This window comes from Pseudohalocynthiibacter sp. F2068 (genome assembly GCF_023015645.1).
In the GTDB taxonomy this organism is placed as follows: domain Bacteria; phylum Pseudomonadota; class Alphaproteobacteria; order Rhodobacterales; family Rhodobacteraceae; genus Pseudohalocynthiibacter; species Pseudohalocynthiibacter aestuariivivens.
Genome location: NZ_JALKAK010000003.1, coordinates 283,521 through 341,191 on the forward strand (window position 1 = coordinate 283,521; position 57,671 = coordinate 341,191).

Annotated in this window: 49 protein-coding genes, 1 tRNA gene and 1 pseudogene (2 of these 51 cut by a window edge); 27 read left to right on the top strand and 24 right to left on the bottom strand. The window is 52.9% G+C overall.

Features of this window, described 5'->3' with window-relative positions; translation table 11 throughout:
- Positions 1-1,649 carry the 5' portion of an ABC transporter ATP-binding protein gene (locus tag MWU63_RS05800; RefSeq protein ID WP_213888408.1) on the bottom strand. It extends 169 nt beyond the left edge of the window, so only the first 1,649 of its 1,818 coding nucleotides appear in the window; its start codon is at positions 1,647-1,649; its stop codon lies beyond the left edge, outside the window.
- 374 nt (positions 1,650-2,023) lie between these two features.
- On the opposite strand from MWU63_RS05800, the gene MWU63_RS05805 reads away from it, so the two are divergent.
- The 7 genes from MWU63_RS05805 (at position 2,024) to MWU63_RS05835 (ending at position 10,319) form a co-directional block, all read left to right on the top strand.
- Positions 2,024-3,724, top strand: coding sequence for a peptide ABC transporter substrate-binding protein (locus tag MWU63_RS05805; RefSeq protein WP_213888409.1), 1,701 nt, complete (start codon positions 2,024-2,026; stop codon positions 3,722-3,724).
- Between the two features lie 87 nt (positions 3,725-3,811).
- Positions 3,812-4,819: an ABC transporter permease gene (locus MWU63_RS05810; protein WP_213888410.1), complete on the top strand. Its 1,008-nt coding sequence runs from the start codon at positions 3,812-3,814 to the stop codon at positions 4,817-4,819.
- A complete protein-coding gene (locus tag MWU63_RS05815) occupies positions 4,812-5,720 on the top strand; it encodes an ABC transporter permease (RefSeq protein ID WP_213888411.1) in 909 nt (302 codons plus the stop codon). Before MWU63_RS05810 ends, MWU63_RS05815 begins: the two co-directional genes overlap by 8 nt.
- 544 nt (positions 5,721-6,264) lie before the next feature.
- Positions 6,265-7,323 (top strand): Hint domain-containing protein, encoded by a 1,059-nt coding sequence (locus MWU63_RS05820; RefSeq protein WP_247077207.1) that lies wholly within the window; start codon positions 6,265-6,267, stop codon positions 7,321-7,323.
- Positions 7,324-7,540: 217 nt separating this feature from the next.
- Positions 7,541-7,945 carry a TadE/TadG family type IV pilus assembly protein gene (locus MWU63_RS05825; protein ID WP_247077209.1) on the top strand — a complete coding sequence of 135 codons (405 nt, stop codon included), beginning with the start codon at positions 7,541-7,543 and terminating at the stop codon, positions 7,943-7,945.
- Positions 7,946-7,947: 2 nt separating this feature from the next.
- A complete protein-coding gene (locus MWU63_RS05830) occupies positions 7,948-9,273 on the top strand; it encodes a Tad domain-containing protein (protein WP_247077211.1) in 1,326 nt (441 codons plus the stop codon).
- A 491-nt stretch (positions 9,274-9,764) separates the two neighbouring features.
- Positions 9,765-10,319, top strand: a complete 555-nt coding sequence (locus MWU63_RS05835; RefSeq protein WP_247077213.1) for a hypothetical protein — start codon at positions 9,765-9,767, stop codon at positions 10,317-10,319.
- A 179-nt stretch (positions 10,320-10,498) separates the two neighbouring features.
- On the opposite strand, the gene MWU63_RS05840 is transcribed toward MWU63_RS05835, so the two are convergent.
- Positions 10,499-11,416 (bottom strand): LysR substrate-binding domain-containing protein, encoded by a 918-nt coding sequence (locus MWU63_RS05840; RefSeq protein ID WP_247077221.1) that lies wholly within the window; start codon positions 11,414-11,416, stop codon positions 10,499-10,501.
- 103 nt (positions 11,417-11,519) lie between these two features.
- Between MWU63_RS05840 and MWU63_RS05845 the strand changes: the two genes are divergently transcribed.
- The 3 genes and pseudogenes from MWU63_RS05845 to MWU63_RS05855 all read left to right on the top strand — a co-directional run bounded on the left by MWU63_RS05845 (position 11,520) and on the right by MWU63_RS05855 (position 14,741).
- Positions 11,520-12,380, top strand: coding sequence for an NAD(P)-binding domain-containing protein (locus MWU63_RS05845; RefSeq protein WP_247077223.1), 861 nt, complete (start codon positions 11,520-11,522; stop codon positions 12,378-12,380).
- Between the two features lie 150 nt (positions 12,381-12,530).
- A pseudogene (locus MWU63_RS05850) lies at positions 12,531-13,582 on the top strand (IS110 family transposase).
- A 544-nt stretch (positions 13,583-14,126) separates the two neighbouring features.
- A complete protein-coding gene (locus MWU63_RS05855) occupies positions 14,127-14,741 on the top strand; it encodes a hypothetical protein (RefSeq protein WP_247077225.1) in 615 nt (204 codons plus the stop codon).
- 401 nt (positions 14,742-15,142) lie between these two features.
- On the opposite strand, the gene MWU63_RS05860 is transcribed toward MWU63_RS05855, so the two are convergent.
- A complete protein-coding gene (locus MWU63_RS05860; protein ID WP_247077227.1) occupies positions 15,143-16,636 on the bottom strand; it encodes a hypothetical protein in 1,494 nt (497 codons plus the stop codon).
- A gap of 134 nt (positions 16,637-16,770) precedes the next feature.
- Here MWU63_RS05860 and MWU63_RS05865 point away from each other — a divergent pair, with 134 nt between their 5' ends.
- On the top strand, positions 16,771-18,372 hold the full coding sequence (locus MWU63_RS05865) for a winged helix-turn-helix domain-containing protein (protein ID WP_247077229.1): 1,602 nt from the start codon (positions 16,771-16,773) through the stop codon (positions 18,370-18,372).
- A 401-nt stretch (positions 18,373-18,773) separates the two neighbouring features.
- Here the strand turns inward: MWU63_RS05865 and MWU63_RS05870 are convergent, their stop codons facing one another.
- Positions 18,774-18,998 (bottom strand): hypothetical protein, encoded by a 225-nt coding sequence (locus MWU63_RS05870; protein WP_247077232.1) that lies wholly within the window; start codon positions 18,996-18,998, stop codon positions 18,774-18,776.
- A gap of 94 nt (positions 18,999-19,092) precedes the next feature.
- On the opposite strand from MWU63_RS05870, the gene MWU63_RS05875 reads away from it, so the two are divergent.
- A complete protein-coding gene (locus tag MWU63_RS05875) occupies positions 19,093-19,980 on the top strand; it encodes a LysR family transcriptional regulator (protein WP_247077234.1) in 888 nt (295 codons plus the stop codon).
- A 431-nt stretch (positions 19,981-20,411) separates the two neighbouring features.
- Here MWU63_RS05875 and MWU63_RS05880 read toward each other — a convergent pair whose 3' ends face one another.
- The 4 genes from MWU63_RS05880 to MWU63_RS05895 all read right to left on the bottom strand — a co-directional run bounded on the left by MWU63_RS05880 (position 20,412) and on the right by MWU63_RS05895 (position 23,311).
- Complete coding sequence (locus MWU63_RS05880) at positions 20,412-20,975, bottom strand: recombinase family protein (protein ID WP_348646216.1); 564 nt, start codon at positions 20,973-20,975, stop codon at positions 20,412-20,414.
- Between the two features lie 81 nt (positions 20,976-21,056).
- Positions 21,057-21,614 (bottom strand): hypothetical protein, encoded by a 558-nt coding sequence (locus MWU63_RS05885; protein WP_247077236.1) that lies wholly within the window; start codon positions 21,612-21,614, stop codon positions 21,057-21,059.
- Between the two features lie 106 nt (positions 21,615-21,720).
- Positions 21,721-21,807, bottom strand: a tRNA-Leu gene (locus tag MWU63_RS05890).
- 133 nt (positions 21,808-21,940) lie between these two features.
- Positions 21,941-23,311: a peptidoglycan-binding domain-containing protein gene (locus tag MWU63_RS05895; RefSeq protein ID WP_213888433.1), complete on the bottom strand. Its 1,371-nt coding sequence runs from the start codon at positions 23,309-23,311 to the stop codon at positions 21,941-21,943.
- A 116-nt stretch (positions 23,312-23,427) separates the two neighbouring features.
- Here MWU63_RS05895 and lipB point away from each other — a divergent pair, with 116 nt between their 5' ends.
- From lipB to MWU63_RS05920, 5 genes are all read left to right on the top strand, one after another.
- On the top strand, positions 23,428-24,087 hold the full coding sequence (lipB, locus tag MWU63_RS05900; protein ID WP_213888434.1) for a lipoyl(octanoyl) transferase LipB: 660 nt from the start codon (positions 23,428-23,430) through the stop codon (positions 24,085-24,087).
- A gap of 118 nt (positions 24,088-24,205) precedes the next feature.
- A complete protein-coding gene (locus tag MWU63_RS05905; RefSeq protein WP_213888435.1) occupies positions 24,206-24,619 on the top strand; it encodes a cytochrome C in 414 nt (137 codons plus the stop codon).
- Between the two features lie 184 nt (positions 24,620-24,803).
- A complete protein-coding gene (locus MWU63_RS05910) occupies positions 24,804-26,474 on the top strand; it encodes a cytochrome c oxidase subunit 1 (protein WP_213888436.1) in 1,671 nt (556 codons plus the stop codon).
- Entirely contained in the window at positions 26,475-27,014 is a 540-nt protein-coding gene (locus MWU63_RS05915; RefSeq protein ID WP_213888437.1) for a DUF2244 domain-containing protein, read from the top strand.
- 47 nt (positions 27,015-27,061) lie between these two features.
- Positions 27,062-27,988 carry a DMT family transporter gene (locus MWU63_RS05920; protein WP_213888438.1) on the top strand — a complete coding sequence of 309 codons (927 nt, stop codon included), beginning with the start codon at positions 27,062-27,064 and terminating at the stop codon, positions 27,986-27,988.
- Positions 27,989-28,044: 56 nt separating this feature from the next.
- On the opposite strand, the gene MWU63_RS05925 is transcribed toward MWU63_RS05920, so the two are convergent.
- Positions 28,045-28,503, bottom strand: a complete 459-nt coding sequence (locus MWU63_RS05925) for a GatB/YqeY domain-containing protein (protein ID WP_213888472.1) — start codon at positions 28,501-28,503, stop codon at positions 28,045-28,047.
- Positions 28,504-28,704: 201 nt separating this feature from the next.
- On the opposite strand from MWU63_RS05925, the gene carA reads away from it, so the two are divergent.
- Both carA and MWU63_RS05935 read left to right on the top strand, forming a co-directional pair.
- Complete coding sequence (gene carA / locus MWU63_RS05930) at positions 28,705-29,880, top strand: glutamine-hydrolyzing carbamoyl-phosphate synthase small subunit (protein ID WP_213888439.1); 1,176 nt, start codon at positions 28,705-28,707, stop codon at positions 29,878-29,880.
- Between the two features lie 95 nt (positions 29,881-29,975).
- Positions 29,976-31,874, top strand: a complete 1,899-nt coding sequence (locus MWU63_RS05935) for a glycosyltransferase family 2 protein (protein ID WP_247077238.1) — start codon at positions 29,976-29,978, stop codon at positions 31,872-31,874.
- Here MWU63_RS05935 and MWU63_RS05940 read toward each other — a convergent pair.
- A complete protein-coding gene (locus tag MWU63_RS05940; RefSeq protein WP_213888441.1) occupies positions 31,871-32,515 on the bottom strand; it encodes a GntR family transcriptional regulator in 645 nt (214 codons plus the stop codon). The two genes, MWU63_RS05935 and MWU63_RS05940, sit on opposite strands and share 4 nt — an antisense overlap.
- A 104-nt stretch (positions 32,516-32,619) precedes the next feature.
- Here MWU63_RS05940 and MWU63_RS05945 point away from each other — a divergent pair, with 104 nt between their 5' ends.
- Both MWU63_RS05945 and MWU63_RS05950 read left to right on the top strand, forming a co-directional pair.
- The gene (locus MWU63_RS05945; RefSeq protein ID WP_213888442.1) at positions 32,620-33,267 is read left to right on the top strand and encodes a pyrimidine 5'-nucleotidase; all 648 of its coding nucleotides are present in this window, start codon (positions 32,620-32,622) and stop codon (positions 33,265-33,267) included.
- A 39-nt stretch (positions 33,268-33,306) separates the two neighbouring features.
- Complete coding sequence (locus MWU63_RS05950; RefSeq protein WP_213888443.1) at positions 33,307-34,506, top strand: UbiH/UbiF family hydroxylase; 1,200 nt, start codon at positions 33,307-33,309, stop codon at positions 34,504-34,506.
- A gap of 21 nt (positions 34,507-34,527) precedes the next feature.
- Here MWU63_RS05950 and MWU63_RS05955 read toward each other — a convergent pair whose 3' ends face one another.
- The 3 genes from MWU63_RS05955 to MWU63_RS05965 all read right to left on the bottom strand — a co-directional run bounded on the left by MWU63_RS05955 (position 34,528) and on the right by MWU63_RS05965 (position 36,650).
- Entirely contained in the window at positions 34,528-35,661 is a 1,134-nt protein-coding gene (locus tag MWU63_RS05955) for an aminotransferase class V-fold PLP-dependent enzyme (RefSeq protein WP_247077240.1), read from the bottom strand.
- A 75-nt stretch (positions 35,662-35,736) separates the two neighbouring features.
- Positions 35,737-36,195 (bottom strand): Lrp/AsnC family transcriptional regulator, encoded by a 459-nt coding sequence (locus MWU63_RS05960; protein WP_213888445.1) that lies wholly within the window; start codon positions 36,193-36,195, stop codon positions 35,737-35,739.
- On the bottom strand, positions 36,192-36,650 hold the full coding sequence (locus tag MWU63_RS05965) for an Lrp/AsnC family transcriptional regulator (protein WP_213888446.1): 459 nt from the start codon (positions 36,648-36,650) through the stop codon (positions 36,192-36,194). Before MWU63_RS05965 ends, MWU63_RS05960 begins: the two co-directional genes overlap by 4 nt.
- 135 nt (positions 36,651-36,785) lie before the next feature.
- Here MWU63_RS05965 and ilvC point away from each other — a divergent pair, with 135 nt between their 5' ends.
- Positions 36,786-37,808, top strand: coding sequence for a ketol-acid reductoisomerase (gene ilvC, locus MWU63_RS05970; protein WP_213888447.1), 1,023 nt, complete (start codon positions 36,786-36,788; stop codon positions 37,806-37,808).
- A 419-nt stretch (positions 37,809-38,227) separates the two neighbouring features.
- Here the strand turns inward: ilvC and MWU63_RS05975 are convergent, their stop codons facing one another.
- Positions 38,228-39,088 carry a LysR family transcriptional regulator gene (locus MWU63_RS05975; protein ID WP_213888448.1) on the bottom strand — a complete coding sequence of 287 codons (861 nt, stop codon included), beginning with the start codon at positions 39,086-39,088 and terminating at the stop codon, positions 38,228-38,230.
- A 100-nt stretch (positions 39,089-39,188) separates the two neighbouring features.
- Between MWU63_RS05975 and MWU63_RS05980 the strand changes: the two genes are divergently transcribed.
- Positions 39,189-40,052, top strand: coding sequence for an alpha/beta hydrolase (locus tag MWU63_RS05980; protein WP_213888449.1), 864 nt, complete (start codon positions 39,189-39,191; stop codon positions 40,050-40,052).
- A 355-nt stretch (positions 40,053-40,407) separates the two neighbouring features.
- Here the strand turns inward: MWU63_RS05980 and MWU63_RS05985 are convergent, their stop codons facing one another.
- On the bottom strand, positions 40,408-41,421 hold the full coding sequence (locus tag MWU63_RS05985; protein ID WP_247077242.1) for an IS110 family transposase: 1,014 nt from the start codon (positions 41,419-41,421) through the stop codon (positions 40,408-40,410).
- 510 nt (positions 41,422-41,931) lie between these two features.
- On the opposite strand from MWU63_RS05985, the gene MWU63_RS05990 reads away from it, so the two are divergent.
- The 3 genes from MWU63_RS05990 to MWU63_RS06000 all read left to right on the top strand — a co-directional run bounded on the left by MWU63_RS05990 (position 41,932) and on the right by MWU63_RS06000 (position 44,193).
- Complete coding sequence (locus tag MWU63_RS05990) at positions 41,932-42,306, top strand: nuclear transport factor 2 family protein (RefSeq protein WP_213891199.1); 375 nt, start codon at positions 41,932-41,934, stop codon at positions 42,304-42,306.
- Between the two features lie 338 nt (positions 42,307-42,644).
- The gene (locus MWU63_RS05995; protein WP_213891201.1) at positions 42,645-43,166 is read left to right on the top strand and encodes a hemerythrin domain-containing protein; all 522 of its coding nucleotides are present in this window, start codon (positions 42,645-42,647) and stop codon (positions 43,164-43,166) included.
- Between the two features lie 91 nt (positions 43,167-43,257).
- Entirely contained in the window at positions 43,258-44,193 is a 936-nt protein-coding gene (locus MWU63_RS06000) for a DMT family transporter (protein ID WP_247077244.1), read from the top strand.
- 20 nt (positions 44,194-44,213) lie between these two features.
- Here the strand turns inward: MWU63_RS06000 and glmM are convergent, their stop codons facing one another.
- The 8 genes from glmM to MWU63_RS06040 form a co-directional block, all read right to left on the bottom strand.
- Positions 44,214-45,557: a phosphoglucosamine mutase gene (glmM, locus tag MWU63_RS06005; protein WP_247077246.1), complete on the bottom strand. Its 1,344-nt coding sequence runs from the start codon at positions 45,555-45,557 to the stop codon at positions 44,214-44,216.
- Positions 45,554-46,573: a dihydropteroate synthase gene (gene folP / locus MWU63_RS06010; protein ID WP_213891207.1), complete on the bottom strand. Its 1,020-nt coding sequence runs from the start codon at positions 46,571-46,573 to the stop codon at positions 45,554-45,556. Before folP ends, glmM begins: the two co-directional genes overlap by 4 nt.
- Positions 46,574-46,612: 39 nt before the next feature.
- On the bottom strand, positions 46,613-47,551 hold the full coding sequence (locus MWU63_RS06015) for a dihydroneopterin aldolase (protein ID WP_213891209.1): 939 nt from the start codon (positions 47,549-47,551) through the stop codon (positions 46,613-46,615).
- A gap of 96 nt (positions 47,552-47,647) precedes the next feature.
- Positions 47,648-48,409: a cell wall hydrolase gene (locus MWU63_RS06020; protein WP_246531862.1), complete on the bottom strand. Its 762-nt coding sequence runs from the start codon at positions 48,407-48,409 to the stop codon at positions 47,648-47,650.
- A gap of 128 nt (positions 48,410-48,537) precedes the next feature.
- Entirely contained in the window at positions 48,538-51,078 is a 2,541-nt protein-coding gene (ppdK, locus tag MWU63_RS06025; RefSeq protein WP_213891231.1) for a pyruvate, phosphate dikinase, read from the bottom strand.
- Between the two features lie 205 nt (positions 51,079-51,283).
- Complete coding sequence (gene glyS / locus MWU63_RS06030) at positions 51,284-53,518, bottom strand: glycine--tRNA ligase subunit beta (RefSeq protein WP_247077248.1); 2,235 nt, start codon at positions 53,516-53,518, stop codon at positions 51,284-51,286.
- A gap of 2 nt (positions 53,519-53,520) precedes the next feature.
- Entirely contained in the window at positions 53,521-54,045 is a 525-nt protein-coding gene (locus tag MWU63_RS06035; RefSeq protein WP_213891213.1) for a DUF6446 family protein, read from the bottom strand.
- On the bottom strand, positions 54,042-54,971 hold the full coding sequence (locus tag MWU63_RS06040) for a glycine--tRNA ligase subunit alpha (RefSeq protein WP_213891214.1): 930 nt from the start codon (positions 54,969-54,971) through the stop codon (positions 54,042-54,044). Before MWU63_RS06040 ends, MWU63_RS06035 begins: the two co-directional genes overlap by 4 nt.
- A 149-nt stretch (positions 54,972-55,120) precedes the next feature.
- On the opposite strand from MWU63_RS06040, the gene MWU63_RS06045 reads away from it, so the two are divergent.
- The gene (locus MWU63_RS06045) at positions 55,121-56,863 is read left to right on the top strand and encodes a serine protease (protein ID WP_213891216.1); all 1,743 of its coding nucleotides are present in this window, start codon (positions 55,121-55,123) and stop codon (positions 56,861-56,863) included.
- 45 nt (positions 56,864-56,908) lie between these two features.
- Here the strand turns inward: MWU63_RS06045 and MWU63_RS06050 are convergent, their stop codons facing one another.
- A protein-coding gene (locus MWU63_RS06050; protein WP_213891218.1) for a 5-guanidino-2-oxopentanoate decarboxylase crosses the window boundary here: on the bottom strand, positions 56,909-57,671 show its final stretch. 821 nt of this gene lie beyond the right edge of the window; 763 of the gene's 1,584 nt are visible here — the last part of the coding sequence; its start codon lies beyond the right edge, outside the window; its stop codon occupies positions 56,909-56,911.

The window sequence follows — 57,671 nt, forward strand, 5'->3', positions numbered from 1 at the left end:
GTATAGCTGTGCTGCGGGTGTTCAAAAACCCGCGCTCTTGGCCCGATTTCAACAATCCGGCCCAAATACATAACTGCGGTATGATGGCTGACGCGTTCGACAACAGCCATGTCATGACTGATAAACAGCAGCGCGATACCCAAGTCCTGTTGCAGCTCCATCATCAGGTTCAGCACCTGCGCCTGTACGGAAACATCAAGCGCTGACACCGCCTCATCCGCGATGATGAGTTTCGGGTTCAGTGCCAGAGCCCGCGCAATAGCGATACGCTGACGTTGCCCACCGGACAATTCGTGGGGATAACGACGCATGAAGTTGCGTGGTAAATGTACGCGATCAAAAAGCGTCGCAACACGATCTGTCAGTGAGGAACCCGAATCGAGTTTGTAATTTCGCAGAGGCTCTGCAACCTGATCGAACAAACGCACTTGCGGGTTAAGCGATGCGAACGGGTCCTGGAAAACCATCTGCATATTGCGACGCGCCATGCGCATATCGTCAGTCGACAAGCTAAGAATATCTTGCCCGTCCATGTAAACCTCGCCGGATGTCGGCTCAACAAGCCGCAGGATCGACCGTCCACAGGTGGATTTTCCGCAACCCGATTCCCCGACAAGCGACAAGGTTTGCCCAGCCTTCAGCGAAAAAGAGACATCTTCGACCGCATGTACATTCGCGACCGTTCTGCGAAACAAGCCCTTTTTCACCGGAAAGCGTGTGATCAGGTTTTTGACTTCAAGCAGCACTTCGGGGTTTTCCCCGGCGGCCGGTGCCTTCGCCTCTGCAGCCTCCTGCCCCATGATCCGCATTGGTTCCGGCGCAGATTTACCCCGCATCTCACCAAGCTTTGGTACAGCCGCCAACAGCGCCTTGGTGTAATCTTCTTTCGGGTTTTCGAAGATTTCCTCGACAGTGCCTTCTTCGACCATATTGCCCCGGTACATGACGATCACACGATCCGCCATTTGTGCGACCACCGCCATATCGTGCGTAATAAACAACACGGCCATGCCATTTTCACGCTTCAGGCGGTCAATAAGTGAAAGGATCTCTGCCTGAATGGTCACATCAAGCGCAGTTGTCGGCTCGTCCGCGATCAGCAGTTTCGGCTCGCACGCCATCGCCATCGCAATCACAACACGCTGGCGCATTCCACCGGAAAGTTCGTGGGGATATTGGTTTACCCGGCTTTCAGGTTCTGGAATCCGCACTTGACGTAGCAGTTCGATCGCACGTGCCTTTGCTTCTGCGTCGGTCATGCCCATGTGCAATTTCAGGCCTTCGGTCAGTTGGCGCCCGACAGTAAACACCGGATTGAGCGAGGTCATCGGCTCTTGAAAGATCATCCCGATTTCGTTGCCGCGAATATCGCGCATCTTGTCAGAATCAGCCTGCGATAGTTCTACGGTTTCATCTTCGCTGCGTTTGAACAGAAGTGTGCCACCGGAAATTTCGCCGCCGCCAAACTCCACAAGGCGCATCAGCGACAAGGAAGAAACGGATTTCCCTGATCCCGATTCACCCACGATACAAAGGGTTTCACCCGGTTTGATCTGAAACGTGACATCTTCGACGCCAACAACCATACCACTAGACGTCTCAAACTCGACCCGCAAATTTTTCACGTCTACAAGCGGTTGATCCAGCATTTCGGGCGAGCTCCCTGTTCTTCTTCTGAAAGCACGCTACGCGCCAATTTGCAAAGCTGTCAAACACCTTGGCGTCTCAAAGGAGAGATAAGATTCGGGATTATTTTGAGTTTACCACCGGTCACTTGGCCCGATCAGGACCTATTGTCTTTGTCATTTAGCGTTAGCGCTCGCTCAAACGCTCTTGTTTTCTTGCCTTTTTGGTCAATTTCTTTTTAGCCGCTTGCTTTTTCAACTGGATTTGTCTGAACTGTTGCCATGCCTGCCTGGTAAATTTCCCAAAGAGCCAACGCTCACAACGAGGAAAAACCGTGCCTGCAACAACTTCTGATGCTTCCCTTTAAAGGGCCGCATCATCCAACAAGGAGAGAAGAATGAACCTCAAAGCAACCCTACTGGGCGCTGCCGCCGCATTTGCCCTGGCCCCGATGGCCATGGCCGAGCGAGGCTCGGACGGCCAGCTTAACATTATCTATTGGCAAGCGCCTTCGATCATGAACCCTTATCTATCGGGTGGTACGAAAGAACTGGAGGCGGCGAGCCTCGTTATTGAACCACTTGCCCGGTATGACGAAACCGGCGCTATGGTCCCGTGGCTGGCAGAAGCAGTTCCAACCGTAGATAACGGTGGCGTCTCTGAAGATTTGACATCAATAACCTGGACCCTCAAAGAGGGGCTGGTATGGTCCGATGGATCTGCTGTGACCTCTGAAGACGTTCGTTTTTCCTGGCAGTATTGTACCGCTGACGGCGGTGGTTGTGCCCAAAGCGAAAAATTCAACAACGTCGTGGATGTTGAGATCGTCGACGAGCGGACCGTAACTGTTCGTTTTGATGCGCCAAAGCCCTTCCCATATGGCCCCTTCGTTGGCGCGCAGGCACCTATCATTCAGGCCGCGCAGTTTGCTGACTGCCTTGGCCCACGTGCACCTGAATGCACTGACGCAAATTTTAATCCCGTCGGCACAGGCCCTTTCACAGTGACGGAGTTTCGTCCAAATGACGTGATAGCGCTTGCAGCGAACGGAAACTACCGTGACCCTGCAAAACCTGCGTTTGCAACCGTGATCTTCAAAGGTGGTGGCGATGCAACATCGGCTGCCCGGGCAGTTTTTGAAACCGGAGAATTCGACTACGCATGGAACCTTCAACTTGCACCTGACGTGCTTGCAAGGATGGAAGCTGTAGGTAAAGGAACTGTAGTTTCAGCCTATGGTACCAGCGTTGAACGGATCATGGTCAACATGACCGATGTGAACCCTGATTTGGGTGATGAGCGTGGCACAGCAGCGCATCCACATCCGTTTTTAACGGATATCAATGTTCGCAAAGCAATGTCGATGTCAGTTGACCGGGAGCTTCTGAACGAAGTTGGTTATGGCCCAGCAGGCCGACCAACCTGTAATGTTTTGCCTGGTCCCGAGATTTACGCATCAGCCGCAAATGACAACTGTCTCGTACAGGATATTGAAGGCGCGAAAGCGCTTCTTGATGCCGCTGGCTGGGAAGTGGGCTCTGATGGTGTAAGGGTGAAAGACGGCGTGCGTTTGTCGGTCCTTTACCAAACCTCTACCAACGCCGTGCGGCAGGACTTTCAGGCGCTAATCAAAGGCTGGTGGGATGAAATCGGTATCGAAACCGAGCTACGCAACATTGACGCATCTGTGTTCTTTGGCTCGGATCCGGGTTCTCCTGATACGTTCCAAAAGTTCTTTGCCGATGTCGAAATGTACACAAACAACTTCGATGGCACAGATCCGGAAAGCTACATGGCGAACTGGGAATGCAAGCAGGCTCCGCGCCCTGAAACACAATGGCAAGGCAACAACATGCCACGTTATTGTTCGGAGGAGTATGATGCTTTGGTTGCTGAGTTTGCCGGAACGGCAGGCATTGAAAACCGCGCAGCTATAGCCAAAAGGCAAAACGATATGCTGATGCAGGATTATGTTATAATTCCGCTTGTTCACCGCGGTCGTGTGGCTGGTCACTCAAATGCATTGGGTGGAGTCGTTATGAACCCTTGGGACAGCGAGCTGTGGAATGCTGCTGACTGGCATCGCGTAAGCAACTAAACAGAATGACGATGCGATGAGCCCCCGCCTACGCGCGGGGCTCATTGCCTTTACGCTTATGATGTTCCTAGCGCGCCCGAGGCTTTCATGCTGAACTATACGATCCGTCGGCTGCTTGTTGCGATTCCGACGCTTCTTCTTATCTCGCTTGTGATCTTCCTGTTGCTGGAACTGGCACCGGGGGACCCAATGGCCAATGTGCCCCTAACCGTCCCACCGGAAGTGAAACAACAAATGCGCGAGGCTCTGGGCCTTGGGGAACCTTTGCCAATCCGTTTTTTCAAATGGATGACCCAGTTTTTCTGGATCGAACCCTTAAACTTGATTGATAATATTTTTGGAACCGGATTTGCCGAAGGCGAGCTGCGTGTGATCAGCTGGCAATGGCGCAGTTCCGTCATGGATGTTGTTGTTCAGCGCTTGCCGCAAACCCTATGGGTGGTTGGCCTGTCTTATGTGCTGGGCACACTGATAGCGCTTCCGATTGGTATCATCTCTGCCTACAAGCAATACTCCCTGTTCGACCAGTTGGGCACGTTTGTGTCGATGATCGGTTTCTCGGTTCCGACCTTCTTTACCGGCGTTCTGCTGATTGTAATCTTCTCGGTAAATCTGGGTTGGTTCCCGTCAATCTATGACACAACACATGTCGTAAGCGACTGGTCCAGCTTCGTATTTCAGCTTAAGCAGATGATCATGCCTGTCTCGGTGCTTGCACTTTACAACGCAGCCCAAATCAGCCGTTTCATGCGGGCCTCAATGCTCGACAATCTCAATCAGGACTATGTACGCACGGCACGCGCAAAGGGCCTCTCCGAACGGGTGGTTGTACTGGTGCATGTGCTGCGAAATTCGATGATCCCCGTTGTGACAGTCATCGCGCTTGGTGTGCCACAGGTCTTTGGCGGCGCCATCATTACGGAACAGGTATTCAAGGTGAATGGTCTGGGTCAGATGCTGATATCTGCCATTCAGGCAAACGATTTGCCCACCGTTCAGACCCTTACAGTGATCTTTGCGGTGCTGATCATCGTTTTCAACCTGATTGCCGACATACTTTACGGCATTCTGGACCCGAGGATCCGCTATGACTGATATTGCACAAATCGAAGAAGGCGCCTCTCGTAGTCAATGGTGGGATGTCTGGGATCAGTTCAAAACCCACAGAGGCGCGCTGATTGGCGCAGTTTTCTTTCTCCTTCTCGTTCTTGTCGTTTTCCTTGGGCCCTATGTTTGGACGCTGGACTACGAAGCAACGAATGCACGCGCACGTAACCTCCCCCCAAGTCTGGAGCACCCTTTCGGTACAGACCGCATTGGCCGGGATTTTTTCGCGCAGATGCTGAAAGGAGGCCAGACATCGCTTGCGGTTGGAATAGCCGCAATGCTGCTGTCGTTGTTCTTCGGAACACTCGTCGGGGTCGTAGCCGGGTACTATAAGCGTCTTGATGGTATTCTGATGCGGTTTACAGACCTGTTTCTCGCGCTGCCATTACTGCCTCTCTTGCTTGTTATCATCATGCTGTTTCGTGACCCGTTGCGGTCTGCCTTTGGTCCGGAAACCGGGATATTCATTCTGATTGTTGTCGTTATCGGCATTACAAGCTGGATGCAGACCGCCCGGATTGTACGTGGTGATGTCCTTGCCCTCAAAGAACGGGAATTTGTGCTGGCAGCGCGCTCAATCGGAACACCCAATGTGAAGATGATCATGCGGCATATCCTGCCGAATGTTTTGTCCCCGATCATGGTGTCTGCAACGTTGGGAATCGCAAATGCAATTATTACGGAAAGTGCTTTGTCATTCCTTGGTCTGGGGTTCCCCTCAGACTTCCCGACTTGGGGACGGCTGTTGTTTGACAGCACAGATTACCTGCAACAGTACCCCGAACGCGTTATATTGCCGGGCCTCGCGATTTCGCTTTCCGTGCTGTCGGTCAATTACATTGGCGACGGGCTACGTGATGCGCTCGACCCGCGCATTCGCGGGCGCTAAGCAATAACGAAAAGACGCTACCTTTACGAAAAGAGCCGTTTGCTCATCAAGGGGTCTCTGGGCGATGGGTTGCTTACGGTTCTGACTCGCCTCTTTTGCTTGAAAGGTATTCGTCTATGGTGTCAACACTGCCATGGCTGGCTTTAATGTAACTGTCACATTCTTGGCCATGCAGCCTCTAAATTTTGAAAGATTCGCTCCAACCAAATCCGATTGAAACCGGGAACGAAACCCGCAAAGTCACTCGAATTTATCCGTCATCTGATGGTGCGGTCGAGAAGACTCGATACTCAACTATTTCTCGTAACTCATTAAAAATAAGGATTATTTGAGATGCGTCACACATAATTGTGTGACGCTATGTGTGACACAAAAAATGAGAACTTTGCGGTTTTTTAGATTTCTTTTCCCCAAATCACTTTTCAATCTCCAATGTTCCGCATTATTGCCTTTCAAATACCACGATGCTCCAAGATTGTTGGCGGTAACTAAGTTTGTAAACAAGGTGCCAGTACAAGTTCTTTGGGTATCGCGGAGCGCGTTAATGACATCAATGACTTTTTATGCTCGCGGAGATAGTGCGTCAGCAAACAATGGTTCCCTGAATGCTCAAGGTACCAATACAACTCCTACAACCGAGCTTGTTTTCACAAGCGGACCAACTGGTGACATTGTTCTTGACTACAACAATGGTGCGCAGGACCCCGATACCACTGTCTTAGTTGATGGTGTCGAGATGAATTTCACAGTCGAGTTTTCCGGTTTGCTCCCTTCCACAAACAAATTGTCGAATGTGAACGGGGAAGACCTTAGAGGTGAAGAAATTGTTGTTGTCACCACTGAAGATGGTCAAAGGTATTTTTTTCTGACGAACGGAACAACTTCTCTTGCGACCATGGATGACTTCCCGAACGGTGCACATGCTATTGAAGGTGTAGTATCCGGAACGGATGTGCTGATCTGTTTCTTACGAGGCACTTACATCCGTACGCCCAAGGGTGAAGTTCCCGTTGAAACTCTGCGTGCGGGTGACCTTGTAACGAATTCCAAGGGAAAGCAGATTGCTCTCAGGTGGGTTTCTTCACGCAAGCTTAGCCCCACGAACCTGATGTTGGAACCGAAGTATCGACCAATACGAGTTCCGGAAGGGAGCTTTGGGAATAACAAACCTTTTGCAGATTTGTGGCTCTCTCCCTTGCACAGAATTGTCGTGCGCGGATGGGAAGTGGAATTGTATTTTGGTGAAGTTGAAGTATTCGCAGCTACGAAGCATGTAGTGCAAAATCAAACAACTTCTCGATCAGCTCGGTTTCGCAACATAGAGTATTTTCACCTCCTTTTTGATCAGCACGACGTCGTGTTGGCAAACGGCTTGGAAACGGAAAGCCTATTCCCCGGAGACACAGCCATTGCTAGTCTGACTGAGGATGAACGGAACAAACTAGATCAAATACTAGAGGAACAGGGACATAGTATTGATAACTACGGATCGACCGCATTGCCGACGGTTACGAAGCATGAAGCGCATCTGTTAAAGCGCTCCGTCATCCAATCGGATGATTTAAGCCAAAGCGTAGGTGATCAGAAGCTGATAGCAGCCTGATGGTGTTCTTAACGTATTCAACTAATAATTGATCATATTGCAATGTGTATCTCCCGGAAGTTTCGCATTTAGCATCAACAAGCTCGAACCTTTCTTACTACTTCCAATATTGAAACAAATCACAATTCTGACACAGTTCGGTCACAAAAAAACCCTGATAAGTTCGAAATAATGGCAACTTGGGGGCATTCTGAGCACACTGAGGGGTGGTGAGCAGATGCAAACGGTACTAATCAGGGTTCTAGCTGCTTTTAGAAAAAGTGAGAGCGGTACAGCGACAATAGAAGCCGTCCTTTGGCTGCCAGTCTTCATTGCGTTTATTGCATTGGCGACGGACGCATCCTTTATTTTCTTTGGTCAAAATAAGGCTTACCGCATCGTTCAGGACGCAAACCGCAGCCTGTCTGTGGGCCGTCTGGAAACCGAAGCGGAAGTAGAGGCTTTTCTCACCAGCGCACTTTCAGGCATGTCGCCGAACGCAACAGTTTCTTCGACAATCGCAAGTGGCGCGGTAACAAGCCAAATCACGATCCCCACTTCTGATTTAACATCGATCAACATGATCTCTGCGCTTACAGGGCAAAATGTCTATGTCAGAGCGCGCCACCTAGTGGAGTATTGAAAATGTACATTTCATCTGAGAGCGATCAAGAATTCCAGTTCAATTTTCTTACAGATGAAAACGGCGCCATGACTATCTTTGGTCTCTTTGTTTTTGTTGTCATGATTTTTGTAAGCGCTGTTGCGGTTGATGTTGCGAACCTTATGGCCGCGCGCAACCAATTGCAGGTTGCTGCAGATACTGCAGCGCATGCTGCTCTATATTTCCGGGACACAAATGACGAAGACGCGGCGAAAGCAAAGGCCGTAGAGCTTGCTTCAGCGGGAATGCCCGTTTTGGTCTATGGAGAGGTTCTTTCAACCGATGATGTGCAATTTGGCACATGGGATTTTGACGCACAGGCCTTTAGTGCTGACAGCACTTCCAGAACCGCCGTCATGGTGACAACCAGACGCTTGTCAGAACGCTCAAACAGCATTGCCAGCTACCTGTTTCAATTTGCGGGTAAAAGTGATTGGGACGTGATTACCTCGGCTGTATTTACGACTTATAAGCCGACATGTTTCCGCGAAGGTTTTGTCGCTGATGACGTTGTCGATATCCAGAGTAATAATGGCTACTCAAACGGGTTCTGCATCCATTCAAACGAATATGTGTCCGTTAACTTAAACAACACTTTCGAACCCGGTACGGTCGTATCCATGCCCAACATGGATGAAATCGACCTGCCCCAATCAGGTTTTGAAAACAACGACGGCTTGCAGGCAGCGCTGCGCTCGGGCGTTTATCGGCTGCGGATTATCAACAAGCTGCAAGGCATCATTGCTGGTCTGGAAGTCGGGAATGACAAATATATTCCGGACTACATCACATCTGACGAACCCGTGGTTATATCAGGTGGTCACACGTTGGACGAAGACGATTTCATTCCTGGTCGCATTCACACCATGCACTGTACCGGTGCAGGTAAGGTAACAATCAGCCCAACTGTACCGCTGACCGAGATTGTTTTTGTCTCAGATTGCGAGATTAAATTTGGGGCTGGTACGATCCTACAAGATGTCGTTATCGCAACAACACATACAGGTGCGACGTCGATGAACAGTCCGGCTTCATTTCAGATTGGCCGTGACGACAATTGTGCCGAAGGTGGTGGCGCGCAGCTTCTCAGCTTAGGTGGTATGGATTTTGCCGCTGGGCTCAAGATGTTTGGTGGTCAGATTATTGCAAAAGGTGACGTTGAATTTTCTGCCGAAGCAAATGGCATCGAAGGCGCGTCTATAATCTCTGCAAGCACGATTTCGGGCACGTCCAATATGGAAATGGCTTTTTGCGGGACTGGCATGGAAAACAATTTTGAGGCTGAATACTTCCGGCTCGCCGGGTAGCAAGGCTGCAAGCAGTGGCAGCCCACGGCGCGATATAGGTGCATCTGGAAAAAATCTAAATCTTTTTTTCCAACCAGCACTTCAGTCCAATATCGCGCCGTTGGCCTCAATCAATACCGTCACTTCAGGAGTCTCCCAATCGACGCGAACGTCGTTGACCGCAGAAAACAGTTTCTTACGAAACTCTAAACTGCACACAACATATAAGACCCCCTCTATTGAAGTTCTTAGGGGCCGCGAGAAATTCAGTTACCTTCAAATCAGCATATACATTTTTCACAATTTTTGTTCAGTTTGAAAATGATGGAAAGCGGATTTTTCGCCTGTAATCTCTCCAATTGGCGCCAATGAAATAGTCGCGCTTGAAGAATAGATATGCGCCTGCCATCGTTTCAATCCCCTTCTATCGGCTGGATTGTAAACGATTTGGCCGAAAATTAGCCGCAATTGCTATTATTGGCCGCGAATAAGAAACAATAGAGGTAAAACACATGGCGCGTATCAATAGAGCACTACCAATCAATGCGGCACCTCGTGCAGGTGAAGCATTTGAAGCCGTCGACAATTTCGAGCTTCCGGCATCAGCCGCAGATATTATCCCCCGCGAAACGGTTCCAGTCGTGGCGAACGAGAATGCAGAGATTCCAGTAGATGGTGACAAGCCCGGGGAATTGCCTGAGGGTGCGATGGCGGGCATGGAACGCACAGCGCCTTTCGAAATAGCATCTCCGGCAGAAACAGTTGCAGCGGAAAAGGCAGGCTTGGAACTTCCGGACACTGCCGCAGGTATCATTCCCGGTGAAACAATCCCTGCTGTAGCGGATGGACATGCGACGGTTCCGAGTGTCGAAGAAATCCTTGCGGCGCTACCGACACCTCCCGCTCATGACTTTGAAGATGACCTCCTTGAATTGCCGCAAGAATCTATGGCCGAAGAACGTGGAAATTTTGGCACCCACGGTGCAAGTTTTGAGGACCACGGTGGAAGTTTTGAAGACCACGCAGGTAACTTCGATGATTTTAGTGAGGCCAACGATTTTTTCTAACTAAGAAATCGATTTTCTCAAATGACAGGGCTCGGAAGTGTTTTCCGAGCCCTACTTTATGGCTGCATGAAACGTCTGTGAGCTCGTGCATGGGGCGACTGAAAAGCTCTCAACATCATCAGCGGAAACGCTCTTATGCAGGACGAAGTTGCCTTTACGAAAGTCAGCTCTAGCGAAGCTTACAGCAAATGGGCTGGCTTCCAACGAAACAGGCTTTGCTCGTATTCGGTCATTGAATGCTGCAGCCATCGCATGAACAGGATCAGGATCGGGCGAATGGCCCCGGGCAGCGTTACCAGATAATATCCAATCTCAGGGATGGGGTCGTCGAACAACGCTACGAGCTTCCCTGCGTTCAATTCATCCGCAATAAAAGCAGGTACCGTTGCGCCAATTCCATCACCACGGCGAATGCCATCCAGCAACATATTCCCCGGCATGCGGACGACTTTTCGTTTTGTATTCGTTGAAATGCCTACCTTCTCTAGCCATAAGTCGAACTCTACGGAGGCGTGCTCCTGAAGTAACGGATAGTCGAGAAGCTCCGATGGATCGGTAAACACCCGATCGCCGATCAAATCCCGCGAAGCCACAACTGTCAAACAACCCGGTAACAAAAGTTGCGCGTTTAGCCCGGGCCACTGCCCGGTTCCATATCGGATTGCCAGATCAACGCCTCCGGGCTTCAGGGCAACGGCTTCAATAGTCGAATCGAGATTCAACTCGATATCTGGATATGCCTCGATGAAAGCTGAAAGACGCGGCATTAGGAAAGCACTGGAAAACATAGGCGTCGCGGACACTAACAATGGCCTTGCGGCTTCAGCATCCGACAAGTTCTCGGTGAGAGTTGCCACCGCCGCAAAGGCTTCAAGCAGGCCGACGGAGAGGTATTCCCCCTGTGAAGTCAGAGAGATGCCGTGTTGGGTGCGGGTTATGAGCCGCGTTCCAAGATGACGCTCAAGCACGCGGATTTGCTGGCTAACAGCAGAATGCGTGACGTTCAGGGCTGCCGCAGCTTTGGTCAGATTTTGATACTCGGCAGCAGCCGCAAAGGCTCTGAGGGATGTCAGCGAGGGGAGCGTGCGCCAATTCATACGTAAGATGATCTAACAACAAAGAAAGATTTACAACTGCGAAAACTTGCAGTTCTCGTCCATGCTGAAAAGCGAAACATGATTCCTGTGAATGGAGGATATAATGACTAATCTTGCTGTACTGGGCTTGGGCTCGATGGGGTCCGCTTTGGCACATTGTCTGCTCGAGGCAGGTCACAACATTAGCGTTTGGAACCGAACGCCTGACAAAGCGGAGGGGTTAGCTAAGGCGGGCGCAAAGGTCTTCGACTCGGCGGACGAAGCCGTAGCTGCCAGCGATTTCACAATAGTCTGCATAAAGAGCCACAGGGAAACGGTGGAATTGGTGGGTGGATTGAGCGTCCCGCTTACAGGCAAGACTATTTGCGATATGAGCACGGGCGACACGTCCGATGCAGATGCTTTGGTCGCGATGCTTGCAGAGCGCGGAGCAGATTACATGCTGGGCATGATCAACGCTTATCCGTCTGGTGTTGGCGAAAATGATGTGACGATCCTGACGGTCGGTAGTGCTGACGCGTGGGATCAATACGGTGACATCATCCGGACGTTAGGAGGGAAATCAGCCTATGTCGGTAAACAGCCCGCAGCGCTTGCGGCTTTGTTTGCCGGTCTGTTCACTGTTCGGCAGGGGTTCATGTTTGGTATGATTTACGGAGCACTTGTCTGTCAAAAAACCGGTATTCCCATGAAGGTTTTTTCTGACCAAATCCCAGCGACCCTCAAACTGGTCAACGACTACTACGATCTTTTTGCCAAGACTGTTCCGGCAGAAAATTATGATAATGCTGAAGCTTCATTGAAAATCTATGCATTGGCGCAAGAAGATGCTTTGAAAACGTTTCAGTCGCTCGACGCACCGGCTGAATTTATTCAGCTCATTTACGAGCGAACCAAGACCGCTTGGGACGAAGGTTTAGGCGAAAAGCAACTGACCGCCTTGGTCAAACATATGGCAGGCTGACAATCACAGTACCCTATACGCAAAACTGACCACTAATTGCAGGTTGTGAGATCGTTTGTCATGGTAAAGCATGCGTAATTGGGCTGCCTCTGTTCTGAGGTCGAGCTCCCGATAGGATCACAGGGTATCTGTGAACAAGGGAGATTGAAGATGGAATATTATGCTGGATTGGATGTGTCGCTGCGCTCGTGCGCGGTTTGCATCGCCGATACCTAGGGAAAAGTTGTGTTTGAACGCGAGCTTGCTTGTGAAGTTGGTGATATTTCAAACTGCCTGAGGGAATTTACACATCCGATTGAACGGATCGGTTTTGAGGCAGGTACGATGAGCCAACATTTATTCTTTGGTCTGCAAGCCGAGGTTGGTCTGCAAGCCGAGGTTTTTTTGTCGTTTACATGGAAGCGCGGCAAGTGAATGCGGCCCTTTCAGCGATGCACAACAAGACCGACAAGAACGACGCGCGAGGGATCGCTCAGATTCTGCGCACGGGATGGTTCAACCCGGTTCATATGAAGAGCCGCGAGGCGCATGGCCAAAGGGCTCTCTTGAGCAGCCGAAAGGCACTGCTCAACAAGACGATTGATCTTGCGAATGAAGTGCGCGGATTGTTGAAAATCTTTGGTTTGCGCCTACCCAAAACCGCCAGCCATGGCAGCTTTGACGGTGTTGTGTGGCCTTTGGTCCAAATGGATGATGTCCTCACACATGCTTTGTTACCTCAACTGGACGCGCGGGTCGCTCTCTATCAGCACTATCTTGAGCTGGATCGCCGCGTGAAGCGCGCCGCCAGCCACGATGAAGTCTGTATGCGGTTTATGACCGTTCCGGGCGTTGGGCCTATAGCTGCGCTCACGTTCAAAGCTGCTGTAGATGATCCTTCGCGGTTCAAAAGTTCCCGCACGGTTGCCGCGCATTTTGGTCTCACGCCGCGACGATACCAATCCGGCGAAAGCGACAATCCTGGCAGAATATCGCGAGCGGGCGACCGCGAGGTTCGATCAACACTTTATTCCGCCGCAAACGCGATGTTGATGCGAACGATGGCGGCCTCACAATTGAAGTCATGGGGCATGCGTTTGATGCGCACAAAGGGACGACGGCGCGCTGTTGTTGCTGTCGCGCGCAAGCTGGCGGTTCTGCTGCATCGTATGTGGATTGAAAATACGGAATTCCGTTTGGAAGGCGTGGAGGGTATCAAATGATTTAAGCTGACCCAACACATCACCAAACGGGATCGTCCTTTCTGGACGGGGTCTGTGGATGAAGCCGGATATGGCTGCTGCGCACCGAGAAGCGCGAGACGAAGCAAGGCTCTCCACAACCAATCCGACACATGCATGCAGCGGTACCGCATAGGCACCAAACAGACTGCGAAGGGAAGCGTGACCCGGATAAGTACGATGCCAAATCAATCAAAGGAAAAGAGCTTGACCGATAGACCCAATTAGAGAAGCCGCCATTCAGTCGAGGGCCTTGAGTGTCTGAAAAGGGCTCTCAGTTGGCATTCCTACGGACTGTACCGGCCGCCGCTCACCGGAAAAACGTGACTTCAGAATTGCCTCGGGAAAGTCGGCGTCCTACCGCTTGCCAGCTTTCGGTGCCTCACCACCTACGGATATGTTACCTTGTTGATAATCGGCCGACCACGCAGCCGGACTGCAAAAACGACCTTGAGGCGCGTTACTGTAAGCTACCTCGGACAGTTTTAAGCCAGCTTTCTGGCACCAAGAACTTTGGGAGGAAATTATGTCGCCACCGAAATACATGATGGTTACGGTTGCATCTTGTACGCCGTCTTATCTGGGCGAAGCGTTTAAGCATCTCGCAACGCTTACCGCGGAATTGAAACAGAAGGCGGGAGCAGCAACAACGCGTTTCGGAGTCTTAACGACTGGTGAGCAGACCGGACATCTGGTTCTTTTCCAGACTTATGAAGAAATGAATGGTATTGACGCGGCCTTCGGGGTCTATCAGTCATCTGCGGCTTACAAGTCGATCACTGGGAGTGGAGAGATAGCCGTCACTTTCAGAAACATTCTGAAGATTGAAGATCTGGGCCTAAAGAAGCCATCGACGGATGTCCCGGCCTACGGAGTCGTCACCCGCTGGGGATGCGCTGATCTGAAACTTGATGCGATGCGCAAGGAGGTCCACCATTTCGAAGACAACGGCGCGATGATCCTGCGTTACTGCACTATCATGACGGGCCCGGCGGCCGGTCGTCGAACACTTACGGTCGGCTATCCGTCCATGGATTCTATTGAGAAGACCTATGAAGCACTAAGGGGTAGCGCGGGTTACAATGCTCTTATCCAGAGCTTTGACATGGACTGGCGCAATATAATCCGTATCGCGGGGTAAGCCCCGTCACTCTTAACGTCGATTAATGTTGGGCACTCATTCGGGGCGCTCCTAAATGAGGTGGCGCCCTGAAACACTATTTGAGATGGACCAATAGAGAGTACAAATTGGCGGCATCGCAGAAAACGGGCAATGTGGACTCACTCCGGACCATAGCTGCACGGTGCGCCAATGACTGCTGAACGGACAAACTGAGCTTTCGCTGCATTTGCTCCAATATCTGGTCTGCGCTTGTGGCGGCCCCAATGGTCAGTCTCGAAGCGTGAAATGAAAGAGGATTGTTCAATCGGTTCGGATAGCCTGTCGGCCGCCGACGAATATCCTCCAAAAACGCGAGCCGCCCGGCGAAGATTGACGGCCGGCTTGCTGTCAACCGTAATCAATGTCGAAAGATTGCCTTCCTATTGTTCTGACGCCTTCGCCAACCCAAGAAGACTGCGGTGGCGGTTGGGTGATAATGCCAAAGCGGCCTGGTAAGCCTCTGCAGCTCCGTTCATGTCGCCGGTTGCCATCAACAAGTCACCCAGCAGTTCACGCGCAGGCAAGACGTGGCCGGGTGTGACGGGGGCCTTGCCAACCCTGTCCTCGATCTCTGCTGCTTTGCGCATTGATGTGACCGCAGACTCATTATCCCATTCCGTATATGCCACCCAGGCTTTGATGCCTTCGCTCTGAGCTTCAAGAAGCGCGAGCCAATAGTCCATCCCCCGCTTTTCTTCCATCGCCGAGCCAAGTTTTGCAAGTTCTGCCAGCGCATCCCGTGCGATAACACCATCTCCGGACCGCGCCGCACCAATTCCGATAGCGAACCAACGGATCGCAACAGCTTGTGGATAACGTTCCCAACTGACGGCTGGATGCAACATGCTGGGCAGGTGCGCAGCTGCAGCCCAGTCGCTTTGCTCCAAAGCGATGCGGGCTGGCGCTGCCGCTGCGGCGTAAGCAGTGCCGAAATTGTTTTCCAGATTGGGCGATTGTTCCAGACCGACAAGCATTTCCTGGGCTTGGTCGACCTGCTCCAACTGCAAATGAGCATAGACACCGTAGTCAACTGCATGCGGGTAATGGTTGGAAATGGCATCGCCGACGGATTGGTCGATGGCGGCTTTTGCGCTGCGAGTATTCAGTGCTATGGAGTCCTCCCAAAACCCCAAGCGGGTAAAGATATGTGTTGGCATGTGAAGAGCGTGCGGTACGTCGGGCGCAATCGACACGTAACCGCGCGCCACGTCCAGACCGCGGTTGGCCAAGGCCGGATGGTCATATGCATGGATGGAGTAGTGATACGCCCCCGGATGGCGCGGGGCATCGGCTCGCAACGAATCTGTTCGTGCACCCGATTCGATAAGGTCCGGCACGGCATCAGGTCCCTTCGGCGCCACCGTCATTTGCGCCAGCGATGCAAAGGCTCGTGCTTCGTGATCTTTTGGAAATGCATCAAGAACGGCGCGCTGTTCGGCGGCCCAGGCTGCAAGACGCGTGCGGTAGGGCACATCCTCGCCCTGGTAGAAGGCCAGAACGGCTTGGATGAATGCAGCTTCGTGCGCAGAGCCATGATCCATTTCAGAAAGCCGGGCGGCAGCTGTGTGGCCCGCCGCGGTTTCCTCGGGCGTCGGGCCGCCGGGCCAGAGTGGGTGGAACTTGGACATGGCGATGCCCCATTGTGCCATCGCGCAGTTTGGGTCTGCGGCTTCAGCGTCCATAAAAGCCTTGGCCGACTGGCGGTACATCATGTGGTGCAGCAATAAAAGACCAGTTTCGAACGCGGCCTCTCCTGCCTCGGTGCAACTGGTTTCAAAATGCACCTCTCCCAGATTTGCATGCCGATCCTGAGCGATTGCCCCGCTGGTTGCTCCGATCAGAATAAGTGGTAATACCATTGTCGAAACTTTCATGGATCCTCCTCCTTTGAGCGATAGGGCGGCCTGCCCCTTATCGGCCTCGCAACGGAAATTGATTTTCACGCGGCTTGCCGTCTTATATGCTTGAATTGGAGGTTAAAATTGTGCGTTTGGGCAAACGAAGAGTTTTGAAATCTTCTGAAATCGACCTCGGGGCGGCTATTTTCGATAGGACGACCGGGCGAGTTACCAATGTGAATCGAAAGGAATTGGAGCTACGGCACCAATCCCGAGAAGTGCTCGCCGCGCTGGTCAATCATCCCGGCGAGACGGTAACTCGCGAAGCAATGATTGACGACGTTTGGTCAGGTCGCGAGGTTGCAGCCGACAGCGTTGCGCAATGCATCGCCGAGATTAGGCGTGTTCTGGGAGATACCGACAAGCGCATCATTGAGACCGTTCCACGCGAGGGATACCGGCTGGTCCTTCCCGAACCCGACGTTCTGCCGTCGGGTCGGTTGCAGTTTGGTTCGCTTCCGGTTGTCGCTCTTCTAGTGCTGGCCTGTGTATTCGCTTTTGCGTTGCAGCGCACTGCCGCACCCTCCGAGCCGCCGGTGATCGCAGTGCTGCCTTTCGAGGATTTCAGCACAGCTCAACATCAGGGCTATCTGAGCGATGCGGTAGCCGAGAGCGTCATCACGGCTTTGGCACGATATTCACCACAGCTAGCGGTGATTTCGCGCCGCTCCAGCTTTCAGTTTCGCGACACAAATCAAGGCGTCTTGCAAATCGCAGAGCAACTGGGCGCCGATTTCATACTTGAAGGCAGCCAGCAATATGACGGATCACGATTGCGGATAACCGCGCAATTGATCGATGGCACCTCCGAAGCCCATATTTGGGCGGAGGAGATCGATGTGCCTCTGGGTGCATTGCTTGAAACGAACAGCCGGATAAGCCGGAAGATCGCCAATGCCGTCGGGATCAAGGTGGTCGATACCGCCGAAGCAAGCATGACCGCCGGTGACGTCAGCGCACTGATGATCGCCAATGCAGCGCAAAGCCGGATCATGCGAAGCTTTACGCGTGAAAACCTTCTGAAGAATATTGAAGAGCAGGAAAAGTCTATCAAAACGTACCCCAATTCGGCCTGGGGGTATCTCGGTCAGGCAATTTCGCTGCGTGTCGGGATGCGTTTCGGATGGATTGAAGGCGACGAAACGGCAACGCGCAAACGCATGTTGGAGCTCGCCCGTCGGGGGGTCGAACTCGATCCCAACAATTTCTTCGCCTATCACGCCCTGGGGCGTGCTCTGATGTTCAACCGCGATGTCGAGGCAGCAATCGGCGCCTTCCGGCGCGGGGTCGAATTGAATCCGTCGTCGTCGATAGTGGCCGGAGGACTGGCTGATGCGCTGGTCTATGTCGGCAAGACCGATGAGGCTTTGGAAGTGATCGAAACGATGGAGAATATCGACCCACTCTATGGGTTCAACGTCCAATGGGCGAAAGCCACGGCGCTATGGCAGATCGAAGAATGCGATCAAGCACTGGAGGCTTTTCAATCGGCGCCTTCCATGCCGGTTGCCGCCTACAAGATACTTGCGGCAATTCACCATTGCTTGGGCAATCTTGAAAAGGCAACTGACGTTATGGGGGATTACCTTACGGAAAACCCGACCTGGACGGTATCGAAGGAACGGGACATCAATACCGGTATGTGGACAGCCCCAGGATCGCTGGAGCGTTGGCTGGTCGCAATGGAAGCCGCCGGAATGCCAGAATACTGACGGCGCCCTCTGATCACGACTAAGCCGACATTCGTGCCAGGTGCAGCATCCGGAAAAGTGGGCTCACACCGGGATTTCGCCGCGAACGACCCGAACGGTCGGTCTAGGATGGGCTGCCATTCGCTGCGCCACCGGCGAGCTCACACAACGCGGAGAGGGTGTGTGAAAACTCCGCCAAGGCAAGATCGACGAGGACACCATTTCCATTCTCTGAGTTTTGCAGGACTTTGTTCCTAAGAACGCGGATGAGCAGGCTTCTGCCGGAACGAAATTCTTTGAAGTTTGGCGTTTAGGGAGTTTTAACACAGCCTCCGGAGAAAACTGCCGCTCAACCAGAGCTCCGTTTACCCCTCTTCGTGTAGGTTTGGTTTTGTCACCTGACGCGATTCGCCGACAGTCACTCAGAATTGACCGGGATAGATCTGCATCATGCTTTGAACATCCAACTCACCCTTAGAGGCGTCCGGATTCCGGTTCAGCATTTCGTGGATGAACTCTCGTCTGTTGCGCGTATCTTCCAGCGCTTCGCCTGAAATCGGAGAACTGCTGAAAGATGCAGAAAAGCGTTCCCAAATTGAGCCAAAGTAGGTCTGGAGCGCAGGAAAAGGGATAACTTTAGATGTCACGGCTTTGTTCCTTCAGTTGGTAAATGTCACCTTTGAAGTTACCCGCCGAGCCATATCTCTAGAATTACGTTTGATATTGTGCTGTTCTACAAAAATGAAGAACGGTTTTCGCAGTTGGTCAGATGTCCGAATGTTTCTGGCGGTTTTCCGGGAAGGATCAACGCTGGCGGCATCGCGCATATTGAACGTGGCCCAGCCAACGGTAGCCCGGCGTATTGACGTGCTGGAAAACGAACTTGGACTAACCTTGTTTGAGCGCGACACGCGCGGCTTCAAACCGACAGAGATTGCACGCAGCCTTGTGCCATTCGCTGAGGCCATCGAAAAAGCAGCGTCGGAATTTTCAGAGAAAGCGAATGAACTTACAGAAATGCGGCCCATTCGCGTCACGGCATATTCCGGAAATTTCTCACCTCGCGTAACTGAAATCTTCAGTGAGTATTCTGCGTTGAACCCCAACATAGCCTTTGAATTTGTACCCAGCGTGAAGGTTCTGGGCCTTGAAGGTGGCGAAGCCGATATCGCATTACGCATCACTAGCAACGAGCCGCAACAGAATCTCATCTGTCGGAAAATCAGCACCGCGCGGTGGTCGCTCTATTGTGCTCGGAGCTACGCCGACAAACACGGGTTACCAGCCGATTGCGACAGACTGAGTGGTCACCAATTTGTGACGTTCAAGCGTGACGATGTGCCCGCTGCATTGCACGATTGGCTCAGTCGTCATGTTTCGCAGAACGATATAGTCATGTCGTTCGGCGAAATCGACCTGATGCATGCCGCAATCAAAGCGGGGCACGGATTGGGCCTCATGAACGACAAGCTAGCGGAAATGGATGATACATTGATTCGCTGTTTCGGCCCGATCGAAGAACTGTCCAGGCAACACCTGATGCTTATTGCTCCGGAGGCATATCGCCGCCCCGAAGTGAAGGCATTTGTGACATTCTTTGCACCGCGATATGCAGCGGTTTTCAAATAGGCCATCTTCCAGTTCCAGCCCTGTCTTCAATGTCCTGAGTGGGCTCACAACCGCCAATCGCTGCAATTTGAATGAACGAATGCTTTCGAACATACTCCCCCCCAAATTCGGCACGAAAAGATTCAATGTAAGAAGGACTGCCCTAATAGGGCCATTTTTTAATAAAAATGGAAAAATTTACTAGCCCCAATCACATTAGAGAGCATGGAAGTAGTTTAGGGTTAGAAAACGTACAATATCAGGCGCTGGTAGCCACTGACCCGTTCCGAGTAGATTGAGATAGGCCCCCAAAAGGAGCCCCCGGACTCCCTTGTTAGACTGCTGACGCAGTCCACCGCAACACACCGACCCGGATTGTTCCATGATCAGTGAGCTTCTGTGTGGTGTGGTGGTGGCGTCGGGTATTGGTGGTTGAACGCGTCAGCGTCGGATTACATCCCCCAGCGCTGTAACGTAGCTTCGCAGGCATCAGATTTATCCCTGATGCGTAAGACGGTCTGACGGGCTACTCTAGCTTCTCTGGCAATACCGCTGACTGTGCGACCACCTTGCGCCAGCATGGTTTGAACTAGGTCGAACGTCTCGCGTGTGTAGCTTGGCTTCTTGCCTCTGTATTTCCAGTCAGCATCAGGTGACGCCAGCGCATGGGCGATGCCAGCCTGACGCGCTTCCTTCTTAGATGTAGCTTCAGCCAATGCCGCCATAAATGCGAGGATTGCAGCACGTGCTGCTTTCATGGTTGGGTCTGAAAGGTTATGATCTGCCTCAAAGGTCATGCCGTTAATAACCGTGCGAACCGTTATGCCTTTCGTATTGAAGTCCTCAATTACTTTCTTCACATCTTCATAGTCACGGCCTAGGCGGCCCACCCAACGCACCAGAAGCGTGTCGCCAGCCTGTAGCAGGTCGAACAGGCGTTTGCCCTGATCACGCTCTTTCAGCTTCATGGAGATACCTGACACGCCGTGATCCACAATCACGTTCTCATCCTTGATGTCGTACCCGGCATCACGCGCCTGCGTTAGCTGGTGCTATGATGTCTGCCCAGTCGTACTCACACGCTTGTCCGAGACGTTTCAGAATTTTCCATCAGCGTTAGCGGATACCCTCATAGCTTCCAACACAGCAGCGTGCCCTATACGGTCCAGATGAATTGACTCTGCTGTTTCTTCATCCAGCGGCACCTTGCGCACCGGATTTGATCGCTGAAATACACACCCTTCACCTCGCAGGTAATCGACGTCCCCACCTTCGACATCGAAACTTTCTTCTTGTGGCGTGGCGGCCTTCATAAACTGTAGGGCAACTTTCCCTGCTTCGAACTTCTTGGCGAGTTCGTCGACGCCACCTGCATCCTCCAGCAACTTTCGTTGATCCGAAGGTAGAACTTCTGCCAATCGCTTCCACTCGGCCTCGCTTCGCGCCTTGGCCATTTGTGCATCCATGATGGTGCGAAGCGCGCGAATTTTCCTTTCGGCGTCTTTTGGGTCTTTGGTTTTCAGGCTGACACGATGCATCTCCTTGCCGCCATAGAGGTGAAGCACCTCTTTGTAGACACGGATATTGGAAAAATACCCGGCGAAACCGCCCTTTCGGTTCTTTTTCTGAATCGTGTCTTTGACTTTCTCCGGCATCTTTCGCACCCCTGCGTCACACATGATTGTGTGACACAATGTGTGACGCAAGAAAAGCCTTAGGGCCTTGTTTTATTGAATCTTTTTGTTTTCAAGGAGATGGTGATGGTGCGGTCGAGAAGACTCGAACTTCCACGGGTGTTACCCCACAGCGACCTCAACGCTGCGCGTCTACCAATTCCGCCACGACCGCACGTGATCAGGTAGTTGGCGCTTATTAGCGAGTCGGATGCGGGATGTGAAGAGGTTATTTTGACAAAGCCGAGGGGCGCCTACCGGTCGCCCCTCAGATATTTCTACTCGGTGCAAACTGCCGCGCGAAGTCCCTAAGGATTCAAGGAAAACGTTGGCAGCGTTGTGACTGGCTGAACCGTTTCGGTTTCGCCTAATGCAGCTTGATCATCCTGACCATTGGCTTGGTAGGCCGCGCGGCGGATCAATGCGTTTCGGTCTGGATTCCCAGGTGCAAAGACGGCCGTCGCCCCATTGTCGGACGCATCAAAGCCAATCTGATACCATGCAAGCGCCAAATCAGGCCGCGTGCTGGTGCCAAACCCTTGCGATAGATGGTGTCCCATCAATTCGCCATACACCTGCTCTCCCAGAACCGTCAGCAACAACGCTGAACTCAACGCGACATCTAGGTTGTCGGTGCGATAGCCAACTGAGAGACAAATTTTCGCCGTGCCGGACAATTGGGCAGGCGACATTCCTGTCGACAGAATAAAACCGCTAACGTCCTGCATCACCTGATCATGCGGCTTCAGCGACAACGCAGCTACATAGTCTTTCATCGCAGGCCCGAACGCTTCGCACTGCGCCTCTATTTGCGCATTGGTTGCACCTTGCACCCGGCTTGCAAGGTCTTCGCCCTGCGCAATCGCGTAAGTCCGTGCCAGACAGAATTGTTCATTCAAGGCAAAGTTCGGATCCGACATAGACGCTTCGGTTACAAAACCACCGTTGCTGTTTGTCAAAAGACTGACTTGGTTACAATGCGATGCAAGCGAACGCTGATTACCACTATCCGCCATAAAGTTTGGCAGGCTCACCATTGCGGTTTGTTCGGTATCGGTCGAGCCTTCAATTATTGCGATTATTTCCGGCACATCTTTTGATGTTGAGGCCAGTGTGTTTTCGTCCGCACCTTCAGGATCATAGCCGTTTACCGTCTTGCCAGCGGATTGAGGCAAAGGCTGGTTATAGGTGCCGTTCGCCTGGTCCCTGTAGGTTTGAAGAAGGCCTTTGGAGCCATAGGGACTTGAGGCGACAATCTGAGTTGTTTCATAACCGCCGGAAATGGCCCGGTGATATGATGAAACCAGGAAATCCCGTTCGTAATGCGTAAGCTGGCCCGTTGCCGGATACCCCATGAAAACCTGATACTGCGAAATCGCGCCGCGTGAGCGCCGACCCAACTGGCCATCTGGTGTTCCGGCAGGGAAACCAAAATAGTTCAGCGATGTTTGAGTCTCGCGGTTGGCGGCGCGTGTTGCGCTGCTTACTGATGTATTGCGGGTCGTCTGTGTGGTCGTTGTGCGCCGTTGATTGTTTGTCGCACTATTTACGATAACACCCCCGATGACGCCGCCAATTATACCCCCTACAATATCCCCCCCGTCAGCAAGCACTTTTGAAGCTGGTGAAAAAGCGAGTGCACCCGCAAGACAGGTCATTACTATGCGCTTTGAAAACATGTGCGCCTCCTATAAACAACTGTTGCTTTATAAGCGTTATTTTAACACAGAGCCGCTAGCCGATCTGCGTAAAAGATTTATAAAGTTGAGCTAACTGGTCAGATTTGAGGCTGAAAATGGTAGAATGGCTGACCTCTCGAGGCTTGGTTCCGTACGAAACGGCCGTGGCCGAAATGGAAGCGCGCGTTGCGCGAATCGTCTCGGGCGAAGCAACCGAAGCTATCTGGCTCCTCGAACACCCCCCTCTCTATACAGCAGGAACCTCGGCCAATTCTGATGATCTGACAGACCCTGGCCGGTTTCCAGTCTATGACAGCAAACGCGGTGGCCAATATACCTACCATGGCCCTGGACAGCGCGTTGCATATGCAATGCTGAATGTGGGAGAGCGTGGGCGAGATGTGCGCAAATTCGTCAACCAACTTGAAGAGTGGGTGATCGCAACCCTTGCAGAATTTAATGTCAAAGGGGAACGCCGGGAGGGGCGTGTTGGTGTTTGGGTCGTGCGTCACGATAAACCACTTAACGCGGATGGCACCGCGCAAGAAGACAAGATTGCTGCAATAGGTGTTCGTTTGCGAAAATGGATCAGTTTTCACGGAATATCCATAAATGTGGAACCAGATTTATCCCATTTCGATGGAATCGTACCCTGTGGCATTCGGGAACATGGTGTCACAAGTCTGGTTGATCTGGGGTTGCCCGTTACCATGATGGATTTGGATGTCGCGTTGAAACGCTGCTTCCATAGAATTTTCGAAAGCGAACCTGTTTGACCGCAACAGTGGTACTAAACCAGCACACCAGAAAAACTGCGACAACATCCCCCCTTTAACTTACAGGATAAATCCTATGTTTTAGGCGCGACTCCCTTCCTGTTCAAACGAGGTCAAAATGAAACCCATTACACTGATAGCAGCTCTTGCGATTTCCACAGCTGCGCTGCCAGCATTTGCTGAAGGCGATGCCGCTGCCGGAGAAGACGCTTTCAAAAAGTGCAAATCCTGTCATGCAATCGCAAATGGCGACGAAGTTATCTTTCGCGGTGGACGCACCGGGCCAAATCTTTTCGGAATGATCGGTCGTCAGGCCGGAACTGTTGACGGCTTTCGTTATCGCGATGATCTGGTCGCAGCTGGAGAAGCCGGTCTTGTTTGGGACCAAGAATCGCTTGCTGAGTATGTAGCCGACCCAACAACCTTTCTTCGCACCTATCTCAGCGATGATTCTGCGCGCTCGGGGATGACCTTCAAACTGCGCGAAGGTGGCGAGGATGTAGCCGCATATCTTGCAACGTTCAGCGAGTAATTAGCCGGAAAAGCTATCTAAATGGCATTGGGAGCGACAGAAAAACCCAGTTGAGCCAGAAAAAATTGCCCTGCGGCGCAGTGGATCATTGCCCGCAGGCCGATACCATTCTAATAACGTACCGGAACGTGCCGCAAAGTTAGTGACTTTTGCGCCTTAATATTTTGGGAACTGGGAGGCAGACATGGCCGACGCAGCCATTCATGGCCACGAACATCATGATGAACGCGGGTTCTTTACCCGCTGGTTTATGTCAACAAATCACAAAGATATCGGGATCCTTTATCTTTTCTCGGCCGCAGTTGTTGGCCTGATTTCAGTCCTCTTCACCGTTTACATGCGGATGGAGCTGATGGAACCCGGCGTACAATACATGTGTCTTGAAGGTGCGCGCTTTGCCGCTTCTGATGCGACCTGTACGCCAAACGGGCATCTTTGGAACGTGATGATCACTTATCACGGCGTCCTTATGATGTTCTTTGTTGTTATTCCTGCGCTTTTTGGCGGTTTCGGTAACTACCTGATGCCGCTGCAAATCGGCGCGCCGGACATGGCGTTCCCGCGTATGAACAACCTGTCTTTCTGGATGTTCATCACCGGCACGATGCTGGGTGTTGCGTCTTTGCTGTCTCCGGGTGGTAATGGGCAGTTGGGGTCTGGCGTTGGCTGGGTTCTGTACCCACCTTTGTCTACCACCGAAGGCGGCTATTCGATGGACCTGGCGATTTTTGCCGTTCACGTTTCGGGTGCGTCGTCCATCCTTGGTGCGATCAACATGATCACCACCTTCCTGAACATGCGCGCACCGGGCATGACCCTGTTCAAAGTGCCGCTGTTTTCATGGTCAATCTTTGTGACAGCCTGGCTGATTCTTCTCAGCCTGCCGGTTCTTGCTGGCGCGATCACCATGCTTCTGACAGACCGGAACTTCGGAACAACCTTCTTTGACCCTGCTGGTGGCGGTGATCCCATTCTGTACCAGCACATTCTGTGGTTCTTTGGTCACCCTGAAGTTTACATCATCATCCTGCCCGGCTTTGGCATTATCAGCCACGTCATCGGAACATTCGCTAAGAAACCAATCTTTGGGTATCTGCCGATGGTCTGGGCCTTGATCGCGATTGGCGTCCTCGGTTTTGTCGTGTGGGCACACCACATGTACACCGTTGGTATGTCGCTGACGCAGCAATCTTATTTCATGCTGGCGACAATGGTTATCGCGATTCCAACTGGGGTGAAAATCTTTAGCTGGATCGCAACTCTCTGGGGTGGTTCGATCGAATTCAAAACCCCGATGCTCTGGGCGTTTGGCTTCCTTTTCCTGTTCACCGTTGGTGGTGTAACCGGGATCGTGCTTTCGCAAGCGGGTATCGACCGGGCCTACCATGACACCTACTATGTGGTTGCACACTTCCACTATGTGATGAGCCTTGGTGCGGTGTTCTGTATCTTTGCAGGTGTCTATTTCTACATTGGTAAAATGTCGGGCCGTCAGTACCCTGAATGGGCAGGTAAGCTGCACTTCTGGATGATGTTCATTGGGGCAAACCTGACCTTCTTCCCACAGCACTTCCTGGGACGTCAGGGTATGCCACGCCGCTACATCGACTATCCTGAAGCCTTTGCTTACTGGAACGTCTGGTCGTCTTACGGCGCATTCCTGTCATTCGCTTCGTTCGTGTTCTTCATCGGTATCGTGTTCTACACGCTGAAATACGGTAAACGCGTAACCGAAAACAACTACTGGAACGAATACGCTGACACGCTTGAGTGGACACTTCCGACACCTCCACCAGAGCATACATTCGAAATTCTTCCAAAGCAGGAAGAATGGGACAAAGGCCACAGTCACTAAGTGCCCTACGAATGGACTGGAACTACGAAAGAGGCCTCGGGTAAATCCGGGGCCTCTTACGCGTTTTCTGACGGACACCCGCCCGTTTGCACGCTATCGCTATGGCCCTTTAGGTCGCTTCCCAAGCGCGGATTCGTAATTTTTATTGCTGCCACATGCATATTGCTTCTGCTGCCGCTTCTGCCACTTCTGGGCACACCTTTCGTCTGGACCCTACTTCCGTTCCTGCTTGGTGCCGTTGCACTGATCTGGTACTTCCTCAATCGCAGTTACTGCGATGGTGAATTGCTTGAACTTCTTTCTATATGGCCCGACCGAATTGAATTGATCCGCCACAACCCACGAGGCCCGCAGCAGGAATGGTCAGCAAACCCTCATTGGGTACGCGTACAAATCCACCCGGCCAGCGGCCCTGTTCCAAGCTATGTCACATTGACCGGTGAAGGGCGCGAAGTCGAAATCGGCGCTTTCCTGAGCGAAGACGAACGCAAGGCGCTTTTCACCGAGATTAACGAGCAACTTTCATATTTACGACCTTAAGCACGTTTCGGGTCGTATCCTGCATATAACGTGAATATTTTGCCCCCATGGTACAACAGCAAGACATACCAACCCGCGCATGGATGGAACTCTGCCTTCTCGGTTTGATCTGGGGCGGAAGCTTTCTCGCCATTGCGATCACACTGCGCGAAGTGGGTTTTGTCACCAGCGTTGCACACAGGGTCTTCTGGGCCGCGATTCTGCTTTGGGGGTGGGTGGCGTACCGCGGTCTGCCAATTCCGCACTCACCGCGTCTCTGGCTGTCCTTTCTTGTGATGGGAATTCTGAACAATGTGCTTCCCTTTTCGCTGATGGCCTGGGGGCAACTTCACATAGAGTCTGGCCTGACTGCAGTGTTCAATGCGGCAACCGCTATTTTTGGCGCATTGGTCGCTACCGTAATTTTTCCGGACGAAAAGCTAACGGTCCGCAAAACTATGGGTATAGTTGTTGGCTTTGCAGGGGTTGCGACAGCGATTGGGCTTGAGTCTTTTCGCAACTTCGACATTCGATCTTTGGCACAGTTGGCGGTAATAGGCGGTACAATCTCTTATGCCTTCGCCAGCGTCTGGGCCCGCATTCGTCTTAGTGGTCTCGCACCAGAAGTTGCGGCTGCCGGTATGCTGACCGGTTCATCTGTCGTGATGGTGCCAGCAGCCTTTATTATCGACGGTGTGCCGAGCTTCGCAGTTTCAAGTTCAACGCTCCTTGCAATTGGATACTACGTTTTTTTCGCAACGGCCGGGGCCTATTTGCTGTATTATCGCATACTCGCCCTCGCAGGCGCGTCGAATACGATGCTTGTAACGCTTTTGGTCCCGCCAGTTTCCATCGTTTTAGGCGCAATTGTTCTGAGTGAATCTCTTTCGACCAACGTCTACCTGGGACTGTTCATGCTGCTTTCCGGGCTTCTCATTCTTGACGGTCGTTTGTTTCGGAGGTTCAGACGCGCAAAAACAGAGGGTACCAAATAACCCCCAGACACCAGATCGCGTCTGAGCGTTATCAGTCTGCAAACTAACAGAATTGATCAACCGAGCCGATCTTTGACCATTGGTCCAACACGGCCAAAATCCATTTGCCCCGTGTATTTCGATTTTAGCGCGCTCATGACTTTTCCCATGTCGCGAATTGATTCTGCGCCAACAGAAGCAATCGCTTTGTCGATCGCTTTCTGCGCGTCTTCTTCGGACAATTGCTTTGGCAGAAACGCCTCGATAACGGTGATCTCGCTCAACTCTTTCTCGGCAAGTTCAAGCCGCCCACCTTCTTCGTACGCCCGTGCACTTTCGTGCCGCTGCTTAACCATTTTCCCAAGGATTCCAAGGATATCCCCGTCTGTCAAACGGGTTTCTTCACCCGTACCACGCATGGCGATTTCACGGTCTTTGATGGCTGCGCTGATCAGGCGGAGCGTTGAGAGACGCTCTGCATCTTTACTTTTCATCGCTTCTTTCAAAGCCGAACTCAGTTTGGTCTGCAAGTCCATCGGCATCCTTATCCTCAAGGCTTCCATTTACGTCATAAGGATGTGACCTTACCCGCAGATCGGAATTGTTACAACCTTGCAACATATCTATAAGTTATTGTTTTTTATAGATAACACAAATTTCCTATTTCCGGCTTATCTCCTTGACCCCGGCGCGCAACGCACTTAGTTTCTCGAAAATTTGAGCCGGGGAGTCGCATAATGTCTACCGCCAGCACCGCGAAAACTGCTGAAATAACTTCACAAACAAAACGTACCGCGTGCCTTGTGTTGGCGGATGGGAGCATTTTTTACGGCGTCGGATTTGGCGCAACCGGTGAAGCACAGGCAGAGCTTTGTTTCAACACGGCGATGACAGGCTATCAGGAGATCATGACCGACCCATCCTATGCTGGTCAGATCGTCACTTTCACTTTCCCACACATCGGAAACACCGGTGTTACCCCAGAAGACGACGAAACGACCGACCCGGTTGCAGCTGGCATGGTTGTAAAATGGAACCCGACAGAATCGTCAAACTGGCGCGCAACAGAAGAGCTTACGGAGTGGCTAAAGCGGCGCGGCAGGGTAGGTATTGGCGGTATCGATACGCGGCGCCTGACGCGCGCAATTCGGCAGCAAGGTGCGCCACATGTCGCCATGGTCCATGATCCGGACGGCAACTTTGACATACAGAAACTTGTTGAAAAAGCGCGCGCTTTTCAGGGCCTTGAAGGATTGGATCTCGCCAAGGACGTGACATGTGCCCAGTCTTACAACTGGAATGAAATGCGTTGGGCTTGGCCAGAAGGCTATACCCCACAAACTGCACCAAAGCATAAGGTCGTCGCCGTCGACTACGGTGCGAAACGCAATATTCTGAGGTGCCTGGCCTCGGCTGGCTGCGATGTCACTGTTTTACCCGCGAGCGCGACTGCCGAGGATATTCTGGCGCAAAATCCAGACGGACTTTTCTTGTCGAACGGGCCTGGCGATCCGGCTGCGACCGGTGAATATGCAGTCCCTATGATCAAACAGATCCTCGACACATCAGATATTCCTGTTTTTGGCATCTGTCTTGGCCATCAAATGCTGGCCCTGGCACTTGGTGCAAAAACAATAAAAATGAACCACGGACATCACGGCGCGAACCATCCGGTGAAGGACCTTGACACCGGCAAGGTCGAGATCACGTCAATGAACCACGGCTTTGCGGTCGATAGTCAAACATTACCCGACAATGTTGTTGAGACGCATGTATCATTGTTTGATGGCTCAAATTGCGGTCTGCGCATGAAAGATCGGCCCGTGTTCTCTGTGCAATACCACCCGGAAGCCAGCCCCGGCCCTATGGACAGTTACTACCTCTTCGAGCGTTTTGTCGAAGCGATGAAGTAAGACAGAAGCATAAATAACCTTTTGTTAACATTAGCTTAACTCAACATTAACTCAGATTGCGGAACTCTGATCTCAGCCAATTGGACTGATTTCGCATGATGCACGTTAAACCACTTGAAAGAACTGCGGTCACGACCCGCGTCGTTCCGGCGAAAAACACACGCCTTTTACTTGGCCCGCTTCTTGTGGAACGCGGAGATCTCAAGCCCGAAGATTTGGAAAGAGCGCTGGCTCTCAAAAAACGTCGCGGTGCGTGTCTTCGCAACGTTCTGCTGACACATAATATGGTTAACGAAAACAACCTGTTTCTTGCTTTAAAGGAACAATGGCGTTGCGAAATAGCCGATCTCGAAAACACACCACCTGACCCGGAACTCATAAACCAGGTAGGGCTTATAACCTGTATTCGAAACTGTATTGTTCCATGGAAGCGCATTCCAGGTGGAGTTGTCTATGTAACCGCTAACCCGGAACGCTTTGACAAATTCGCGCGCTCGCTGCCCCAACAGCTCGGAACACCTCGTATGATGATTGCGCCGGAACACGCCATTCACACGTCATTGATCCATCAGCGAAGCGACAACCTTGTAGAACGTTCAGAAAAGCGTGTGCCAGTGACCGAAAGTTGCCGATCATGGAACAGTAAAGCGCTGCGTATCAGCCTTTTTTTCTTAACGATGGCTTTGATCTTTGGGGTGCTGCTCGCTCCATCTGTTGTGTTTGGGTTGTTTTCCGGATGGGCCATAATCACGCTGGGTCTATTTGCTATTCTGAAAATCGCCGCAGTTGTTACCCAATTGCGAAAATCGAGACCCGCAGAGATTGCAAATACAGCCTTGTATCGGGAGAACACAACAGCCATTCTGCCGACCGTCTCTGTGCTTGTTCCATTGTACAAAGAACAAGAAATCGCACAGCAATTAATACATCGCCTGAAACGCCTGACATATCCGAAAGAGTTTCTTGATATCTGCCTTGCGGTTGAGGCGGACGATGACACAACCCAAAACACGCTTGCCGAAACGAGTTTACCACGATGGGTGCGCACAATTATTGTTCCCAAGGGACAGGTGCGCACCAAACCGCGCGCGTTAAACTTTGCGCTCGATTTCTGCAGGGGCTCGATTATCGGTATCTACGACGCCGAAGATTCCCCTGACCAGGACCAGATCCAAAAAATCGTTCGCCGATTTAGCGAATGTGGTCCCGAGGTGGCATGTTTGCAAGGTATTCTTGATTACTACAACGCGCGGACAAATTGGCTATCTCGTTGTTTTACAATTGAATATGCGTCTTGGTTTCGGCTTGTCCTGCCCGGTCTTGCAAAGCTAGGTTTCGCCATTCCGCTTGGCGGAACCACGCTTTTCGTTCGGCGCGATGCCCTTGAAGAACTTGGGTGCTGGAATGCACACAATGTGACCGAAGACGCTGATTTGGGTATCCGACTTGCCCGCCACGGTTACAAAACCGAATTGGTTGATACCGTGACACAAGAAGAAGCAAATTGCAGGTTTGTGCCCTGGATTAAGCAGCGTTCCCGGTGGCTTAAAGGATACGCCATGACTTGGGCAGTCCACATGCGTTCGCCACGATTATTGCCACAGCAACTTGGTTGGCGGCAATTTTTTGGCTTTCAGCTGGTTTTCCTCGGCACACTTTCACAATTCGTACTGGCGCCTTTTCTTTGGTCTTTCTGGCTGATTATGTTTGGCCTTTCGCACCCTCTTTCAGAGGTCATGTCAGGAAACCTTGCCATCTTTTTGGCCGCTTTGTTTTTATTTGTGGAGCTTACGTCCGTTTGTGTCGGCATCATTGCGTTTTCGCGCAAAAAACACAGCTTCCTCAAATGGTGGGTGCCAACGCTCTTTTTTTACTTCCCGCTCGGTGCAATCGCATCCTACAAAGCACTTTACGAGATACTAACGCGGCCATTTTACTGGGATAAAACAAAACACGGTGTATTTGAGCCAACACCGACTAAAACCAAAACTTAGGACCCTGCGTCGGCATCCAGTTTCAGCCGCGTTTCAAAGGCCTTTGAAATGTGAGCTTTTAGCGCTTGATAGGCGGCTTCACCGTCCCCATTCTCAATAGCGGAAACGATATCGCTATGTTCCTGAAGCGCACCTTCCCCCCGCCCTTCGGCCGCAAGTGATGTTGACGCCAAAAGCGCCATTGACCGGTGAACAAGGTCAAGTTGCTGGACAAGATACCGGTTGTGCGATGCCAAATGAATCTGTTTGTGGAACCTCCGGTTGGCGCGCGACAGCGCGTTGGGATCGCTCAGAAGTTTCTGATCATCCTCAACCATCTCACGTAGAACGCGCACCTCTTCGGGTGCGGCGTGGCGCGCTGCAAGACGTGCGGCCAGCCCTTCAAGCTCTGCACGCACAACATAAAGCTCTGCCAATTGATTATGGTCCAGCGAAGCAACAATCAGGCTCCTGCCATCGCGCGTTAGCATTGACTGCGTTTCCAAACGCTGCAGGGCTTCGCGAATTGGCGTACGCGACATTCCAAAACGCTCTGCCAGATCGCTTTCAACTAGTCGCGAACCGGGTTTGTAATCCCCGATATCAATCGCTTCCAGTATCAATGTATAGGCGTCTTTTTGCGTTTGCTTTACTTCTGCCATCGAAATCTCCGCGTCTGACCGTGCAGGACACTACCCACGCCTTGCCCCTGCAATCAACCCATTGTCGCGTTGCAACTGCGATCACTTCACCCTAGTTTGCGCCTATGGTTGCGAAACACTTCTCTCACGTTCAAACATGGGTCTTTGACCTCGATAACACGCTTTACCCACCAGCAGCGCGGTTGTTCGATCAGATCGAAGTTCGCATGACAGCCTGGGTGATGGAATCGCTGAACGTGACGAGGGACAGGGCTGACCATCTGCGCCGCCACTACTGGAAAACCTATGGCACGACGCTTGCCGGGTTAATGCGCGAACATGATGTCGATCCCGGGCCGTACCTTACGGATGTACATGATATCTCTATGGATCATCTGGAGCTTGATCCAAAGCTGGCAATGGCCATTCGCAACCTTCGCGGACGCAAGATCGTCTATACCAACGGCACAGCCCCCTACGCGCAGCGTGTGATAGAAGCCCGCGGATTGGCGAATGTTTTTGATGCCGTCTATGGGGTTGAACACGCCGGCTTCAAACCGAAACCAGAGCGTGAAGCCTTTGAGCATGTGTTTGACCTTGATGGCACGCGGCCAGCAGAGGCAGCCATGTTTGAAGACGACCCCCGCAATCTTGCGGCCCCACATGCAATGGGAATGCGTACCGTCCATGTGGCCCCTGACCCGCATGATGCCGATTTCATCCATCACCATACCGATGATCTTGCGGGCTTTGTGTCGCAGTTGTCTGGCTAAGTCTTTTCGCGCCCCCTAGCGCCCCCTAAGGTCCTTTCCATGGAACGAGAAAACACAGACATCCTGATTTCCGGCGGAGGCGTCGCTGGGCTGACTGCAGCATCGGCTTTTGGTGCCGCCGGGTTTTCGGTTATTTGCGTAGACCCGACGCCCCCGGTGACAGAGGCAAGTGCTGAAGGGTCTGATCTCAGAACTACGGCTTTTTTGCAACCCGCACGCACGCTACTGGATGAGTGCGGATTATGGGGTAGATTAGCACCCTTCGCCGCTCCGCTACAGATCATGCGGATTGTGGATGCCGGTGGTGTGGAGCCAGAACCCCGCGTGGTCAAAGATTTTGACGCAAGCGACATTTCCGATCAGCCCTTTGGCTGGAACCTGCCAAACTGGTTGCTACGGCGTGAAATGGTTGCGCATTTAGACGAACTTCCGAATGTGTCGTTCCGGCCCGGTGTTGGCACAGATCGTGTAATGACACGTGAGCGCGAGGCGTTGGTCACGCTGTCAGACAGTTCACGCATTTCAGCCAAGCTGTTAGTCGCGGCTGATGGACGTAGTTCACCTGTGCGCGAAGCCTTGGGTATTGGCGTTAAAACAACGCGTTACGGGCAAAAGGCCCTCGCCTTTGCTGTGACACATCCAATCCCACACGAAAACGTCTCGACGGAAATTCACCGTTCGGGTGGCCCATTCACACTTGTCCCGCTTCCTGACCGGGACGGCCTGCCCTGCTCTGCCATCGTCTGGATGGAAACGGGACCCGAAGCCAAGCGGCTCTACGATCTGCCCGGGGTCGAATTCGAGGCCGCAATGAACGAAAGGTCCTGTTTATTGTTCGGCCCCCTGACGCTCGCCAGCCGCCGCACGATCTGGCCGATCATCAGCCAAATTGCCGAACGAATGGAAGGTGAACGCACCGCCCTAATTGCGGAATCTGCCCACGTGGTGCCGCCAATCGGGGCACAGGGTTTGAATATGAGCTTAGGGGATTTGCGTATTTTGCTTGAGTTGGCACAAAGCAGCCCTGATCAGCTTGGCACACGCGAAATGCTGACAGCCTACAACCGCCGCCGCCATCCCGAAGTCCGTCTTCGTGTAACCGGGATTGACGCGCTCAATCGTGCGTCAATGATGGGCGCACAGGGGCTTCGCGACATGCGCGCGAAAGCGCTCAACGCGTTCTATTCAGTTGCACCGGTGCGAAAAACGCTGATGCGCGCCGGGCTAGGAACGCGATAAAACCGCTTTCCTAGCCAATTTTTATGACGGGAAGACCTGATCTAGCGCTGCTTCAAGTCGCGCAAGGCTCGCGTCTACGTCATAAAGCTTGTCGAGCCCGAACAGCCCCAAACGGAAGCTTTTGTATTCTGGCCCTTCATCACATTGCAGCGGTACGCCAGCCGCGATCTGCATTCCAAGGGCGCCAAATGCTTTTCCGGTCTGCACATCCCCATTGTTCGTATAGCAAACCACAACGCCCGGCGCGCCGAACCCATCAGCCGCAACAGATTTGATGCCGCGGGCAGCCAAGGCCGCCCGGACACGATTGCCTTGCTCCCATTGCGCATCACACAGCTTGTCGAACCCAAAATCGCGGGTTTCGATCACCGTATCGCGAAAGTCACGCAACGCATCTGTTGGCATTGTCGCATGGTAAGCATGGCCACCGTTCTCATAGGCCTCCATGATCGAAAGCCACTTACCCAAGTCTATTGCAAAACTCGTGGATTGCGTTGCTTTGACTTTTGCAAACGCGGCTTCGTTCATCATGACAATCCCGGCAGACGGGGACGCAGACCAGCCTTTTTGCGGGGCAGAGATAAGTACGTCAACGCCGGTTGCTTTCATATCGACCCACGCGCACCCTGATGCGATGCAATCAAGTACAAACAAACCACCCACGTCGTGAATAGCATCAGCCACGGCACGCAGATAATCATCTGGCAAAATCATCCCTGAGGATGTTTCAACATGCGGTGCAAACACAACATCGGGTTGTTCAGATTTTATTTTAGCAACAACCTCGTCAATCGGTGCCGGGGCAAAGGGTGCGTCGACCGCATTTCCGCTGCGATGCGCCTTCATCACGATTTCTTCTGACGAAACGTTGCCAGCTTCGAAAATCTGCGTCCAGCGGTAGGAAAACCAACCGTTGCGGATGACCAGTGCTTTCTTGTCTGTTGCAAGCTGGCGGGCAACCGCCTCCATCGCGTAAGTGCCACCACCGGGGATAAGGGCAATAGCGTCAGCGTTGTAAACAATTTTCAGATTCTCCGAGATATCCCGCATCACCTGCTGAAAGGCCGCACTCATGTGGTTCAGCGAACGGTCGGTGAAAACCACCGAGTATTCAAGCAGGCCGTCCGGGTCGATATTTTCAAGCAAAGCAGTCATCGCAGATCTCCGAGAAACGTTTTGAAATGCCTAGCGCGTGTTGAAAAGGAACGCAAAGTCTATATCAGTATACCATCAACCAATTGGCCCGGGCCTGCGTTCTTCGGACAGTAAAACATTCGCCTCGACATCGCCCACACCGGGCAAGGTCATAATGCGGCGACGCAACACACGCTCGAAATCGGAAATATCACGTGCAACAACCCTAACCCTGTAATCGTAAAGACCAAGAATATGCTGCACGGTTTGCACCTCGGGAATGGCCGTTATGGCGCGTTCAAAATCTTCAAGACTAACGCGCCCTTTGGTGGCCAGTTTTACCCCAAGAAAAACTGTTACGCCAAACCCCAGCGCCTCGGCGTTCAGAACAACCCTTCGCTCCTTAAGCACGCCCGCATCTTCCAGCCGTTTGATGCGACGCCATATCGCGGGCTGGCTGAAGCCGTGCTGCCGCGCCAATGCACCTGCGCTTTGTGTGGCATCTTCTGAAAGGGCACGCAGAAGCGTGCGGTCCATATCATCAAGGTCAATCACAACGGTAATCCTTGCGACGATTTGATTTCCGCAACATGCATCAGCGCCTCGATATCGGCGATATGCGGCAAGGTCAAAATTTTGGTGCGGTAGATATGCTGGTAATGCGCCATGTCTCGGGCCAGAACGGACAGACGCACATCAACACGGCCAAGAAAGGTCTGAAGTTCAATCACTTCCGGTACGGCCCGCGCAGCCTCCATAAACTCGTCAAACGCCCGGGTTTGGGTTTTGTCGAGCGTTATGCGAAGGCTGACTTCGACAGTATACCCAAGTGCTGCCCAGTCAATTACAGCTTGCTGGCCAAGCAGGATGCCATTTGTCTGTAGCTTCTCAAGCCGTCGCCAGCAGGTTGCCGGGGTAACACCGGCGCGTTCTGCAAGCTCGTTGTTTGAAAGCTCTGGTGCGGCCTGAAGCTGACGTAGAATGCGGCGGTCTGTATCATCTGGTTGCATGATTATTTCGGTAATTGTTGATTTAATGAATGAGTTTTTTCACATATTGATAAACACGTCAAATTTTGCAGAGCGTATTCTTGATATCGCAGTATTCTGCGCCAGACGAAAACAAACCCAAAAAGGAGCGCCCAAATGCGCGTTTACTATGATCGCGACTGCGATGTTAATCTGATCAAAGACAAAAAAGTCGCCATTCTTGGCTACGGCTCACAAGGCCATGCCCACGCGCTGAACCTGCGCGACTCTGGCGCTAAAAATGTTGTGGTCGCGTTGCGCGAAGGCTCTCCTTCTGCACGCAAGGCAGAGGCCGAAGGCCTTGCCGTTATGGGTATTGCCGAAGCTGCGGCTTGGTGTGACCTCATCATGTTCACAATGCCCGATGAGCTTCAGGCAGAGACATACAAGAAATACGTTCACGACAACATTCGCGAAGGCGCTGCAATTGCTTTTGCGCATGGCCTGAACGTGCACTTTGGTCTGATTGAACCAAAGGCCGGTGTTGACGTCATCATGATGGCACCCAAGGGCCCGGGCCACACCGTGCGCGGAGAATATGTCAAAGGCGGCGGCGTGCCTTGCCTTGTTGCGGTTGATACGGATGCAACCGGTAAGGCTATGGAAATAGGTCTTTCTTACTGTTCTGCCATTGGCGGTGGACGCTCCGGCATTATCGAAACCAACTTCCGTCAGGAATGTGAAACAGACCTCTTCGGTGAACAGGCCGTGCTTTGCGGTGGCCTTGTAGAGCTGATCCGCATGGGTTTTGAAACCCTTGTCGAAGCTGGCTACGAACCTGAAATGGCATACTTTGAATGTCTGCACGAAGTGAAACTGATTGTGGATCTGATCTATGAAGGCGGCATCGCCAACATGAACTATTCGATCAGCAACACTGCGGAATACGGCGAGTATGTTTCCGGCCCGCGCATCCTGCCATATGACGAAACAAAGGCACGGATGAAGGCGGTTCTTGCTGATATTCAAAACGGTAAGTTTGTGCGTGATTTCATGCAGGAAAACACCGTTGGGCAGCCTTTCTTTAAAGCGACCCGCCGCCTGAACGACGAACATCAGATCGAGCAGGTTGGCGAAAAACTTCGCGCAATGATGCCGTGGATTTCGGCAGGCAAACTCGTCGACCAGGCCAAAAACTAAAACGTCAGCCGCCCCGCATTACACCGATGCGGGGCGGCGATTCTTTAAACTCTTTAAAGCTCTCAGTGGGTCGATTTTAAAAACTTGCAAGTTTTTAAACACCAGAATTTCCCCGCCGACCCACCTACTATTCCCAAAATGTGCCTGGACCGACAATAGAGGACGTTCGCGGCTGATTAGTCAGCGTCCGCTATGCGGACTTTCCAGGCCTTCGTCGTACGTACATCAATGTCCGGTTTTGCTCAAAGACGGTCCACTGTGTCCAAAATAGGAGCTCATTGTACGTCGATAGCTTCGATCACATCACTGAACTTACCGGAAACATACAGCAAGCTAGAATAGTTTATTACTTGGCTGCCACGCTTGTTGGCTGCGATTTAATTCAGCGTGTTCGTTTGATTTCCTATTTTTGAGAAGTATCAGAGACAGTCGGTAAATTCGGTTTCCAGTTCCTTAACCAGCATTCGTGCTGGCTTGCCAAGGAACTGCACTTGCGACCTCACGACATGAGCGACCTGTGTAGGCGGCTCAATACCTGTCGTGACTTCCACCACGCCGTAAGGAACGCGGGATTTCGACACCAATGCATACCCCAGTCCTGCCCGGACGGCCTCGATGATCCCAGCAACACTCGCACACTCCATAACCACGCGCAGCGGGCGCCCCAGATCGGGTGTGCAGGTTTCCAGCCAGTGGCGGTAGAAACAATTCCGGTCAAAAGCGATAAACGGCAGATGGCGGTGTTTTGAAAGATCATGATCCTGTGGACCGATCCAAACCAGTGAATCCTTTTTTACGATCACGTCGGTCTTCTGCACGTCACTCGCAAACACCTGCACCACACCGATATCCAAATCGCCGCTCACCAGCATCGCGTCGATGGTGCGGCTCTGTTCGACAATCGTTTTCAGTTGCACATCGGGATATTTGCGCGCGAACCGACCCATCAGATTTCCCAAACCTGATGTGATCATATCCTCGGTGATCCCGAGACTGATCTCGCCGACCAGATCTTCGTTGACGAGACTGCTGACTGCTTCGTCGTGCAAGCTGAGGATACGGCAGGCGTAGTCATAAAGGCGACGACCATCATCGGTTAGAGCGCCGCCACCCGTCGCGCGGTTCAGCAGCACCTTGCCCAAGCTCACTTCAAGCCGCTTGATCTTGTGACTGACGGCGGACTGCGAAAGCTTCAGCGCCTGCGCGGCGTTTGTGACGCCTTCTTTTTCCACCACAGCGCGCAAAGCCCGCATATCGGCGACCTCAACTTGCGCCCCCATAACACCTCACATGACAAATCTTGATTGCATTATGATATTCATTCATTTGTGTCATGTTGTCAGATGGGCCATCATCGGTCAAACAGTTTGGAGAACTATCATGCGTTCAATCGTCCCCGACGACACACTCATTAATGGCTACCGCGTGGCCCACGGCACCCATGGGACAGGCGAACCCGTTGTGCTCGTTCACGGCACGCCGTCATCGTCCTATATCTGGAGGAACGTGTATCCAAAGCTGGTCGATGCGGGATACAAGGTTCACCTTCTCGACCTCCTTGGCTTTGGCCTGTCCGAGCGTCCCTGGGACCAGTCCGTCGACACATCCGTGTCGGGACAGGTGCCGATCCTGCACGGGCTTTTTGACGAATGGGGATTGGACAAGGCTCACGTTGTCGCCCACGACATTGGCGGTTCTGTCGGGTTGAGGTTCGGTGTGTTTCATCCCGATCAAGCGGAAACCCTGACCGTTCTGGACAGCTGCACGTTTGACAGCTGGCCATCGGCGCGCACCAAACAGCAGATGGCCGACGGCCTCGATGTGCTTATCAGGAAGCCGGATCAAGAACACCGTGATCATTTTCGCGAGTGGCTTCTCACAACGGTTGAGGACAAAGAAACGTTCGACGCCGATGCCCTGAAGGTCTTTCTGGAATATATTTCTGGCCCTGTGGGACAGGCGAGCCTGTTTCAGCATCAGATCAGCCATTACGATTCCAAGCACACGATGGAAATCAACGACGACCTAACGGGACTCGGCGAGCGTCCGATGCAGATCATCTGGGGCGAGAAAGACGCATGGCAGGTCACCGACTGGGCGCACAAGCTTCATGCGGCGATCCCCGGTTCGGACCTACATATCGTGCCTGATGCTGGTCACTTCTTGATGGAAGACGACGCGACAACCGTGGCTGATCTGCTCACAACGTTTTTCCGCGCAAACCCCCTGAAGCAGACTGGATGACCGATGGCATATGATCCACTCTGGGTTCCTATCCTGACCCACTACAGGGGCGAAAACACAACAGACCTTGCTGCAAGGAGCAGCATGGTCAAATTGAGCTTATTTTGTTCTCTAATCTGTCAATGTGCACTTTTCATATTTGCAGGGTAATTGACGTCTGAGGTTGCCTTGGTTCTCTTCGAGCTGACGGGCTCATGATGGGGTTGGCTGGGTGTGGACCGGCAAGGTTGAAACCGCGATCAGACCGGTAATCTGCTCTGTCGCTACAGAATCGGCGCCATATTCCACGCCCTCCCTCGGGCGTCGTCCCGCATGGGAACTCTTATAGAGGAATCCTCGGTTGTTCAGGTTATCGTTACGCAACTTGGAATTCGGTTTGATCGCGCATCATGGCATGCAGGATGATCGCAAGACGTCTGGCCAATGCCACCCGCGCTTTTCTCATTGTCGAGCGCTGCCCGATTGCGCGCGCCCATGACTTGAGTTTCAGCGGTGCCACATATCGCGTGAGCATCACATTTGCGGCTTCATAAAGCAGTGTTCGGACGCGCACGTCCCCGCGTTTGGAGATGCTCCCGGTGTAGTCTACTTCACCTGACTGGTGGCGTTTGGGAACAAGCCCGAGATAGGGCCCAACATCTCGCGAACGCTTGAAGCGTGTCGGATCATCAATCGCTGCGACAAACGCCAGTGCGGTTATGGGGCCGACGCCTGGCACTGTCATGAGGCGCGCACAAACTTCGGACCTGCGGGTCACTACCCTGATGTCGCCGTCAATGGCAGCCACGGCCGTCAATATCGCTTCGCGCGCTGCAAACAGACCCCGCAGCGCGGCATGCAGGCCAGGAACGCCATCGCTGATCTTTAATGCCGCGTCTTTGAAGGAGGGCGACAGCGCGCGTGGAAGGCGGACGCCAAACACGACAACCAGCCCTCGGATCTGATTATCGATGGTCACGCGTTGCCCGACCAGTTTCTTGCGGGCCGCGATCAGCGCACGGATTGCATGAGCTGACAGTGACTTAACGTGGGTAGGTTTGTAAAATCCCGTCCGCGCCAAGTGTGCCAAACCCCGAGCATCATTGCGATCGGTTTTGTGCCCCGCCAGAGATTTCAGAGCCTGATAAGCCTGACGGCTTTCAATGCAAACAATCGGAACGCCAAGCTCCGTCAGGCCGTGGAATAGCATCGGGGCCATCCGCCCGGTCTCAAAAACAACTTTGGAACATGTAGGTCCGGCGGCGAGAAACGCGGTGATCGCCTTTGGGGTCGATGAGGCTTTTCCCTCTCGGATAAGCACCCCCTCGCGATCAAGAATGCAGATATGCGTCTCCTCCATGGACACATCCAAACCAGCAAAATACTCCATTGGTCAATATCCTTTTCAATGACATGAACATCAAGAACAACAGCTGAAACTAAACGCTGGTCCTGATTGCGCCATGTTGAAAAACTCCAGTTTCGGGCCTAATCGATGAACTTTTTTGCCATGCAGGCCGATTAGTTAGATTTGGCGAAGGGGTCGGCCAAACGCCATCTTCGACGCTGCTGGGCGACCGCATCACGTCTGGTTCACAATCCTATCTAACTTTCGCTGGCCGCGCGTTTCCACCGGAAAATCGTGATTTTCAGAAATCGGTGTTTTTCAACAGAATAAGCTCTAAACCGGCTTTCGCTGCAGGTTTGTTCAACGACGGTTGTGCGGGGCATTCCAAACCTAAATTTGGCAAAATCAAATAGCCTCTGCTGACCCAACAAAGACGTAAGCACGAAGGCTAGGCCACAAACACAATTCGGACTTTCCACCGAGAATTGGCGCACCAATATATGTGATACACACAACTTGAAGCACGTAAAACTGAAAAAGGAGTTCTACAAAATGGCAAATGCGAAACATTTGGAAGACCTAAAGGCCGGATGGGAAGCGCTGGCAGTTGGCGACATGGACAAACTTGCCAGCTTTTATGCTGATGATATGATTTTTGTCCTACCCGGCCAAAACGATGTTTTGGAAGGGCGCGAAGCATTCCGAGCGGCTCTCGACGGGATCGGTCAGGCGTTGCCGCCGGGATTCGATATTAAAGACCTGCGCTACTGCCAGGGCGCAAACGAAATCGTCAACGTTGTAGAGTTTACCGCTGAAAAAATACCGAACGGCTCGCAGTGTGCCGTCCTTTTCAAGTTTGGGAATGATGGCCTGATTACCGAGGAACGTTGGTTCGTCGACACAGAACAATGGAAGGCGGCGTTTTAAAGGCAACGCTCCATGATCTGCCAGTTCCAGTATCCACACGAATGTCGTGGAAGGGCTCAAAGCAGGAGTTTGCTGCTTAAAGTTCGAGTGACTGTCTCGGAACGCAGGCCATGGAAAAAGTTTCGCTACTCAGCAGGATAAAAGTCTTTAGGTCAATTCGTTAACCCTTATCTTCAAGGTGCTTTGAGGGGCGGGCGGGGTTGTTTCTGCTTGTTTCACACTGTGCACACAGCGCCATTCCATGTGCGCTTATGTGATGTTGTAACACTACACCAAACACCCAACTTCCGGGCATGACCCAAACAAGCATACATACAAGAGAGGGACTGCCTGAAGAAATGCAGCTCCTCCTTCGGGATTATCCGCGCGACGCTTGGCCGGATCACCCGAATTTCGCCGCTTCGATTCAGAACTGGATGGGGGCTCATAAAATGTTTCGCCAGCTCAGCGAAATCACAAGAGAGGAAACAGAACGTTATCTGGATAAAGACAGAAGCCCGGAAGAATTTGCCGGTCGCCTGTCATATTACGGCGATCTTCTGGTTCGTAACCTGCACGGCCATCATCACTGGGAAGACCTGCAATTTTTCCCGGAGCTGAGAGACGCTGACAACCGCTTTGACCACGGGCTGGAGACGCTTGAATCGGATCATCTGGTACTTGATGAAACCCTGAATGCGTTAACAGAAGCCGGGAACCGGGTGATCAAACTGATCCACCTGGACGAGCAGCAGGCCCGCAAAGAAGCGGGCGCTTTACACGGGTCGGTCAGCCGGATCGAACAATTCCTGAAGCGTCACCTGACGGATGAGGAAGATCTGGTTGTTCCAATTCTTCTGCATCACAAATTACGTGGTTAACAAACGGGTCGGGGCAGCGTGAAATGCGGCCCCGGCAAAACGCTAAAAAATGAGGATTTACTCTTTGGTCAGAAACAACCATGAAAGCGGCATGAATGTTCCGGCCCAAACATCCCCCAGCCTGAAGAACTGGATTCTGCTGATCACAATCGGTCTGATCTGGGGTACGTCATTCATGATGATGTCGGTTGCGTTGCGGGGTTTTGGCCCGGTCAGCATTGCGGCATCGCGTGTTACGCCGGCAGCGATCCTGCTTGTCTCCTTTGCCCTGCTAAGCGGTAAGGGCCTACCCCCGCTGCGCGGGCCAAATGCGGGTTGGGTCTGGGCGGCAGCGCTGTGTATGGGTTTCTTTTCAAACGCTTTTCCTTTCTTTCTGCTATCCTGGGGGCAGCAATATGTTGCCTCGGGCTTTGCCGGTGTAACGATGGCGGCAGTGCCATTGCTGATCTTGCCACTTGCGCATTTCCTTGTGCCCGGTGAACGGCTTAGCTGGTTGAAGGGGGCCGGATTTACCCTTGGTTTTATTGGCGTGCTGATGCTGATCGGGCTGAATGCCTTCAAGAGCCTTGGCGTGGACAACGAGGCAACCGCGCGCCTCGCCTGTTTCGGCGCCGCAGGGTGTTACGCGATAGGCTCGATCATCACACGTCTTTGCCCCCCGGTTTCAAAGATTGCCCTTGCGGCCGCGACAATGCTGATGGCCAGCCTTATCAGCCTGCCAATGGCCCTGTGGCTTGAGGGTTTGCCAGAGGCCATGCCTTTGATCCCCACCCTTTCCATTCTCGTTCTCGGAATTTTTCCAACAGCTGTTGCGCAGTTGATCCTTGTTGTGATCGTGCGGGAATCCGGACCAAGTTTCATGTCACTCGTTAACTATCAGGTGCCGATCTGGTCACTGATATTTGGCGCGTTGATTCTTGGGGAACATCTGCCAACGCAATTCTTTGCAGCGCTGGCACTGATCTTGTTCGGAATGGCGCTCAGCCAGTGGAAGGTACTACGCGTTTTGTTCAGGCCAGCGACTTAGCCCGCCTGAACAGATACGCGTCATCCGGCCGCAGAAATCGCATCGACAATTGAATCGACCACTTCATGCAGCAAATTTTCGTCTTCGCTTTCGCCCATGACCCGGATCAAGGGTTCAGTGCCTGACGCCCGGATCAAGAGGCGGCCATTCGCTTTGATCCGCGATTCGCCTTCGACGATTGCCGCTTTGACGGCTTTGGTGTCACGCGGGTCATTCCCGGCTTCGAACCGCACGTTTTTCAGCAATTGTGGACAGCGTTCGAAACTCTGCACCAGTTTGCTTGCGGGCAATTCGCGATGCGCCATTTCAGACAAAAACTGCAACCCGGCCACCAGGCCGTCGCCTGTTGTGCCATAATCGGTCATGACGATATGACCCGATTGTTCACCACCAAGGTTGAAGCCGCCAGCGCGCATTGCCTCGACAACATAGCGGTCACCGACAGCGGTGCGGTGCAGGTTTATGCCCTTGCCCGCAAGATAGCGTTCCAACCCGAGGTTCGACATGAACGTTGCGACCAGCGTGTTGCCTGCAAGTTTACCGCTTTCAGCCCAGCTTGTCGCAAGAAGCGCCATGATCTGGTCCCCATCGGCGACCCGCCCGTTTTCATCCAGTATCATCACGCGGTCTGCATCACCATCAAGGCAGATGCCCACATCGGCCCCATGCTGAACAATCGTTTCAGCTGCGGTCTGGGTATGGGTCGATCCGCAGCCTTCGTTGATGTTGAATCCATTCGGGCTTACCCCGACAGGGATCACTTCTGCCCCAAGTTCCCATAGAACTTCGGGGGCGGCTTTGTAGGCCGCGCCATTGGCGCAATCGACAACGATCTTCATTCCACTTAATCGGCGTTTGCCCGGAAAGGTGGTCTTGGCATATTCAATATAGCGACCGCGGCCATCGTCGATCCGCCTTGCACGGCCAATGTTGTTGGGTTGCGCGGGGCGAACCTCGCCTTCCAGCATTGCTTCAATCTCGATCTCGGCCTCGTCAGACAATTTAAACCCGTCAGGGCCGAAAAACTTGATGCCATTGTCATAATGCGGATTGTGGCTGGCTGAAATCATAATTCCAAGATCCGCGCGCATCGAATGGGTCAGCAGCCCAACCGCAGGTGTTGGTACAGGGCCAAGCAGCAAAACATTCATACCTGTCGACGTCAAACCCGCAGTTAGAGCGTTTTCAAGCATATAACCAGACAGGCGGGTGTCTTTACCAATCACAACGCGGTGGCGGTTCAGGCCATCTTTGCGAAAATACCGGCCAGCGGCCGCCCCAAGTTTCAAAGCAATTTCCGCAGTCATCGGATAGCTGTTGGCCTTACCTCTTACACCGTCTGTACCAAATAATTTTCGGCTCATTTTTGCCCCTGCTCAATGTTCTGAACTGCATTCAACAGGCTCAACGCCTGCCGCGTCTCTTTAATATCATGCACCCGTATTACCTGAACACCCTGCAATACAGCAGCTAAAGCGACGGCGATAGAGCCCGGCGCGCGGTCCTCCGCCGATGGCGCGTTTCCGACTGTACCTATAAAGCGCTTGCGGGACGCCCCAAGCAGGATCACACAGCCAAGCGAATGAAACAGGCTGATGCCGCGTAGAAGCGTGAGATTGTGATCAACCGTCTTGCCGAAACCGATGCCGGGATCAATCATGATCTGGTTGCGTGGAATGCCCGCCGCTACCGCTGCATCGACACGTTCTGAAAGGAAATCAAAGACATCCAGCAGAACATTGTCGTATTTCGGTGCCGCCTGCATGGTTTTCGGATCTCCCTGTGCATGCATCAGACAAACAGGAACAGTGTCCCTTGCAGCAAGGTTGGCCAGGGTTCTGTCGAAGGTGAGCGCGGAGACGTCGTTCACAAGATTCGCCCCTTCAGCCAGCGCTGCCTCGGCCACCTCTGTCTTTCTGGTGTCGATCGAAATTGGCAACTCAGAGCCGCTACGGATTGCCGCAATGACTGGCTTGGTGCGTGAAATCTCTAGATCTATTGGCACAGCTTCGGCGCCGGGGCGCGTTGATTCACCCCCAATATCGATCATATCGGCGCCACTGGTTTCCATTTGCCTTGCGTGACTGAGCGCCGCCTCGGGGGAATGGAAATGCCCACCATCGGAAAAACTGTCCGGGGTGACGTTCAGGATGCCCATCAAGCGCGGGGCATTAAAATGCAGCCCTGCCATTGGCGCGCGCGGGGCGCTGATTGCTTCAATCGTTGCTTGAGGAATATCCGCAATATCAACGAGTTCAGAAGCGGAATTGCGGTTAATTCGCTCAGCCTGAATGAACCATCCCCACCCCCCAGCCACTGTAATCGCGTTGGATGGGCGCACGGCATCTGTTTGCACGATTGGTCGGTAATACACATTCATAACCATCCCTTTCGACGATCAGGGAAAAATATGCAAGCTTCAGAACAGCGTTCTGTCTGTCAGCGCCACTTGGCGTGCTGGCACAGGTGCGTTCAGCGGTTTGCTTTCATCCACAACAATCAATTCAGACGCATGAAGAAGCCCCGCAAGCCAGACCGCCAATGCCTTGGCATCACGAGGCGATACAGACGGCCCGTCGACGGCATCCAGAATCATCTTTGACGGGGCCCATACGCTGATCTGCTGATGTTTCATGGCCCAGTCCAATTCTGTCCGGGTGTTCACCACGACACAACGCCCGTCCCTTCCCGCAAGAACCCATGCGTTTTGTTCGATCGCAAGCATATCAATTCTGCGCTGAGAGGCCGAGGACGATGACTGAGGAGCCAGGCTATCAGAGGCCCCAACACAAAGAACACCAGGTGCATCAGACGCAACAAGTGCGTCGATCCAGCCCGATAGGTTATCTGATCCTAAGGCTTCGTTTGACAAATAGACGACAACGGGTTGCTGCAAGCTTTCGGCTTCTGGCGGTTCAAGCGTGCCGTCAGATATATCTTTACGTGTTCTTACAATTTCAACACCAAGCGCGCCGGGCCCACGGTCCAGTTTTTCGATACGCACAAAAACCCGCATCGCCCGAGGTTCATGTAAAATGCGTTCGGCGACCCGCTCGGCAAGCGTCTCGAGCAAATTCAACCGCTCGTCTGACAACTCTGTCGCAATAGCCTCGGCAATCGTGTCGTAAGAAAGGATACGATCCACATCATCGTCAAGCGGGTCTGAATATGGCCGCACTTCGACGACGATATTAAACTTTAACCTTTGGGTCGTGCCGCGCTCTGCCTGAAACGCGCCAATTTCGACGTCAACAATATGATCACGCAAAGAAATTCTGTCACGCAGAGCGTTTTCTGCCGTGGCTTCAGCCCGTTCAGACGGGTGCGAAAAGGCGTGTTTAATGTCTTTGTTTGTCATTTCGTTCTCAGACTGCGTCGCCTGATAACCGTATCCTGATGAGCGGCTGACAAGAAGCCCTTAGGCGTCAGATTATACGCCATGTCCGACGTATAATCAGTTGCTGGAAAGCCGTGTTGGTGCGCGGTAAAAATGATGTACACCAATAGTTGTCGTACGTGGGAAACTACGTGCCCAACGCGGGTTGACTGACTTGGTGTGATAATGCGTTGCGCCGCTTGTCAGGGTGCGCGGTGTGCCATCAATCATCGCGCGCGCGATTTTTCCGCCACGTTCATAGGCTGCAGTTTCGTTGATTACTTCTTTTTGACCGTCACAGGTGTAGGAGAACTGGCACTGATAACGACGCCCGGTTCCCTGATTGACCACTCCACAAATCGTGTCGGGATAGCTGGCACTATCAACACGGTTCAAAATGACCTCTGCAACGGCGAACTGGCCGCGCACACTTTCTCCGCGTGCTTCAAAATACAACGCTTCGGCAAGGCAGCTCCATTCGTTACCACCGCTCGCACGGGGCAGCGATTTAAGCCATTCACGTGAATAGGTAATTTCGCTCCCGCCACCGTTTCGACGCGCGGATAAACGCGGTCGTGGAGGTGCCGTCAACTGGCGTAAACGGTCAGGGCGAACCGCGCTCAGGGCCTGTCGTTCGCTGCCCAAAAGCTGCGTCAGACGGCCATCCAAAGCCGCGGTTGGGTCGGTTGCTGTTGATACTCGTACTTCGGCATTGACCCCACCGGTCACACCCAGAAGTACCGAAAGGCAAAATGCCCACGTCAGCCGCACACGCATGTTCTCTAACCTTTTCAGATCCAAAAGCAGCGTCGCCCCCACAGCGACAACAGCGGCTGACATAATCCATTAAAAGCCATACGTCTACCCATGTGGCATTAATGCAACATAGTTTTGGCCCTATCTGGCTGACAAAAAGCTCAAAAAAACGCATTTCCAGCAGATGTTATCAAGTTAACCATCTAATATCATTAGTCTTTATCGGAAACAGTTTGTTCCTGTATCACGAGCTGCGCGGCAGCCAATCGAGCCACTGGAACCCGAAAAGGAGAGCAAGAAACGTAGTCAAACCCTGCACTGCGACAAAATGCTATAGATTCCGGGTTTCCGCCATGCTCGCCGCAAATCGACAATACCACGTCGGGGTTTGCTTCGCGTCCGCGCTCTGCCCCGATCATAAGTAACTCTCCCACACCTTCGGTGTCCAGCATATGGAACGGATCTTCGGGAAAGACGCCCTGTTGAACGTAATCACCCATAAAGCGGCCGGCATCGTCGCGCGACAACCCGTAAGTCATCTGGGTCAGATCGTTCGTTCCAAAACTCAGGAACGAGGAACAGGATGCAATATCGCTCGCCCGCAGGGCTGCACGCGGAGTCTCGACCATAACGCCTAGCCGATAGTCAAATTCAACGCCTTCAATTGTACGAACTGCAGCGGCAACCGCCTCGATCCTTGTCTTGACCAGTTCGACTTCACGCTTGGCACTTACAAGTGGGATCATGATTTCCGGCACAATGGGTGCGCCATTTCGGCTCGCTTCGATGGTCGCCTCGAAAATAGCGCGCACCTGCATATCGTAGATTTCGGGCACTGTAATTCCCAAACGCACACCGCGCATCCCCAGCATCGGGTTAAATTCAGCCAGCGCCTCGACCCGGCGCGTCACGTCAGACAATGGCAGATCCAGTGCACCGGCGAGTTCGCGCATACCTTCACGGCTATGCGGCAGGAATTCATGCAACGGCGGGTCAAACAAACGAATACAAACCGGCTGCCCCTGCATGATCTCAAACAGGCGCGTAAAATCTGCACGCTGCATCGGCAACAAACGCTCAAGCGCTGCGGCACGGTCTTCCGGTGAATCGGCAAAGATCATTTCGCGCATCACGGTCAGTCGATCATCTTCAAAGAACATGTGCTCTGTCCGGCACAGCCCAATGCCTTGCGCCGCAAAATTGCGGGCGGTTTGTGCGTCATCCGGGGTATCTGCGTTTGCACGCACCCCAATATCACGTATATCATCTGCCCAGGACAGCAGCGTCTGGAAAACACCGTCCAAAGCGGGCTCAAGTAAATTCACCGCGCCAACCAGCACTTCGCCCGTACTGCCGTCGATCGTGACAATGTCGCCTTCCTTAAAAATCCGCCCATCCAGCGTTTTCAGAATTTTGTCCCGGGTATTCAGGATCATCCCTCTCGCGCCGACAATACAAGGCAAACCAAGACCACGGGCAATCACGGCAGCGTGGCTACTCATTCCGCCGCGTTCTGTCAGAACCGCACTTGCAGAATGCATGCCACGAATATCTTCGGGTGCTGTCTCGCGGCGTACAAGAACGCAGGGTTCGCCCCGGGCGTCGCTGGCTTGTGCCGCAATAGCGGAAAACACGATCCGGCCCTGCGCGGCACCTGGGCTTGCGGCAATGCCTTTCAACGCAACGTCGCGGGTTCCCTTCCAGTCAACCTGCTTGTGAAGCAACTCTGTCAACGCCCTCGGCTCAACCCGCATCAAGGCTTCCTCGTGGGTGATAATACCCTCGTTTGCCATACTGACCGCCACACGAACGGCAGCACGTGAACTGCGCGGCACCCTGACCGCATCCAAAATGCAAAGCGCACCGTTTTCAATCGTGAACTCGATCTGCATCTCTTCGCGCAAGCGTGTACGGCACGCTACGCCATATTCGATAAGGTCGGCAAAACAAGCCTGACAGCGCTCTTCCATCGAAGGGCCGCGGTCATCCTTTGTCAGAAACAAAGCACCTTCACCGTCAATCAAAGCATCACGCCCCTGACTTTGGCTCAGGTAGCGTCCCTTAACTGTACGCTCACCCGTGATTTCACTAATGAACTGAATAACGCCAGACCCGCTCTCTCCGGCCCCGACACCCAGCGCCATTTTCTGAACCACCAGTCCCAAACCGGCATCCGCTGGCGCGCCTTTGGCCTGCCGCAGAATACGTGCCGTTGTTCCCTCCCAGGCGCGCGCCATGGATCGCAAAACTTCACTCAGCTGTTGCGCCGGATCCTGCGGAAATCTTTCATCAGTTTCATCCTCATAGGCTTGTAAAACCTGCTCCAAAGCGTCTGATGCATTTGTATCGACAACTTCAAATTCGTCCGGATCCAGCCGGGCCACGTGAATTGCATAAGCCTGGATGAACCGCAGGTAGAGCGCATCTGCTGCCTCTTTCCCGACCTCTTTGGCGATCTTAGCGTGGTGCGCATCGTTCATGCCAATATTCAGGATAGCACCGGGGCCACCCCAATCAGGGTCCTCGGAACTTGGGCGTACAGATACGATCGGGTCTTCGCCAAACTCGGCCATCATTGCAGCCGTGTCCGGCAAATGCCCTGCAGCAATAGAATGCACCGCATCAAACGCAAGCCCAAGGGTCTTTGGCACAGGCATATCAAGACGCAGCAACCGTTGCAGGCACTTTGCCCGTCCTCCGTGAAGCTGGATTTCGATCTCTGCACTTGGGGTTATCTCAGTGTACCCCGGCATCTCAGACTTTTTCCGCACTGCAGCATTCCTTTTGCGTCAGCGCAGCATAGCGCAGGAATGTGGTCTGACAAGGGCGTGGGTTCGGCTATATCGCCGCTATTTCACCAATTTCCACAAATATCCTCGTCGAAGACGAAAAACTTGCCCGGCAGCGCGCGCAGCGGCGAATAAACCACGACCAGTTTCAAAAAGGCCGCTTTTATCTTCAGCCTTCAACCTTTGTCAGATCAGCAACGCTCATACAAATGCTGCGTATCTGGTAGAGCAAATTAAGGCGGTTACGGCGCACAATCTCGCTTTCGGCATTAACCTGCACAGCCTCAAAAAACGCATCAATCGGACCGCGAAGCGCCGCCATAACATGCATTGCCCCTGCAAAATCTTCGGCTTTGATCGCTGGCGCGATATCATTCTCTGCCGTTTCCAGTGCGGCAAAGAGCGCTTTTTCCTCGCCACTTTCCGCAAATTTGGCATCGGCACCGTAAGAATATTCGACACCATCCTTTTCTTCGGCCTGACTGAGAATATTGTTTGCACGTTTAAAGCCCTGAAGCAGGTTTTCCCCGTCGTCGGTTTTCAGGAAGTCCGAAAGCGCCTCGGCGCGTTTGACCAAGAGGCTCAGGTCATCGTTGCCGGGCATTGCAAGACAGGCATCAATCACGTCATGACGCACACCCTTGTCGCGCAGGAATACCTTGAGGCGATCATGAAAAAAGGCAAGCAAGTTGATAGAACGATCCGGAAGTTGCGTTTCCATAAGCAAAACTTCTTCGGGCGCATCGCCTTCAAGCTTGTCCAGAACGGCCCGCGCTGCAGCCCCAAAGACACCATGCTCAGCGATTTCACCCAGCATATCATTCAGAAGAACCGCAGATTTAGATCCGTTCATACGATCTTTAGCGATTTCATGGCGTAACAACTGGCTATCAAAAAAGCGGTCACAGGAAAGTCGAACGTTGTTTTCCAGGATCAGGCGGATGACCCCAAGTGCTGCACGGCGCAATGCAAACGGGTCTTTGCTGCCGGTTGGCTTTTCGTCAATCGCCCAAAATCCCGTCAGCGTATCGAGCTTGTCAGCCAAGGCAACGGCGACCGAGACAGGCTCGGTCGGGACATCGTCAGAGGGGCCAAGCGGCGAGTAGTGCGCTTCGCAGGCATTCGCAACCGCTTCTGACAAGCCAGCAGCAGCGGCGTAGTATCGGCCCATCAGCCCCTGAAGCTCTGGAAACTCATAGACCATTTCTGAACTGAGATCTGCCTTGGCAACATACGCGGCCTTTTCGGCAAGTTTCGGGTCCGCCGCAACAAATGGAGCAATCTCACGTGCAAGTGCTGCGATCCGCTTAATCCGCTCTGCCTGCGTTCCAAGCAAGTTGTGAAAGGTTACATTTTCCAGTGCGTCGGTCCAAGTCGCCATTCCGGCCTTGCTTTTGGCAACGCGCAAATCATTTTCCCAAAAGAATTTGGCGTCCGACAACCGTGCTGACAAAACTTTTTGGTTTCCGGCCAGAATTGTGGTGCCATGATCTGCTGTTTCACGGTTCGCGACTGTCACAAATCGAACGATTTTTTCACTTTTCGGGTCTTTTACCGAGAAAAACTTTTGATGTTCGCGCATCGAGGTCTGGAGCACCTCTGGCGGTAAATCAAGGAAATCTTCGGCGATTTCACCCATCAAAACAACGGGCCATTCAACGAGCCCGGCAACCTCGGCCAACAAAGCGCTGTCTTCCACCACCTCTAGGCCCAGCGCAAAAGCCTGATTTGTGGCCTCTGCCCAGATATGGTCCGCACGTTCCTCTGCCGACAGTATGACATTTGCCGCTTTCAGCTTCTTCTCATAATCTTCGAAACTGCTGACAGCAAAGCGGCCCTTGCCCATAAAGCGATGACCCTCAGTTGTATCGCCCGCTTTGATGCCGTCAATCTCAAGCGGAACGACATCTGCACCAGCTTCGTTGCTGAGAATGCATAGGATGGAATGAAGCGGGCGCACCCATTTCAAATTGCCTGAGCCCCAGCGCATGGATTTTGGCCATGGAAAGTTTCGGATTGCTGTTTCAAGAACCTCTGCAACAATTTCAGCAGCAGGGCGGCCCGGTTTCTCAACTGCGGCGAACCAGACCTGACCTTTTTTGTCGTCCCGCGCTTCCAGTTTATCTTTTGTGAGGCCCGTTGCGCGCAGGAATCCTTCGAGCGCCTTTTCAGGTGCATCAGTCCGTGGGCCTTTGCGTTCTTCGCGCACAGTCGGGCTTTCCGCCAGCAGCCCGTCAACAGAAAGTGCAAGACGGCGCGGCGTGGAGAACGCGCCTGCGCTCGCATAGGTCAGGCCCGCGTCAACCAGACCGTCCGTAACCAGACGCTTCAGATCAGCCGATGCACGGCTCTGCATCCGCGCAGGAATTTCTTCGGAAAAGAGTTCAATCAAAAGATCTGGCATGGTCAGTTTCTTTCCGGTGGGGGTGGGCAGCCCTCGGGCAATGGTTGGCCGTCAAAGAGTTTGGCCCCGCATTCATTCAACTGGTGCCACACGAAGCCGCGTCCATCCTCCATGATGGCTACAACCCGGTCGAACCCATAGATAATGTCTGCCTTACCCATATATGCAAGTGCTGAACCTGCTTCCAGCGCCTCACCAATTTCGATAGCATCATAGCAGTCAAACCAGTTTGGTGCGGTCAAGGGAACAGCATCGTCATAGGGCACATAGGTTTCAGACAACATCGCATGACTATGGATTGTCGTGAAACAGGCCCGGTAACGAAGCGGCGAACTGTCAGCGTCGATGCCCTGAAAATCGTTTGCGACGATCGATTCAGGAGAGCCAGTGACAAGCGAGGTCAACTGAACCGGGTTTTCAGTTACTTCAACGTCATCATAATAGGCGTAAACCTGCAGATAGTAGAGTGCGACCCCTGCAATAAGAGCTGTCACAACGATCAATCCAGCCAGAATTTTTCCAGTCATGCAGTGTATCCCCCGGCATCGGTCTGCACAAATGCATCCGCGCATTTCTTGGCAAGCACACGGACCCGCCCGATATAGGCCTGACGTTCGGTAACCGAGATAACACCGCGCGCGTCAAGCAAGTTGAACATATGCGATGCTTTAATGCATTGATCATACGCAGGGTGAGCCATGACGATGCGTTTGCCGGTCTTTGGATCGTCATGCGTTGCAGCAAGGATCGCTTCGCATTCCGCCTCGGCCTCTTCGAACTGCCGCAGCAAGACCTCTGTGTTTGCTATATCAAAGTTAAACCGGCTGTATTCCTCCTCGGTTTGGCGAAACACATCGCCATAGGTCAATGGAATTGGCGCATCCGGTGCGTTGAACGGCATGTCCATAACGTGGTCAACGCCAAGAATATACATTGCAAGACGTTCAAGCCCGTAGGTCAATTCGCCCGAAACCGGTTTACAGTCATAACCGCCAACCTGCTGGAAATAAGTGAACTGGCTGACTTCCATGCCGTCGCACCAGACTTCCCAACCAAGGCCCCATGCGCCAAGTGTTGGAGATTCCCAGTCGTCTTCGACAAATCGGATGTCGTGCAGGTCCATATCGACGCCGATGGCCTCTAGCGAACCAAGATAAAGCACCTGAAGGTCCGGAGGGCTGGGTTTGATCAGCACCTGATATTGATAGTAGTGCTGCAAGCGGTTCGGGTTCTCACCATAGCGCCCGTCTGTCGGGCGGCGTGACGGCTGTACATATGCCGCAGCCCAGGGCGCAGTTCCGAGCGAACGCAGAGTTGTCGCAGGGTGAAATGTCCCTGCCCCGACTTCCATGTCATAGGGCTGCAGCACAGCGCAGCCTTTTTCGGCCCAATAGGCCTGCAGTCGCAGGATGATTTCCTGAAAACTGCGGGGGGTCTTCTTCACGCTTGTCATGTAAAGCCCTCTTGCAAAGCGCGTTCTGAATAGGCAACGCCGGAGCAAGGGTCAATTGGCGGAACGCATTATTCGGGTGCAAACCTCGTATCCTCTGTTACTTTCGAAATCGGAATCGCACATTTCAACGATGCGAGCGCGAGAGGGTAATGAAGAAACTAGTTTATTTTGTAATTTTCGCCGCGACGGTCCTGTTCCATCAAACAGCCGTTGCTCAAGAAACTGCCTGGGTTCAGATTGAAGCACATCCAAGTTTACAGCAGGGCCAGATACGCGCCCGTGCCTATGCGAGTGCTTTTGAGGACGTAAACGGATTTGCACTTAGGTCAGGATGGTATGCCGTTGTGATCGGCCCCTTCACCGAAGAAGGTGCAAACCAACGTCTGCAGGAACTGGTCCGCGAAAACCTGATCCCACGGGACAGCTACATCGCAGATGGATCGAATTTTCGTCAGCAGTACTGGCCCATTGGCGCGAACACGCGAACGGCTGAACCTATCGTGATAGAAGATCAGACGGCCGCTGCTGAAGAGACAACCGAAACTGTTTCGGTACAGTTGCCCGACGAAACCCCGCGCGAGGCGCGCCGAAGCGAGGCGGCACTCAGCCGCGAAGAACGGCAACTTTTGCAAACAGCCTTGAAATCTGAAGGGTTCTACAATTCCGCTATTGATGGAGCATTTGGTCGCGGCACCCGCACAGCAATGGAAACCTATCAAACCGCGATGGGGTATGATCCGACAGGTATTCTGACCACGCTCCAGCGGGAAAGACTAATAACAGACTACAATTCAATTCTTGAAGGTGTTGGACTGCGCTACCTTAGCAACCGCGAAGCCGGAATCGAGATTGAAATGCCAACCGCATTGGTAGAGTTCAGCCGCTTTGAACCACCATTTGTGCACTATGATGCCACGACCGATCTGGGTGTAAAGGTTTTGCTGATCTCTCAGGCGGGAACGCAGGCAACCTTGTTTGGTCTTTATGACATCATGCAGACCCTTGAGATTGTACCGCCCACCGGAACACGCGAACGCAATAACAGAAATTTCGAACTGACCGGGCAGAATGATCAGATCAGTTCTTACACCTATGCTGCTTTGGACGATGGATTGATCAAGGGGTTCACACTTGTCTGGCCCAGCGGGGACGAGCGCCGCATGCGCCGCGTTATCAGCGAAATGCGCAAAAGTTTCACACCCTTCGGCACAGACGCGCTGGATGAAACACTTGGCGAACCAAGCGAAGATCAGCGGATTGACCTGCTTGCCGGGCTCGAAATCCGCCAGCCGGATATGTCGCGTTCCGGGTTCTTCATCGACGGTGCAGGTACGGTCATAACCACCGCCGAAGTGGTTGAAGAGTGCCGCGAAATCACGCTGAACCGTGACCATGTCGCAGAAGTTGCGTTCAAGGATACAGAACTTGGTTTTGCTGTGCTGCGCCCAACTGAATCACTTGCGCCAATCGCCTTTGCGTCCTTCCGGCAAGGTGTGGCGCGTATCCAGTCTGAAGTCGCGGTTGCCGGGTTTCCGTTTGAGGGCGTACTTGATGCGCCGACGCTGACCTTTGGCCAGCTTGCGGACATTCGCGGGTTGAAAGGCGAAGACACCCTGCAAAGGCTTGCACTGGCACCGCAAGCCGGCGATGCTGGCGGGCCGGTCTTTGATACGGCAGGCGCGGTTATGGGAATGCTATTGCCGCGCCCCACTTCAAGCGGTCAGCAATTGCCACAAGACGTGAGCTTTTCAGCGAATGCGCGCTCTATCGGCGCGGCATTGGAGGCAAACGGTATCGTTGCATCAACAGCCGAGAGCAATGGCCAGATCGCGGCCGAAGACCTGACATCACGCGCTGCCGACATCACTGTTCTGGTAAGTTGCTGGAATTAAAAAACTTAAGCACGGATTGGGTGGGCTAGAGCCCACCCTGCCCGGTCAGTCATGAATTTCCGGTGTCACATAAATCAGCGTCGGGCCGTCGGCCTTAAGGGCGGACCGAAGTGCGTCCTGCAATTCTTCGATCGACTTTGGCGCCGCAGATTGGGCGCCAAAAGCCTCTGCCAGTTTACAGAAATCAGGGTTTTGGGCGATGACAGCGTTCGGTGCGATCTGAGAGCGTATCATGCTGTCCTCGATCTCTTTCAGCTTGCCGTTGTCCCAAAGGATGATGGGCAAGGTCAGACCAAGTTCAACCGCAACGCCAAGCTCCTGCATCGTGTAGTGAAACCCGTAATCGCCAATAATAGCCACGACTGGCTGATCACCTACACCGACCTTACCACCAATCGCGGCAGGCAGCGCATAGCCCAGGGTGCCAAATCCATATGGGTGATGCCAGTGACCCGGGTGGTCCATATCAATCACTTCTTTCGCGACGTAAGCAAATTGCGTCATGTCTGAGAAATACATCGTATCAGCCGGAAGCACCGCTTTGATCGCATCACAAAGCGGAACAATACCGGGGCGCTCCGCATCAGTTTCCGCACGCCAGCGGGCGCGGGTTTTGGCGACCTGCTCGGCTTTCCAACCTTTGGACATCGGGCCATCGATTTCTGCGAGAAGGTTCTCCAGAAAGGCACCTGCATCCGATAGCACGGTTTCATCCGCATGCTGCGCATCAAACAGGCTGGCGGGGTCAATATCGACGCGGATCAGCTTTGCAGTATGACCAAGATTGTCGCGCCAAAGATCGACTTCT

Bases quoted from the DNA above. Each gene is read 5' to 3' on its own strand.
- MWU63_RS05805 (WP_213888409.1), top strand. From the start codon at position 2,024: ATGAACCTCAAAGCAACCCTACTGGGCGCTGCCGCCGCATTTGCCCTG.
- MWU63_RS05810 (WP_213888410.1), top strand. From the start codon at position 3,812: ATGCTGAACTATACGATCCGTCGGCTGCTTGTTGCGATTCCGACGCTT.
- MWU63_RS05815 (WP_213888411.1), top strand. From the start codon at position 4,812: ATGACTGATATTGCACAAATCGAAGAAGGCGCCTCTCGTAGTCAATGG.
- MWU63_RS05820 (WP_247077207.1), top strand. From the start codon at position 6,265: ATGACATCAATGACTTTTTATGCTCGCGGAGATAGTGCGTCAGCAAAC.
- MWU63_RS05825 (WP_247077209.1), top strand. From the start codon at position 7,541: ATGCAAACGGTACTAATCAGGGTTCTAGCTGCTTTTAGAAAAAGTGAG.
- MWU63_RS05830 (WP_247077211.1), top strand. From the start codon at position 7,948: ATGTACATTTCATCTGAGAGCGATCAAGAATTCCAGTTCAATTTTCTT.
- MWU63_RS05835 (WP_247077213.1), top strand. From the start codon at position 9,765: ATGGCGCGTATCAATAGAGCACTACCAATCAATGCGGCACCTCGTGCA.
- MWU63_RS05840 (WP_247077221.1), bottom strand. From the start codon at position 11,416: ATGAATTGGCGCACGCTCCCCTCGCTGACATCCCTCAGAGCCTTTGCG.
- MWU63_RS05845 (WP_247077223.1), top strand. From the start codon at position 11,520: ATGACTAATCTTGCTGTACTGGGCTTGGGCTCGATGGGGTCCGCTTTG.
- MWU63_RS05855 (WP_247077225.1), top strand. From the start codon at position 14,127: ATGTCGCCACCGAAATACATGATGGTTACGGTTGCATCTTGTACGCCG.
- MWU63_RS05860 (WP_247077227.1), bottom strand. From the start codon at position 16,636: ATGAAAGTTTCGACAATGGTATTACCACTTATTCTGATCGGAGCAACC.
- MWU63_RS05875 (WP_247077234.1), top strand. From the start codon at position 19,093: ATGAAGAACGGTTTTCGCAGTTGGTCAGATGTCCGAATGTTTCTGGCG.
- MWU63_RS05885 (WP_247077236.1), bottom strand. From the start codon at position 21,614: ATGCCGGAGAAAGTCAAAGACACGATTCAGAAAAAGAACCGAAAGGGC.
- MWU63_RS05895 (WP_213888433.1), bottom strand. From the start codon at position 23,311: ATGTTTTCAAAGCGCATAGTAATGACCTGTCTTGCGGGTGCACTCGCT.
- lipB (WP_213888434.1), top strand. From the start codon at position 23,428: ATGGTAGAATGGCTGACCTCTCGAGGCTTGGTTCCGTACGAAACGGCC.
- MWU63_RS05905 (WP_213888435.1), top strand. From the start codon at position 24,206: ATGAAACCCATTACACTGATAGCAGCTCTTGCGATTTCCACAGCTGCG.
- MWU63_RS05910 (WP_213888436.1), top strand. From the start codon at position 24,804: ATGGCCGACGCAGCCATTCATGGCCACGAACATCATGATGAACGCGGG.
- MWU63_RS05920 (WP_213888438.1), top strand. From the start codon at position 27,062: ATGGTACAACAGCAAGACATACCAACCCGCGCATGGATGGAACTCTGC.
- MWU63_RS05925 (WP_213888472.1), bottom strand. From the start codon at position 28,503: ATGGACTTGCAGACCAAACTGAGTTCGGCTTTGAAAGAAGCGATGAAA.
- carA (WP_213888439.1), top strand. From the start codon at position 28,705: ATGTCTACCGCCAGCACCGCGAAAACTGCTGAAATAACTTCACAAACA.
- MWU63_RS05935 (WP_247077238.1), top strand. From the start codon at position 29,976: ATGATGCACGTTAAACCACTTGAAAGAACTGCGGTCACGACCCGCGTC.
- MWU63_RS05940 (WP_213888441.1), bottom strand. From the start codon at position 32,515: ATGGCAGAAGTAAAGCAAACGCAAAAAGACGCCTATACATTGATACTG.
- MWU63_RS05945 (WP_213888442.1), top strand. From the start codon at position 32,620: ATGGTTGCGAAACACTTCTCTCACGTTCAAACATGGGTCTTTGACCTC.
- MWU63_RS05950 (WP_213888443.1), top strand. From the start codon at position 33,307: ATGGAACGAGAAAACACAGACATCCTGATTTCCGGCGGAGGCGTCGCT.
- MWU63_RS05955 (WP_247077240.1), bottom strand. From the start codon at position 35,661: ATGACTGCTTTGCTTGAAAATATCGACCCGGACGGCCTGCTTGAATAC.
- MWU63_RS05965 (WP_213888446.1), bottom strand. From the start codon at position 36,650: ATGCAACCAGATGATACAGACCGCCGCATTCTACGTCAGCTTCAGGCC.
- ilvC (WP_213888447.1), top strand. From the start codon at position 36,786: ATGCGCGTTTACTATGATCGCGACTGCGATGTTAATCTGATCAAAGAC.
- MWU63_RS05975 (WP_213888448.1), bottom strand. From the start codon at position 39,088: ATGGGGGCGCAAGTTGAGGTCGCCGATATGCGGGCTTTGCGCGCTGTG.
- MWU63_RS05980 (WP_213888449.1), top strand. From the start codon at position 39,189: ATGCGTTCAATCGTCCCCGACGACACACTCATTAATGGCTACCGCGTG.
- MWU63_RS05985 (WP_247077242.1), bottom strand. From the start codon at position 41,421: ATGGAGTATTTTGCTGGTTTGGATGTGTCCATGGAGGAGACGCATATC.
- MWU63_RS05990 (WP_213891199.1), top strand. From the start codon at position 41,932: ATGGCAAATGCGAAACATTTGGAAGACCTAAAGGCCGGATGGGAAGCG.
- MWU63_RS05995 (WP_213891201.1), top strand. From the start codon at position 42,645: ATGCAGCTCCTCCTTCGGGATTATCCGCGCGACGCTTGGCCGGATCAC.
- MWU63_RS06000 (WP_247077244.1), top strand. From the start codon at position 43,258: ATGAATGTTCCGGCCCAAACATCCCCCAGCCTGAAGAACTGGATTCTG.
- glmM (WP_247077246.1), bottom strand. From the start codon at position 45,557: ATGAGCCGAAAATTATTTGGTACAGACGGTGTAAGAGGTAAGGCCAAC.
- folP (WP_213891207.1), bottom strand. From the start codon at position 46,573: ATGAATGTGTATTACCGACCAATCGTGCAAACAGATGCCGTGCGCCCA.
- MWU63_RS06015 (WP_213891209.1), bottom strand. From the start codon at position 47,551: ATGACAAACAAAGACATTAAACACGCCTTTTCGCACCCGTCTGAACGG.
- MWU63_RS06020 (WP_246531862.1), bottom strand. From the start codon at position 48,409: ATGTCAGCCGCTGTTGTCGCTGTGGGGGCGACGCTGCTTTTGGATCTG.
- ppdK (WP_213891231.1), bottom strand. From the start codon at position 51,078: ATGCCGGGGTACACTGAGATAACCCCAAGTGCAGAGATCGAAATCCAG.
- glyS (WP_247077248.1), bottom strand. From the start codon at position 53,518: ATGCCAGATCTTTTGATTGAACTCTTTTCCGAAGAAATTCCTGCGCGG.
- MWU63_RS06035 (WP_213891213.1), bottom strand. From the start codon at position 54,045: ATGACTGGAAAAATTCTGGCTGGATTGATCGTTGTGACAGCTCTTATT.
- MWU63_RS06040 (WP_213891214.1), bottom strand. From the start codon at position 54,971: ATGACAAGCGTGAAGAAGACCCCCCGCAGTTTTCAGGAAATCATCCTG.
- MWU63_RS06045 (WP_213891216.1), top strand. From the start codon at position 55,121: ATGAAGAAACTAGTTTATTTTGTAATTTTCGCCGCGACGGTCCTGTTC.